This is a genomic window from Faecalibacterium sp. Marseille-Q4896 (assembly GCF_017377615.1).
GTDB lineage: Bacteria > Bacillota > Clostridia > Oscillospirales > Ruminococcaceae > Faecalibacterium > Faecalibacterium taiwanense.
Genome location: NZ_JAFREG010000002.1, coordinates 1 through 56494 on the forward strand (window position 1 = coordinate 1; position 56494 = coordinate 56494).

Annotated in this window: 56 protein-coding genes, 2 tRNA genes and 1 pseudogene (1 of these 59 cut by a window edge); 18 read left to right on the plus strand and 41 right to left on the minus strand. The window is 56.9% G+C overall.

Annotated features, from left to right (window positions below; genetic code table 11):
• Nucleotides 1-133 precede the first annotated feature (133 nt).
• From J3348_RS03915 to J3348_RS03995, 17 genes and pseudogenes are all read right to left on the minus strand, one after another.
• Nucleotides 134-1576: pseudogene (locus J3348_RS03915) on the minus strand (conjugal transfer protein TraE); the annotation flags it as partial.
• Entirely contained in the window at nucleotides 1548-1913 is a 366-nt protein-coding gene (locus J3348_RS03920; protein ID WP_112146658.1) for a PrgI family protein, read from the minus strand. The gene J3348_RS03920 and the pseudogene J3348_RS03915, both read right to left, overlap by 29 nt.
• A gap of 13 nt (nucleotides 1914-1926) precedes the next feature.
• Nucleotides 1927-2793: a VirB6/TrbL-like conjugal transfer protein, CD1112 family gene (locus J3348_RS03925; RefSeq protein WP_117506353.1), complete on the minus strand. Its 867-nt coding sequence runs from the start codon at nucleotides 2791-2793 to the stop codon at nucleotides 1927-1929.
• Nucleotides 2794-3120: 327 nt separating this feature from the next.
• Nucleotides 3121-3498, minus strand: coding sequence for a hypothetical protein (locus tag J3348_RS03930; RefSeq protein ID WP_133303651.1), 378 nt, complete (start codon nucleotides 3496-3498; stop codon nucleotides 3121-3123).
• Nucleotides 3499-3513: 15 nt separating this feature from the next.
• Nucleotides 3514-3957 (minus strand): hypothetical protein, encoded by a 444-nt coding sequence (locus J3348_RS03935; protein WP_015565208.1) that lies wholly within the window; start codon nucleotides 3955-3957, stop codon nucleotides 3514-3516.
• On the minus strand, nucleotides 3935-4417 hold the full coding sequence (locus J3348_RS03940; protein WP_117477590.1) for a DUF3990 domain-containing protein: 483 nt from the start codon (nucleotides 4415-4417) through the stop codon (nucleotides 3935-3937). The genes J3348_RS03935 and J3348_RS03940 overlap by 23 nt, the downstream gene beginning before the upstream one ends.
• Before the next feature lie 85 nt (nucleotides 4418-4502).
• Nucleotides 4503-4718: a Maff2 family mobile element protein gene (locus J3348_RS03945; RefSeq protein ID WP_055186938.1), complete on the minus strand. Its 216-nt coding sequence runs from the start codon at nucleotides 4716-4718 to the stop codon at nucleotides 4503-4505.
• 141 nt (nucleotides 4719-4859) lie between these two features.
• Nucleotides 4860-6626 carry a VirD4-like conjugal transfer protein, CD1115 family gene (locus tag J3348_RS03950; protein ID WP_117506354.1) on the minus strand — a complete coding sequence of 589 codons (1767 nt, stop codon included), beginning with the start codon at nucleotides 6624-6626 and terminating at the stop codon, nucleotides 4860-4862.
• Nucleotides 6623-7087 (minus strand): PcfB family protein, encoded by a 465-nt coding sequence (locus J3348_RS03955; RefSeq protein WP_117950360.1) that lies wholly within the window; start codon nucleotides 7085-7087, stop codon nucleotides 6623-6625. Before J3348_RS03955 ends, J3348_RS03950 begins: the two co-directional genes overlap by 4 nt.
• Nucleotides 7088-7111: 24 nt before the next feature.
• Nucleotides 7112-7549, minus strand: coding sequence for a DUF3846 domain-containing protein (locus J3348_RS03960; protein ID WP_207698359.1), 438 nt, complete (start codon nucleotides 7547-7549; stop codon nucleotides 7112-7114).
• A complete protein-coding gene (locus J3348_RS03965; protein ID WP_207698559.1) occupies nucleotides 7476-7676 on the minus strand; it encodes a hypothetical protein in 201 nt (66 codons plus the stop codon). Before J3348_RS03965 ends, J3348_RS03960 begins: the two co-directional genes overlap by 74 nt.
• Before the next feature lie 8 nt (nucleotides 7677-7684).
• Nucleotides 7685-8107: a hypothetical protein gene (locus tag J3348_RS03970; RefSeq protein WP_207698360.1), complete on the minus strand. Its 423-nt coding sequence runs from the start codon at nucleotides 8105-8107 to the stop codon at nucleotides 7685-7687.
• Nucleotides 8108-8169: 62 nt separating this feature from the next.
• Nucleotides 8170-9096 carry a ParB/RepB/Spo0J family partition protein gene (locus J3348_RS03975; protein ID WP_207698361.1) on the minus strand — a complete coding sequence of 309 codons (927 nt, stop codon included), beginning with the start codon at nucleotides 9094-9096 and terminating at the stop codon, nucleotides 8170-8172.
• Nucleotides 9053-9961, minus strand: a complete 909-nt coding sequence (locus J3348_RS03980) for a ParA family protein (protein ID WP_207698552.1) — start codon at nucleotides 9959-9961, stop codon at nucleotides 9053-9055. Before J3348_RS03980 ends, J3348_RS03975 begins: the two co-directional genes overlap by 44 nt.
• On the minus strand, nucleotides 9961-10830 hold the full coding sequence (locus J3348_RS03985; protein WP_207698362.1) for a DUF6017 domain-containing protein: 870 nt from the start codon (nucleotides 10828-10830) through the stop codon (nucleotides 9961-9963). The genes J3348_RS03980 and J3348_RS03985 overlap by 1 nt, the downstream gene beginning before the upstream one ends.
• A gap of 125 nt (nucleotides 10831-10955) precedes the next feature.
• A complete protein-coding gene (locus J3348_RS03990; RefSeq protein WP_097776410.1) occupies nucleotides 10956-11471 on the minus strand; it encodes a helix-turn-helix domain-containing protein in 516 nt (171 codons plus the stop codon).
• A 331-nt stretch (nucleotides 11472-11802) separates the two neighbouring features.
• Nucleotides 11803-12648, minus strand: a complete 846-nt coding sequence (locus J3348_RS03995; protein ID WP_097775097.1) for a MurR/RpiR family transcriptional regulator — start codon at nucleotides 12646-12648, stop codon at nucleotides 11803-11805.
• A 473-nt stretch (nucleotides 12649-13121) separates the two neighbouring features.
• Between J3348_RS03995 and J3348_RS04000 the strand changes: the two genes are divergently transcribed.
• The 10 genes from J3348_RS04000 (at nucleotide 13122) to J3348_RS04045 (ending at nucleotide 21801) form a co-directional block, all read left to right on the plus strand.
• Nucleotides 13122-14471: an ABC transporter substrate-binding protein gene (locus tag J3348_RS04000; RefSeq protein WP_120080885.1), complete on the plus strand. Its 1350-nt coding sequence runs from the start codon at nucleotides 13122-13124 to the stop codon at nucleotides 14469-14471.
• Between the two features lie 112 nt (nucleotides 14472-14583).
• The gene (locus J3348_RS04005; protein WP_005944588.1) at nucleotides 14584-15507 is read left to right on the plus strand and encodes a sugar ABC transporter permease; all 924 of its coding nucleotides are present in this window, start codon (nucleotides 14584-14586) and stop codon (nucleotides 15505-15507) included.
• A 15-nt stretch (nucleotides 15508-15522) separates the two neighbouring features.
• A complete protein-coding gene (locus tag J3348_RS04010) occupies nucleotides 15523-16497 on the plus strand; it encodes a carbohydrate ABC transporter permease (protein ID WP_005944590.1) in 975 nt (324 codons plus the stop codon).
• Nucleotides 16498-16750: 253 nt separating this feature from the next.
• Complete coding sequence (locus J3348_RS04015; protein WP_207698363.1) at nucleotides 16751-17680, plus strand: dihydrodipicolinate synthase family protein; 930 nt, start codon at nucleotides 16751-16753, stop codon at nucleotides 17678-17680.
• 71 nt (nucleotides 17681-17751) lie between these two features.
• Nucleotides 17752-18201 carry a YhcH/YjgK/YiaL family protein gene (locus J3348_RS04020; RefSeq protein WP_005944594.1) on the plus strand — a complete coding sequence of 150 codons (450 nt, stop codon included), beginning with the start codon at nucleotides 17752-17754 and terminating at the stop codon, nucleotides 18199-18201.
• A gap of 3 nt (nucleotides 18202-18204) precedes the next feature.
• The gene (locus tag J3348_RS04025; RefSeq protein WP_207698364.1) at nucleotides 18205-18909 is read left to right on the plus strand and encodes an N-acetylmannosamine-6-phosphate 2-epimerase; all 705 of its coding nucleotides are present in this window, start codon (nucleotides 18205-18207) and stop codon (nucleotides 18907-18909) included.
• Nucleotides 18910-18924: 15 nt separating this feature from the next.
• Nucleotides 18925-19854 carry an ROK family protein gene (locus J3348_RS04030; RefSeq protein ID WP_207698365.1) on the plus strand — a complete coding sequence of 310 codons (930 nt, stop codon included), beginning with the start codon at nucleotides 18925-18927 and terminating at the stop codon, nucleotides 19852-19854.
• A 6-nt stretch (nucleotides 19855-19860) separates the two neighbouring features.
• Nucleotides 19861-20499 carry a GDSL-type esterase/lipase family protein gene (locus tag J3348_RS04035; RefSeq protein ID WP_097775091.1) on the plus strand — a complete coding sequence of 213 codons (639 nt, stop codon included), beginning with the start codon at nucleotides 19861-19863 and terminating at the stop codon, nucleotides 20497-20499.
• Between the two features lie 215 nt (nucleotides 20500-20714).
• A complete protein-coding gene (locus tag J3348_RS04040; RefSeq protein ID WP_097775090.1) occupies nucleotides 20715-21194 on the plus strand; it encodes a hypothetical protein in 480 nt (159 codons plus the stop codon).
• Nucleotides 21195-21492: 298 nt separating this feature from the next.
• Nucleotides 21493-21801, plus strand: a complete 309-nt coding sequence (locus J3348_RS04045) for a DUF6465 family protein (protein ID WP_005944609.1) — start codon at nucleotides 21493-21495, stop codon at nucleotides 21799-21801.
• 132 nt (nucleotides 21802-21933) lie between these two features.
• On the opposite strand, the gene J3348_RS04050 is transcribed toward J3348_RS04045, so the two are convergent.
• Both J3348_RS04050 and J3348_RS04055 read right to left on the minus strand, forming a co-directional pair.
• Nucleotides 21934-22590 (minus strand): metallophosphoesterase family protein, encoded by a 657-nt coding sequence (locus J3348_RS04050; RefSeq protein WP_097775089.1) that lies wholly within the window; start codon nucleotides 22588-22590, stop codon nucleotides 21934-21936.
• A 37-nt stretch (nucleotides 22591-22627) separates the two neighbouring features.
• A complete protein-coding gene (locus tag J3348_RS04055; RefSeq protein WP_207698366.1) occupies nucleotides 22628-24553 on the minus strand; it encodes a BMP family ABC transporter substrate-binding protein in 1926 nt (641 codons plus the stop codon).
• Nucleotides 24554-24725: 172 nt separating this feature from the next.
• Between J3348_RS04055 and J3348_RS04060 the strand changes: the two genes are divergently transcribed.
• The 4 genes from J3348_RS04060 to J3348_RS04075 all read left to right on the plus strand — a co-directional run bounded on the left by J3348_RS04060 (nucleotide 24726) and on the right by J3348_RS04075 (nucleotide 26161).
• On the plus strand, nucleotides 24726-25289 hold the full coding sequence (locus J3348_RS04060) for a DUF1643 domain-containing protein (protein ID WP_207698367.1): 564 nt from the start codon (nucleotides 24726-24728) through the stop codon (nucleotides 25287-25289).
• Between the two features lie 32 nt (nucleotides 25290-25321).
• Complete coding sequence (locus J3348_RS04065; protein WP_242702875.1) at nucleotides 25322-25858, plus strand: phosphatase PAP2 family protein; 537 nt, start codon at nucleotides 25322-25324, stop codon at nucleotides 25856-25858.
• Nucleotides 25859-26002: 144 nt separating this feature from the next.
• Nucleotides 26003-26076: transfer RNA gene (locus J3348_RS04070), tRNA-Arg, on the plus strand.
• Nucleotides 26077-26084: 8 nt separating this feature from the next.
• Nucleotides 26085-26161, plus strand: a tRNA-His gene (locus J3348_RS04075).
• Nucleotides 26162-26500: 339 nt separating this feature from the next.
• Here J3348_RS04075 and J3348_RS04080 read toward each other — a convergent pair.
• The 10 genes from J3348_RS04080 to J3348_RS04125 form a co-directional block, all read right to left on the minus strand.
• Nucleotides 26501-27865 carry a cell envelope biogenesis protein TolA gene (locus J3348_RS04080; RefSeq protein WP_207698368.1) on the minus strand — a complete coding sequence of 455 codons (1365 nt, stop codon included), beginning with the start codon at nucleotides 27863-27865 and terminating at the stop codon, nucleotides 26501-26503.
• Nucleotides 27866-27879: 14 nt separating this feature from the next.
• The gene (locus J3348_RS04085; RefSeq protein ID WP_005944623.1) at nucleotides 27880-28065 is read right to left on the minus strand and encodes a hypothetical protein; all 186 of its coding nucleotides are present in this window, start codon (nucleotides 28063-28065) and stop codon (nucleotides 27880-27882) included.
• A 3-nt stretch (nucleotides 28066-28068) separates the two neighbouring features.
• Complete coding sequence (locus J3348_RS04090) at nucleotides 28069-29952, minus strand: hypothetical protein (RefSeq protein WP_097776398.1); 1884 nt, start codon at nucleotides 29950-29952, stop codon at nucleotides 28069-28071.
• Between the two features lie 12 nt (nucleotides 29953-29964).
• Nucleotides 29965-30348 (minus strand): hypothetical protein, encoded by a 384-nt coding sequence (locus J3348_RS04095; protein ID WP_005944627.1) that lies wholly within the window; start codon nucleotides 30346-30348, stop codon nucleotides 29965-29967.
• Between the two features lie 71 nt (nucleotides 30349-30419).
• Nucleotides 30420-30635: a hypothetical protein gene (locus J3348_RS04100; protein ID WP_097775085.1), complete on the minus strand. Its 216-nt coding sequence runs from the start codon at nucleotides 30633-30635 to the stop codon at nucleotides 30420-30422.
• Between the two features lie 13 nt (nucleotides 30636-30648).
• Nucleotides 30649-31653, minus strand: coding sequence for a N4-gp56 family major capsid protein (locus tag J3348_RS04105; RefSeq protein WP_154256053.1), 1005 nt, complete (start codon nucleotides 31651-31653; stop codon nucleotides 30649-30651).
• Between the two features lie 22 nt (nucleotides 31654-31675).
• Complete coding sequence (locus J3348_RS04110; RefSeq protein WP_154259007.1) at nucleotides 31676-32767, minus strand: ribosomal-processing cysteine protease Prp; 1092 nt, start codon at nucleotides 32765-32767, stop codon at nucleotides 31676-31678.
• 16 nt (nucleotides 32768-32783) lie between these two features.
• A complete protein-coding gene (locus tag J3348_RS04115; RefSeq protein WP_207698369.1) occupies nucleotides 32784-34598 on the minus strand; it encodes a hypothetical protein in 1815 nt (604 codons plus the stop codon).
• Nucleotides 34599-34610: 12 nt separating this feature from the next.
• Nucleotides 34611-36059, minus strand: a complete 1449-nt coding sequence (locus J3348_RS04120; RefSeq protein WP_207698370.1) for a phage terminase large subunit — start codon at nucleotides 36057-36059, stop codon at nucleotides 34611-34613.
• Nucleotides 36056-36337 carry a chemotaxis protein gene (locus tag J3348_RS04125; RefSeq protein ID WP_097775081.1) on the minus strand — a complete coding sequence of 94 codons (282 nt, stop codon included), beginning with the start codon at nucleotides 36335-36337 and terminating at the stop codon, nucleotides 36056-36058. Before J3348_RS04125 ends, J3348_RS04120 begins: the two co-directional genes overlap by 4 nt.
• A 381-nt stretch (nucleotides 36338-36718) precedes the next feature.
• On the opposite strand from J3348_RS04125, the gene J3348_RS04130 reads away from it, so the two are divergent.
• Nucleotides 36719-38089, plus strand: a complete 1371-nt coding sequence (locus J3348_RS04130) for an NCS2 family permease (protein WP_120120600.1) — start codon at nucleotides 36719-36721, stop codon at nucleotides 38087-38089.
• Between the two features lie 139 nt (nucleotides 38090-38228).
• Here the strand turns inward: J3348_RS04130 and J3348_RS04135 are convergent, their stop codons facing one another.
• The 12 genes from J3348_RS04135 to J3348_RS04190 all read right to left on the minus strand — a co-directional run bounded on the left by J3348_RS04135 (nucleotide 38229) and on the right by J3348_RS04190 (nucleotide 53651).
• Nucleotides 38229-38432, minus strand: coding sequence for a hypothetical protein (locus tag J3348_RS04135; RefSeq protein WP_097775079.1), 204 nt, complete (start codon nucleotides 38430-38432; stop codon nucleotides 38229-38231).
• A 52-nt stretch (nucleotides 38433-38484) separates the two neighbouring features.
• Complete coding sequence (gltS, locus tag J3348_RS04140; RefSeq protein ID WP_097775078.1) at nucleotides 38485-39672, minus strand: sodium/glutamate symporter; 1188 nt, start codon at nucleotides 39670-39672, stop codon at nucleotides 38485-38487.
• A 14-nt stretch (nucleotides 39673-39686) separates the two neighbouring features.
• Nucleotides 39687-40673: a TAXI family TRAP transporter solute-binding subunit gene (locus J3348_RS04145; RefSeq protein WP_347563448.1), complete on the minus strand. Its 987-nt coding sequence runs from the start codon at nucleotides 40671-40673 to the stop codon at nucleotides 39687-39689.
• A gap of 100 nt (nucleotides 40674-40773) precedes the next feature.
• The gene (locus J3348_RS04150; RefSeq protein ID WP_097781527.1) at nucleotides 40774-41094 is read right to left on the minus strand and encodes a hypothetical protein; all 321 of its coding nucleotides are present in this window, start codon (nucleotides 41092-41094) and stop codon (nucleotides 40774-40776) included.
• 101 nt (nucleotides 41095-41195) lie between these two features.
• Complete coding sequence (locus tag J3348_RS04155) at nucleotides 41196-42194, minus strand: beta-methylgalactoside transporter (RefSeq protein ID WP_097776390.1); 999 nt, start codon at nucleotides 42192-42194, stop codon at nucleotides 41196-41198.
• Between the two features lie 18 nt (nucleotides 42195-42212).
• On the minus strand, nucleotides 42213-43754 hold the full coding sequence (locus tag J3348_RS04160; RefSeq protein WP_005944656.1) for a sugar ABC transporter ATP-binding protein: 1542 nt from the start codon (nucleotides 43752-43754) through the stop codon (nucleotides 42213-42215).
• Between the two features lie 163 nt (nucleotides 43755-43917).
• The gene (locus J3348_RS04165) at nucleotides 43918-44970 is read right to left on the minus strand and encodes a substrate-binding domain-containing protein (protein WP_207698372.1); all 1053 of its coding nucleotides are present in this window, start codon (nucleotides 44968-44970) and stop codon (nucleotides 43918-43920) included.
• Nucleotides 44971-45456: 486 nt separating this feature from the next.
• Entirely contained in the window at nucleotides 45457-46818 is a 1362-nt protein-coding gene (gene mgtE, locus J3348_RS04170) for a magnesium transporter (protein ID WP_154256045.1), read from the minus strand.
• Nucleotides 46819-47195: 377 nt separating this feature from the next.
• A complete protein-coding gene (locus J3348_RS04175; protein ID WP_207698373.1) occupies nucleotides 47196-49946 on the minus strand; it encodes an insulinase family protein in 2751 nt (916 codons plus the stop codon).
• Between the two features lie 392 nt (nucleotides 49947-50338).
• Nucleotides 50339-51595 (minus strand): MFS transporter, encoded by a 1257-nt coding sequence (locus J3348_RS04180; protein ID WP_207698374.1) that lies wholly within the window; start codon nucleotides 51593-51595, stop codon nucleotides 50339-50341.
• Between the two features lie 53 nt (nucleotides 51596-51648).
• Entirely contained in the window at nucleotides 51649-52446 is a 798-nt protein-coding gene (locus tag J3348_RS04185) for a zinc dependent phospholipase C family protein (RefSeq protein WP_207698375.1), read from the minus strand.
• 215 nt (nucleotides 52447-52661) lie between these two features.
• Nucleotides 52662-53651 (minus strand): NAD(P)H-dependent glycerol-3-phosphate dehydrogenase, encoded by a 990-nt coding sequence (locus J3348_RS04190; RefSeq protein WP_347565367.1) that lies wholly within the window; start codon nucleotides 53649-53651, stop codon nucleotides 52662-52664.
• A 403-nt stretch (nucleotides 53652-54054) separates the two neighbouring features.
• Here J3348_RS04190 and J3348_RS04195 point away from each other — a divergent pair, with 403 nt between their 5' ends.
• The 3 genes from J3348_RS04195 to J3348_RS04205 form a co-directional block, all read left to right on the plus strand.
• On the plus strand, nucleotides 54055-54738 hold the full coding sequence (locus J3348_RS04195) for an amino acid ABC transporter permease (RefSeq protein WP_207698377.1): 684 nt from the start codon (nucleotides 54055-54057) through the stop codon (nucleotides 54736-54738).
• Between the two features lie 18 nt (nucleotides 54739-54756).
• Nucleotides 54757-55569, plus strand: a complete 813-nt coding sequence (locus J3348_RS04200; protein ID WP_278251693.1) for an amino acid ABC transporter ATP-binding protein — start codon at nucleotides 54757-54759, stop codon at nucleotides 55567-55569.
• Between the two features lie 137 nt (nucleotides 55570-55706).
• Nucleotides 55707-56494: the 5' portion of a transporter substrate-binding domain-containing protein gene (locus J3348_RS04205; RefSeq protein WP_207698378.1), read on the plus strand. It continues 61 nt past the right edge of the window; only the first 788 of its 849 coding nucleotides appear in the window; its start codon is at nucleotides 55707-55709; its stop codon lies off the right edge, out of view.

Below are 56494 nucleotides of genomic sequence, written 5' to 3' on the forward strand. Positions count from 1 at the left end.
CAGATTTCCCATATTGTCCTGTGAGCTTCCCAACGCCGGCTTTTGACCAGTGCAGGTCACAGTAGGGTTACTCCAAATGGATAGAGTAGCGTTTACACGCAATACATTACGCGACTTCGTGTCGCACTTCGCCTTCGGGATCATTGATAATAATATCATCGTCCGTCACCAGAAACGCATTGGCAATTTCACGCTTTGCCGAGAAACTTTTACCGGAGCCGGGAGTACCCAGAATCAAGCCATTCGGGTTTTTCAGCTTCTTGCGATCCACCATAATCAGGTTGTTGGACAGAGCATTCAGACCGTAGTACAGCGATTCTTTTCCGCTCTGGTACAATTCCTGCGTGGTAAAGGGGATGAAGATAGCCGTGCTGCTGGAGGTCAGTCCCCGCTGAATTTCGATCTGGCAGTCTGCCAGCGGCAGGCTGCTCATCAGACCCTGCTCCTGCTGGAAGTCCAGTCGGCACAGGTTGCAGTTGTGCTTCTGGGCAATACTGGATGCCTGAAAAACATTGTTTTCCAGTTCCTGTTCAGTCCTGCCGGTGTTCAGCACCAAAAAAGTGACGAGGAACATCCGCTCGTTCTGGCTCTGCAATTCTTTCAGCAGAGCCTTGGCATCCCTGCCGTAGGTCGCCAAATCCGACGGAATGATGTCAATATCATACCCGGCACGGATAGCTTTTTTCTGCTCCTCGATCTTGCTGCGGTCCAGTTCCGTGATGGTGCGCTTCACCGTCTTGATGGCACGGTTCTGGTCAACGGACTGGATGTGCATGGTAACGATCTGGCTGGAATCCATGTCCAGAAAATCCTTCAAAAGCTGGTCGCTGATGTCGGATGCCGTGATGCTCAGAAAGCTGACGGCGCAGAAGATACCGCCCATTTGGAAGGTGCGGCTGTTCTTGAAGGCAAAGGCGGTGGGCGCAATGGCATCCTTCGCGGAAAGCCCGCTTTTCACAAGGTCTTTCCAGTCAAAGTGAAACTTGGATGCGCCATCCATGTTGAACATATCATGCATGAGCTTCAGCCGCTGGACACCGTTCAGGGATTTTGCCTGCACCCCCAGCCGGTGGAAGTTATTCAGCAGGTCATTCTGGATGTGGTCGAGCCGGGGCTTGACCTGTGCCATGCTCTCGCCCTCCACACCAAAGGTGATGAATTTGGTCTTGGTCAGACCATTATTGCCCTTGGCAAGCTGCTGGCGCAGCATCTGGCTGTACTCCGCACGAACATCATCGAAACCGTCCTTCTGGAACGGAATGCGGATGCTCTTTTCAAACTCGGTGCTGTCGGTTGCCATGTTCACAAAGGACAATTCAAACTTAATGCTGGAATCGAAGAAGTTCAGAAAACTGCACCATTCCTCGAAAATGGCGGTCTTGTCCTCCTGCTGCGCCAACTGATAATTGATGTCCTGATACTGGATGGTGCGGGTGTAGTAGTTTGCTTTCACCCGGCAGGTGCCATCCTCAAACATCCGCTGCATGGGGATGGACTGCTGGGCGGTCCGGGGCACGGCGGGTTTCTGCGGTTTTTTCTTGCCGTCCTTACCGGTCTTTTTCCAAAACGGAATCATAGGTTGCGCCTCCCTTCATCAAAATCGCATAGTAGTTGTTGGTCTTGTAGGGGCGGATCTTCGGGCGGACAAACCGGGACTGCACATAGTACGACAGCAGCTTTTCCATGGGCTGACCGTTTTTCTCGTACATCCCAAGGAAGAACGCCGGCAGCATCACCGCCATCATACCGAGGGTGGCAGCAGTGTTGCCGCCGGAATCCCGGAGAACAAAAAACAGCGGCACTCCAATGAGAGCCGCTGTGCCAAAGCAGACAAGCTGCCGTTTGGTCAGGTTGAACGCGACCTTCGATTTCACTTTCGTCAGGTCACGGGGAACTGAAATATACGCAGCCAATAAAGCACCTCCTTTAGTGCGCTCCGAGGACGGATTTCGTCACCGAGCTGGTCTTGAACAGGCTGAAACAGAGCAGAACGGTGTAGCCCACAATGCTCCAAATGGAGTTGATGGCATCCCCGGAAATCGCTACGCTTTGGATCAGCACCGCATAAATGGCAACACAAATCAAGATCAGGAAGCCCTGAAAACCCAGTGCAAACAGGCATTTCAGGTAGTTCTGCCCCATGTGGCTCTGCTCGTGGTTGCCGAAGGTCGCCATGGGGATGGGCGCAAGGCTCACCATGCAGTAAATTTCAATCATTCTTCCGTAGACGATGACGAAAATAACGATGGACAGGATGCGCATGGTGATGCCAATGAAGAAGGACTGCAAAAACAGCCCGAACAGGGGACCAACGTCCATCTGCATCAGGCTGGATTGCAGCATGGACAAGCCAATGTCGTTGACACGGGTATTTCCGGCAATGATGCTGCTGGAATCGGATACCACCTTTTGGGTGACATCGAACACCGCCATCACGATGTCAAAAGTATTGCTGATGAGCCACACCGAAATAGCAGTCTTAAAAATCCAGCGCATGATGAGGGCAGGCTCAAACTGTGCCATATTGTTGTGCTGGGTAATCATCTCGATCAGTTCGTAACAGGCGATAAAGGTCAGGATGATGCCTGCAATGGGCAGCACCACGTTCCGGGACAGCGATTCGATCATGGCGAACACCCGTGGCTCAAAGCTGGAGGGCTTGGTGCCCACCTGCTGTGCGATGTTGCCCACTTGGGTGTTCACATCATCAAACAAGCCGGAGAGATTGGACATAATGCCTGCCGTCAGGATGCCTTTGATCCAGTCGGCAATGGCTTTGAGAACGGTTTCCATTCAGTCACCGTCCTTAGCTGAAATGGTTGATAAGGGTCTTGAGGAGATTCAGGAGAAAAATAATGTGGGTCAAAAACTGCATAATAGCACCGCCTTTCATGGATGGGTGGATAAAAACGCGGCTTGGAGCACGGACATTTAATAAAACTGCAAGCTGCAGAGGGCTTTCCGCTGCTGCTCAAGCCGCTGTATGGAACAATGCCCTCATTTCATCTATCATTTTTGATTGATGAATGATAGATGAAATGATATGAGCAAACACAAAAAGTGTTCGACGGAAACAAAAAAGCCGACTGCTTTTCGGCAATCGGCAAATCATAATCAAAGCTATATAGCTGTTTTTATAAGTCGGCGAACAGGAACCTTATGATAAACATCAAGGATGCGTTTTTCTCCATTTCGCCAAAAGGGGTTCATATAATAACAATCGCATTCTTTACAATACCAAATGTATTCAGCTTCTCCGTTGATCTCTAATGTGAATGCCTTCATTTTTAGAAGCGGATGCCACGGGCAATGTTTCTGAAGCTTTTCTTTTTGACGATCAGCTTTGCAAAGTCCAAAAAGCTTACCACATTTTAGAGGGGGCGGATTAAACTTAAAACGACTATCAATGGGATTTTCTATATAATCATTGAAGTTTGATAATCCAAGTTGATTGAGAGGTCTATAATGAAGCCCTGCATTATGTTGATTTTTTGCCATTATAACAATCCTTTCTCAAGCAAGCATTTTGCCCTCCAGATAGGAGCAGCGGAGATAATCAGGATTGGTGTAGTATACGTTGGAATTGAAATCGGAGATCTCATCCGTGATAAACGACGAAAAAACATCCAGAATTGCCTGTGCAGCATCTTCATCTTTCATGGTGGACAGCACCAGCCCCTGATACAGCATTCCGATGGAGGTTGCAGAAGGGACCGTATAGCGGCACTCCGCAGCAGTATCAAAATCCCCATCCGGGATGTTGAGATCTTCAATCAGCTCATCTGAAACCTGCTCAAAGGACAGACAGTGGTTTACTTCTGCCAGCCGGAGCTGCCGTTCGATGCCGGCTTTTGTGAAGTGACGAATCACATCCTGCCGATGATTTTTGGTCTTACGGGCGATGGTCTCGATCAGGCTGCAAACGTAGAGAACATCATTTTTCTGCTTTTCGGTCATGGATGGATTCACTCCTCTCAAAGGTCAGGCAGTGCAAAGCGTTTACGGTATGAAAGCTGATCTGGTGTGTTGGATGCTTGAACTTCGCCAATGCCCAAAATGCTTCACGGCTGATCTGCCCGGACGTAAATCCATTGACATAGTCCCAGATGGTGTCATCTGCCATGGGACCCTCCACAATATCATAGGGATGGGTTTCGCCTGCACGACATTTTGCAATGAAATCCAGCCATTCGTCCGACATTTCAGGGAAACGCAGGATTTTCAGGTCAGGATTCTCTACATAGCGATAGACGTTCACAATACCATCGGCAGAACGGCGGTCTGCCCAGCGGTAGGCTTGTTGATAGCTGTTCGTGCAGTAGAATCCCCAAGAAAAGTCCTTTGTATACCGTGTGATGCGGATTTCGGGATAGACAACTTCTTCTTTACTGCCATGATACAATAAAATCTCGCTCATCTGATTCACCTTCTGTATGTGAGATCGTTACTATGGCTTTCCTTATTATAAATATGTACCGGGCGGCAATCGCCGCCCGCTGTTCTTAACCGAACAGACCGCTCAGCAGGGGAATCAGGGTAATGCCCACCAGAGCAACGCCGCCGCCAGCCATGAGCTGCTTCATGCCCTGACTCTTGCTGCCGGGGTTGTCGTTACCATAACCTTCCAGCAGGTTGATGGCACCCCAAACGCCGAGACCGGCACCCAGAGCGACAACCAGAGTCTGAAGAACTTCGATAGCAGAGTTGAAGAATTCCATAGTCTTTTCTCCTTTATTATAAAGCGTTTCCGGTCGTTTGTACACACCCGAAATCTTGTAGTTTTACGTTGCATAACCGCAGCAAGGCTGATTTTCTGGTGCACCTTTCTGACCGGGATAAAAATAAAACCGCCTACCGGGTCAGGCAGACGGGAGCGAATCAGCATCCACCACGATGAACTCATCTCCGGGTTGGATTTTTTCTTTGCGGTTCAGATATTTTTCAATATCGAAGGTGTTTTTGGGGTCGTAGTCCGAGGTCAGCTTGTAGTTAGGGTGCTGGGTCAGGTCGTACTTGTCGCTCAAAAACGGTCTGACGCCACGCAACTGCAAAATACACTTGCCGCCGTCCAGCACCGCCAGCTCGTCCCGGCTCAACAATTCGTGGCCCATCTTTTGGAACGTAGTGCCGTAACTGGGGCTATTGCCACGGGTGTCTGAGGTGTTGAAGGCGTCGATGGTCTCCTTGCCCAGCATCTCGGACAAGTCTTTCAGGGTGGTCGGCTCACTGCCGCCGAGGAAAATCTGGCTGTCCATGTTGCCCACAATGGTATCCGCGTTATCCTTGTAAATGGCTTTCAACTGGCTTCTCGCCTGCAAAACAAGGCAGGCGGAGATCTCACGGCTGCGGATGGTGGCCACCAGCTTTTCCAGATTGGGAATCTGCCCGATGTTGGCGCACTCGTCGATGAGACACCGTACATGAACGGGCAGCTTGCCGCCGTATACATCATCTGCCTTGTCGCACAGCAGATTGAAAAGCTGGGTGTAGACCATGCTGATGAGGAAGTTGAAGGTGCTGTCCGTATCGCTCATGATGAGGAACAATGCCGTTTTCTTATCGCCCAGCGTGTCCAGTTGCAGCTCATCGTACATAGTGAGGTCACGCAGCTCTTGGATGTCGAAGGGGGCTAATCTGGCACCACAGGAAATGAGGATGGATTTTGCGGTCTTGCCGGCAGCCAGCTTGTAAAGTTTGTACTGCCGCCCGGCAAAGGAATTGGGCTTCTTTTTCGCCAGTTCTTCAAACAGCAGATCCACCGGGTTCTGATATTCCTCGTCATCCTCCAGCACCTGCATGGTGTTGAGCATTTCCAGCAGGGTGGCGAAATTTTGCTCCTCCACCGGGGCTTCATAATGCAGATAGGCGATCAGGGCAGTGAGCAAAAGACGTTCGCTTTTCTCCCAAAATGGGTCCCCACCGGACCCTTCGCCTTTGGTGTTGGTCATCAGGGTTGTGACCAGTTTGAGAATGTCCTTTTCGCTGTGGACATAGGCGAAGGGGTTATAGTGCATGGACTTTTTGAAGTTGATGGTGTTCAGGATTTTCAGCTTGTAACCGTTTTTCAGAAGTGCGTTCCCGCACTCGACCACGATACTACCTTTCGGGTCAGTGACCACATAGGAACTATGACATTGTAAAAGGTTGGGTTTAAGCCAAAATCTCGTCTTGCCGCTGCCGGAGCCTCCCACCACCAGCACATTTTTGTTCCGGGCGTTTTTGGGGTCCGGTGGGCGGTTGGACATCATCAGCCGTTCCGTTTTGGTCAGGATGATGTTGTCTGCAAACTTGGGTGCCATGAACGGCTCAATATCCTTGGCGGTGCCCCACCGGGCAGAGCCGTACTCCATGCCGTGGCGGTACTTCTTGGCGTTTTTTCCACGCAAATAGACCGCCAGCCGTAACCCTGCACCGCAGCACAAGCCCACCAGCAAATCGAGCGGATGCAAGCTGGGCAGCGGGTTCGCAAACGCCACCGGAACGGTGCCCATCATCGCCATGATCTTATCCCCCAGCTCTTTGCCCTCGGCAAGCCGCCACGCTTCGCCAATGTTGGTTGCCACCAGCCCCAGCAAAATATAGGGCAGATACAGTGCCAGCAGCTTTGTCAGCTTTTTCGTGGTCACAGTCCACGCTCCTGTTCCTTATGCCGGACTTTGCCGGGGAGTTCTGCCGCCGCCTGCACCAGTTCATGCAGTTTTGCCAGCACCGAGGGGCGTTTGTCTTTGTTCAGCAGAGATGCCGAATACTCTTTGAACGCCGAGTTGAAGGCTTCTGCATCCGGGGCTTTGAAAAAGACCAGATACCGGGGCGGCACTTCGGAGGTGTCCTTGCGGATGGCATAGTCGATGCCGTACTTTTTGGCGTAGCGTTCCAGCCCACGGATGCCGGTCTTGCTGATCTCCACGCTGGACACACCCCGGTTCTGCCGCAGAAGAGTGCGGACACTTTGCTTACCTTGGGATGTCTTGGACTGGTACAGCCGAAACGCCGCCTTTACCGCCCGGAGGACAGTCCGGGCAGACAGCTTTGTGGTGGAGATCATAATGTTGAATGACTTCTGTTCGATTTCTTCCTGCAATGCCATCACCTCCCGTGCAGCAGGGTGATTTTAGCGGTCATGCTCTGCCGGGGGCTTGGTGCGGGGCTTTTCTGCGGGAGGTTCATCAGGCACCGGCAGCACCAACAGACGGTTGCCTAGCTTCAGAAAGGTTTCAGGCTGATGGAAAAGCTGCTCGTACTTCTGCGCCAGTTCTGGGGTCAGGGATGCAAAATCCTCCTCGCCCAATCCCACCACTAGAAAGTCTCCGGCAATGGCATCGTACATCTGCCCGTTCTCATCCCGCAGGGCACGATTCAGGGGCAGCCCCATGAGCTTACCATCGTCATTGCAGATGATAGCCACCGGGTCTGCAAAGGGGTAAACAGCAGCAATCGTGCCGCCCACCGCCTCCTGCAAGGCTTTCAGGTTGTTGTCAATCTCGACCTGCTGCGGATACTGTCCCGGTGGAATTTTCAGCACCGACAAGGTGTTCTCGTTCTGTTCCATTATCGTCCTCCTCGAATTTGATAGAGATCTCCTGCCCGGCATGGGCGGCGTTCAACAGAGCTGCCACGAAGAAGCCGAAAAAAGCGCCGGCTTCAAAAAATGCGAAACCGATAAAAAAGTTCAGCATGGCACACCTCACTCCATGCAGATGCAGGGCAGCTTCTGGTCGTCTGCCATCAGGGTGATGCTGTGGCTTGCCAGATACTTCTGGAACAGGTAGACCTCATCAATGGTCAGCGAGATGACCTCGCCATCCATGTTGGTGCGAGCCAGAATCACCGGGCCAGTCAGGTAGTGCTTGCCGCCCATCTTCAGCACCTGCGCAGGGTTGTAGCAGAGCAGCAGCGAGGTGTTGGGGAGGTTCAGGTAGGCATCGTCCTCCTCAAAACAGGGCAGGATGCCCGGAGCTTCGTCCAGCGTGATGACGGTCAGCTCCATATCCGGGGCAATGGCTGCAAGGTAGATCTCGCCGCCCCGGTTTACCGCCAGTGCAGCGCAGATGCGCACGTCAATGGTGATCTCCTCGGAGCGGATGGTACGGGTAGCGTTGTTTTTCATAGGCGTTTTCTCCTTTTGTTTGCAAAAGAAAAAGACCCCATCGGGTCTTTCGTTACGGTAAGTCAGCGTTCATTCTGCCGCTGTTGTTTGCGCTGCCACTGTTCCAGCAGCTTGATGATGGTGTCCTCCATCTGTTTCGGGGTGTAGCTGCGCGGGAAATACTTCCGCAGGGTGTCGTTTTTGATGACCACCTTGTCCAGCTCGTCCTTTTTCTCTTCTCCCATGACCGCAAAGGCAACGTCATACGAGAAGTGCCCTTCCTGCGCCAGCTTTTTAAGCCGCTGCGCTTGGGAAAGGGACGGTGCATTCTGGGTGTCGTTCATCGCTTCTAAAAAATCCCGCTGTTGGTTCGTGTCGAGATGCGACAACTCCACAGCGGGATTAAAGGCAATTTTCTTTTCGTCTACCATGTCCAGCAGTTCGGGGATGAGGTTGGTCAGGCGGATGAATCGGTGCACCTGACGTTCACTTTCGTTTGCGTCTGCGCTCACTTGCGATACGCTCCACAACTTCTCGCCAACTTGGCGAGAAGTCAAATCCGACCTAGCACCTTGATTTTTTAGAGCCTCCAGCTTCATTTTGTAAGCGAAAGCCCTTTCACTGGGCAAGATGTTTTCACGTTGGAGATTCGAGTCCACCATGAGCAAAACTGCGGCATCATCATCCATGTTGCGGACAATGACCGGCAGGGTGTCCAGTCCAGCAAGCTGTGCAGCGTGCTGACGGCGGTGCCCGGAGATGATCTCATAGCCACCTTCCGGGCGTGGGCGGGCAATCAGCGGAGACAGCACACCGTACTGTTCTACGCTCTCTACGGTGCGCTGCATGGACTCGTCGTCCAAAACCTTAAAGGGGTGGTTCTTGAAAGGGAACAGCTCTCCAATGGGGATCTGTTGCACCTGCTCTCGTTGCTGCTCCTGTCGGGATTCTTCCGTGGAGAAAATGTCATCTGCCCCTTTCAGCGACACGTTTAAGCTGCCTTTCGGCATTCGCCATCACCTCCTTTGTCAGAGAGCGGTAGGCTTCTGCCACCTTGCCTTTGGGGTCGTGCTGGAAAATGCTCTTACCCACGGCACTGATCTCTGCAGCACGGACAGACCGGGGAATGGTCTGGTCAAACACCTTGATCTTACTGCCGTAGGCACCTCGAATCAAATTGTCGATTTGCTGCCCGTAGTTGGTGCGGCTGTCGGTCATAGTCAGCAGGATGCCCTCAATTTTCAGTTTGGGGTTGATCTGCCGTCGGACCTTCTGCACGGTCTGCAAAAGCTGTTCCAGACCTTTTGCGGAAAGGTACTGCGCCTGCACAGGAATCAGGGTGGTGTCTGCCGCTGCCAAGGCATTGACGGTCAGCATCCCAAGGGAAGGAGTGCAGTCCAGCAGAATGAAATCGTATTCATGCTTTGCCCCTTCCAGCACCTGTTTGAGCATCTTTTCCCGGTTCATGCAGTTGACGAGAGACACTTCCAGCCCTGCCAGTTCAATGTTTGCCGGAATCAGGTCAACGCCCTCTGCATGATGCAGGATGCCCTCACCGGGTTGGATGGGCTGGTCGTTCATGGCTTTTGCCATCAGGGTGGAAAGGGTAGTGGGCAGTTCATCGGGCTGCTGCCAGCCCATGCTGATGGCAATGTCCGCATGGCGGGCAAATATAAATCTGCACGCAGTGCACACAACTAGCCATAGGAGCGAAGCGACTATGGTCAAGCTGCCCTGCGGGTCAGCGTCCACCAGCAGAACTTTTTTGCCCTCCATTGCCAGCCCAATGCCAAGATTTTCACAGGTGGTGGTCTTGCCGGTGCCGCCTTTCTGGTTGACGATGGCAATCGTAGTAGCTTTCTTTGAAATTTCTATCACCCCCTGATACTCAAGTCGTGATTGGCTTGGTTCTGGTAGTAGAGCTGCATAGTGGTCGGTGCGTTGTACAGAGAAGCAAGCAGATACTGTTTCATGTTCCGAATCGGGCTGCTGTTCTCTGCAAGGCACTTCAATACAAATTTGATGTGGTCGGCATTCAGCTTCATAAATCGGCTGCGCACCACCTCAGCAGGGCGGTCATCCCCGGCAACTCGCAACATCTTACGCTTGGTTGCACAGGTATCCACCAGCAAATCAACGATCTGGTAGATGATGTCCTCGTCATCCGGGCAGAGCCGGAGCAGGAGTTCCACTTCCAAAGACTGCGAAAAATATTCTTCCAGTTGTTCACGTTCGCTCATCCAGTCGTTTTCTTTCGAATCGAAGGGATAAGTCTCACTCATTTCAGTATCATTCTCTTTAGTCTTATTACATCGTGATTTTGCAGGGTCTTGACACGCGATTTTGAAGTCACAAGAATCGTCATTATCACGATTCTTGACGCTCTCTTTTGAAGATTCTGCTGAAAAGTTTTTCACATACACCAAACTTGGCTTTCCTTGTCCTCGGCGTTTTCGTTCAATCAGACCAAATTCTTCAAGTTCCCGCAGCAACTTGGTCGCTTTGTTGTCTGCGCAACACAACGCCCTCTTGACATCCTCTATCGTGAAGATAATGAACACCCGGTTCTGCTCGTCCAGCCAGCCGTTTTTCACAGACAGGCTCATGCGGTCCAGCAGGATGCCGTACAGGGTTTTTGCATCGGTGGACAGACTCTGGAACCGTGGCTCCTGAAAAAGAGCCTTGGGAATGCGGTAGAATGAAAACAGTTCTCCGGCTTGTCCGTAAAAGTAGTCAAGGGTCATGTGGCTTTTTCAACGTTTTGCTCCAGCTTGTGTTCAAAAAATCAACCGCCTTTCGTTTGAAAATAAAAAGCGCACTCTTTTCTTATTGAAAAGTGGTGCGCTATGTAATATAATGGCTATATAATTTAGCTATCCAAAAGATAGTCGATGAGATATTCTTTCGGAATCATGAAAGATCGTCCGACTTTCAGGCAGCGAATTCTATGTTGATGGATTCTTCTGATGATGGCAGTCTGGCTTTTGAAACCGAGTAAAGTTGTTGCTTCTTCGACAGACAGCACATCAGGATAGTTCACAAATAATTTTTTATAATACTCTTTTGCTTGATTTTGATTCATTATCCTTGACTTTCCTTTCGTTTTGTGCCTAAGCAGAGGAGCGTTTTGCCCTGCATCCCTCCTGAACATCCCTCCAATTTCCATTTGGGCGGTCCAAACCGAAAAAACAGAGTAGAGGAAAAACGCATCGAAAAATCGTGGATATTTCAAATTATTGTTCGTTGAGGCGTGAATTTTGCCTTTGCACAGTGGGAACCAGATATCACTAGATATCACTGGATGACACCAGATGGAAGATGAGGATAAAAACTCAAAATCCCTTGTGCTAATAACACGTGTGGGTTCGACCCCCACCACCGGCATAAAAAGGAAGCCCTCCAGCTTGTCTGGGGGGCCTTCTTTTTATCTGCGGCGTGTGAGCGGGTCGAACAGCACGACCCTGCACAGCAGGGGAGCAATCAGCCCTGCGGGCTGTTGCTCAGTGCGCGGGAGACCCCCACCACCGGCATAGAAGCCAATCAGGCATTCGCCCAAGTGCCGTTAAGTTAAGAGGCTAAAGAAAAATAGACTTCATCGAAAAGATGAGGTCTATTTTTTTTTGAAAAAGATCAGAAACAGATTTTACGCACCCTTTGCCGGATATGCCAAGGCCCCCACAGAACACGGGCTCTGCAGGGGCCTTGCGGGCAATATTTTACAGCATTTTGACCGCCAGTGCTTCACTGGTGCGATCCTGTGCGGCGTTGGCATTTTCGGGGTCGTCCATGGTGTAGCGCAGCACCAGCACTTCAGCCACATACAGCAGCGCCACCTTGACCGGGATGTTGCCGGAGTCCAGCGGGCTTTCCTGCGCACCACACAGCAGCACGATATCCGCCAGCTTTGCACCGGGCGAATCCTCATAATGGGTGAGCAGAATGATCTTTGCGCCCGCCGCCTTGGCCGCGCGCAGCGTTTCCAGCATATCGCGGGTAGCGCCGGAATAGGAAACGAACAGCACCACATCCTCCGGGGTCATCAGGCTGGCCGTGATCAGCTGCATATGGCTGTCGCCTGCCGTGCGGAACTTGGTGGAGATGCAGGCAAAGCGGGCGCAGATATCATTTGCAATATACATGCTGCCGCCCTGACCAAGGCAGTACACCTGCCGGGCCTTGTGCATCAGCTCCGAAGCCTTGTCCACCGCCTCCGGCGAAAGATTGTTCTGGGTGCCGTTGATCGTAGTCATCAGCAGGGCGCTGGCGTGCTCGCACAAAGTTGCCGTGTCGGCATCCGGCTCCGGCACATGCTGGTTGACCAGTGCACCGGTGGCGTTGGCCTGCGCCAGCGCAATGCGCATTTCATGATAGCCCTCAAACCCCAGCGCCCGGCAGAAGCGGAACACCGTTGCCTCTGCCACACAGCACTCCTTTGCCAGCGAGGAGATGGACAGATACTGTGCCTCTGCCGCGTGCTGCACAAGATAGTCCGCCACGGTGCGGCCCGATTTTGTCAGGTCGCCCTGATGCTGCTGCAGCAGCTCCCAAAAATTCGTTGCCATTTTTCTTTTTCCTCTTTTCCGGCGCAGCAGTCCACCGACCCGGATCAGCTGCCGACCGTTTCATTCACCTTTATAAAAAGTATAAAAGAATCGTCCCCGCTTCGCAAGAGACGCATTGCCCACATTTTGGCCCGCAGTTCTGTGCAGAGCACACAGTTTTGGCGGAAAAACCGGCCATTCTGTGAAAATATCTTTCAATTTTACATTTTTGTTTAGAAAAACATTTTCACTATTGTTTTGGTGGGTTTGTACCATTTTGTAATAATTTCAGAAGAGTAAAGCAAGTTTTTCTTTGCATTTCAACATATATCCCACACTTTTGTGCACAATGCACACTGTCATTCTGAAAATTTATGAAAACCATGAATGGACAAAATGAAAATATTTTTCTATAATGGAGCCATCAAGAGCGGCCGCTGGCACGGCAGGCCGCCAACAACGTGAATCATCTTGAATGCGAAGGAGAAACTACTATGAAAAACTGCATTTCCCGCCGTTCGTTCCTGAAGGCCGCTGGCATTCTGGGCGCAGCCGGCGCTCTGGCCGCATGCGGCGGCTCTTCTGCAAGCACCAGCACTGCTGCTTCCACCGCAGGTTCTACCGCTGCAAGCGCAGCTGCTTCTTCCACCAGCATCAAGCTGTGGACATACCCCATCGGCGGCTGGGGCAATGACGAGACCGTTCAGGGTCTGGTTTCCAGCTTCAACGCAAAGTATCCTGACATCAAGGTCACTGTGGAGTATCTGGACTACACCAACGGCGACGATCAGGTGAACACCGCCATCGAGGGCGGCAGCGCACCTGATCTGATCATGGAAGGTCCCGAGCGTCTGGTTGCAAACTGGGGCGCAAAGGGCGTTATGGCTCCGCTGAACGACCTGTGGACCGATGATGCCAAGAAGGACATTTACGAGTCCGTTGAGTCCGCCTGCAAGGACACTGCCGGCAATTACTACGAGTATCCCCTGTGCATGACCGCACACTGCATGGCCGTGAACATGACCAAGGTCAAGGAAGTGGGCGCTGACCAGTACATTGATACCGACAAGCATACCTGGAGCACCGACGGCTTCCTGAAGACCGTTGATGCCCTGTACAACGGCGGTTACGAGAACGTTGCAGCCATCTACTGCGCAGGTCAGGGCGGCGATCAGGGCACCCGCGCCATCATCAACAACATGTACGGCGGCACCTTTACCGATGCAGCCCACACCAAGTACACTGCCGACTCCGCCGAGAACATCAAGGCGATCCAGACCCTGCACGACACCAAGGGCATCAACTTTGACGCTTCCATCGCAGGCGGCGACGAGATCACCCTGTTCCGCAACGGCACCCTGCAGATGGCATTCTGCTGGAACATTGCACAGCAGGCCAACAGCGACAACAATGCCGCCGGTCTGACCAACGATGGCGACGAGATCTTCCCCATGGCCTTCCCCACCGACAGCGGCGACCCGAAGCTGTGCGGCGGCATCTGGGGCTTCGGCATCTTTGATAACGGCGACGAGGCCAAGATCGAAGCAGCCAGGACCTTCATCGACTTCATCGCTGCCGACCCCGATCAGGTCAAGGACAGTGTGCTGGCTTCCACCTACTTCCCGGTCCGCACCAGCGTGGGCGATATCTACGCCGACAACGAGATCATGAGCGAGTACAGCAAGTTCATGGCTTATCTGGGCGACTACTACCAGATCACTCCGGGCTGGGCAACCGCACGTACCGAGTGGTGGAACATGCTGCAGCGCGTCGGCTCCGGTGAGGATGTCGAGACTGCCGTCAAGACCTTTGTGGACAACGCAAACGCTGCCGCACAGGCATAAGCCCATCCACTCTGCCGGGGGCAGATAATTATTGACGCTTCGCCCCTTCCTCGAAGATCCCGACGAGGGAGGGGCTTTATTTGTAAAAAAAAAATCATAACCGAAAGGAACGGTGATTCTCTTGGCTGCAAAAACGGCGATCAAAGAGCCTAAGCGCAGCAGTGCGCTGGTACGGCGCGAGACCTTCGCTTCCTATTGCTTCCTGCTGCCCAGCCTGATCTTCTTCCTGGGCTTCGTCATTTACCCCATGGTGCTGTGCGTGGTGACCAGCTTCTTCGATTCCACCATGAACCGTGCCGACATCTTTGTGGGGCTTGCAAACTATAAGGAACTGTTCACAGACCCCATCTTTCTGGGTGCCTTAAAGAACACCTTCATCATCGTGGTGGTGTCTGTGCCCGTCACCTGCGCCTTCTCGCTGTGGGTCTCCTCTGCCATCGTAGACCTGCCCGAGTGGGCTACCAGCCTTTTCCGTTGCGTGTTCTACCTGCCCGTGGTCACCGGCTCCGTGGCTGTTACCGTGGTGTGGAAGTGGATGTACAACAACTACTACGGCATCTTCAACTATCTGGGCAAGACTCTGGGCCTCATTGACAAGAACATCAACTGGCTGGGCGATGAGCGCTTTGCTCTGGGCTGCATCATCCTGATCCTGCTCACCACCTCTGTGGGCCAGCCCATCGTGCTGTACGTTTCCGCTCTGGGCAATGTGGACCAGTCCATCGTGGAAGCCGCAGAAGTGGATGGTGCCACCGATTTCCAGTGTTTCTGGAAGATCAAGTGGCCCGCCATCATGCCCACCACCCTGTACATTCTGGTCATTACCACCATCAACTCCTTCCAGTGCTTTGCGCTGATCCAGCTGCTGACTTCCGGCGGCCCCAACCACAGCACCGATACCATCATGTACTACATCTACTACACCGCCTTCAAGCTGTACCGCTACGGCTACGGCAACGCAATGGGTGTTGTGCTGGCAGTCATCATCGCCATTCTGTCGGCTGTTCAGTTCAAGCTGGGCAACCAGGATAATTAAAGGAGGTGCCGGACAATGAGTGCAAATGCCGCTGCAAAAAAGCAAAAACCGTTGAAGCGTCACCCCAGCAAGCTCAAGAGAATGAGCGCCTACATGATCCTGACGCTGATCCTCATCAGCATCGTTGCGGTGCTGTTCGCCTTCCCTCTGTACTGGATCATCACCGGTTCCTTCAAGACCGGTGCCGCCATCAACGCCACCACCCCCGAATGGTGGCCCAGCCAGTGGGTGCTGACAAACTATCAGAAGCTGTTTTCCGGCAAGAGCGCCCCGCTGTGGCAGCTGGCTGTGCCCTTTGGCTCCAAGTTCAGCGCTAACGGCGAGCCCATCTACTTCTCGGTAGGCCCCACCGCTCCCGCTGCCATCCGCTGGATGATCAACACCGTGTTCATGGCCGTCATGTCCATGATCCTCACCTGCATCACAGCCGCCATGGCCGGCTATGCACTGGCAAAAAAGCGCTTTGTAGGCCGCAAGCTGCTGTTCACCCTCATCGTGTGTGCAATGGCTCTGCCCAAGCAGGTCATTCTGATTCCCCTGCTGCGCGAAATGAGCAGCCTGAACCTGTACAACACCATCTGGGCCGTCATCTTCCCCATCGTGGGCTGGCCCTTTGGTGTGTTCCTGATGAAGCAGTTCAGTGAGGGCATCCCCACTGAGATGCTGGAAGCGGCCCGCATCGACGGTGCAAGCGAGGCCAAGACCTTTATTGACATCGTGCTGCCCATGGTCAAGCCGGGCATCGGTGCACTGGCCATTTTTACCTTCATCAACAGCTGGAACGACTACTTCATGCAGTTGATCATGCTGTCCAGCACCAGCAACCTGACCATCTCGCTGGGCATTGCAAAGCTGCAGGCTGAGAACAGCACCGACTTTGGCCTGATCATGGCAGGTGCCGCACTGGCTGCTGTGCCTATCATCATCATCTTCCTCATTTTCCAGAAGTACTTTACCAAGGGCATCGCAATGGGTGCTGTTAAGGGCTAAAATCCCGACCGCCGCCTGCGGGCAAAGACTTCCCCCGGCCGGGGGAAGATGTCGCGCAGCGACAAAAAGGGGCATGCAGGGAGGGATTTTTGGCGCAGCGGTCTGCAAGACGCAAGGCCCGCCCAAGGGCCGAAGCGGATGCAGGGCACCGCAAGAGGGCGCTGATGCCGCTGCCCGGAACAGAAAGCGTACGAGCTTGATGCAAAACCATTTCATCTGTATTTATTACTATTTTTAAAGAAGGGTTTGGAACATGAAAGATATCAAAAAATATCAGGGTGTCATCCCCGCCTTTTACGCCTGCTACGACGCAGAGGGCAATATTTCCACCGAGGGTGTCAAGGCCCTTACCCGCCATCTGATCGCCAAAGGCGTCAAGGGCGTGTATGTAGGCGGCTCCTCCGGCGAGTGCATCTACCAGCACGTGGATGAGCGCAAGGCCGTTCTGGAAGCCGTGATGAGCGAAGCCAAGGGCAAGCTGACCGTCATTGCGCATGTCGGCTGCAACAATACCGCCGACAGCGTGGAGCTGGCCCGCCATGCCGAGAGCGTGGGCGTGGATGCCATTGCATCCATTCCTCCCATCTACTTCCACCTGCCGGAGTACGCCATTGCAAAGTACTGGAACGATATGTCCGCTGCTGCTCCCAACACCGAGTTCGTCATCTACAACATCCCGCAGCTGGCAGGCACCGGCCTGACCATGAGCCTGCTGAAGGAAATGCTCAAGAACCCCAATGTAGTGGCTGTGAAGAACAGCTCCATGCCCACGCAGGACATCCAGATGTTCAAGGATGCCGGTATCGCCGCCCGCGGCGAGGGGAATTTTGTGGTGTTCAACGGCCCCGATGAGCAGTTCGTTTCCGGCCGCGTCATCGGCGCAGACGGCGGCATCGGCGGCACCTACGCCGTCATGCCCGAGCTGTATCTGGCCATGAACGACCACATCAACAAGGGCGAGATCGAAGCCGCCCGCGCCATCCAGTACGATGCCGACCGCATCATCTACAAGATGTGCGAAGCCCACGGCAACCTGTACGCCGTGCAGAAGGAGATCCTGCGCCGGATGTACGGTCTGGAGCTGGGCGGCGTGCGTGAGCCGATGCCCGGCCTGATTCCGGAAGATGAAGCCATCGTGGCCGAAGCACAGGCCATGATCGAAGCTGCCATCGCAAAGCTGTAAAATTGAAGCAGCGTCCCTCTCCGTCTCTTTTCAGAGGGGAGAGCGGGCGCTTGTTTTTGGAGGGACGTTTTATGATCTGTGATACCCTGCAGCACCTGACGCGCTACAAGGGCCTTTGCAAAAATCTCGACACGGCCATTGATTACCTGCTGACCCACGACCCTGCCAGCCTGCCTCTGGGCCGCACCGAGGTGGATGGCGAGGAAGTATTCATCAACACGATGGATGCCACGCTCCATTCGGACGATGGCTACCACCCGGAATATCACAAAAAGTACGCCGACCTGCAGCTCGACATCACCGGCAGCGAGGGCTGGGGCTTTACCACAAATCCCGGCAGGGAGATCGGCGATTTTACCGGCGACTGCGGTTTTCAGGACAGCGCCAGTGTCGTGACCGGCACACTGGGCGAAGGACGCTTTGTGCTGTTCTTCCCCACGGAGCTGCACAAACCCGGCCTTGTACAGCACGGCTGCGTGGGCGTGCGCAAGGCTGTTGTAAAGATTCGGATGGAGGATTGAACGATGGATAAGGAAAAGCTGTTTGCTCAGATCAAGGGTGGTCTGATCGTCTCCTGTCAGGCACTGGAGACGGAGCCCCTGTACACGAAAGAAGGCGGCGTGATGCCGCTGATGGCAAAAGCCGCCGCCATGAGCGGTGCTGTGGGCATCCGTGCCAACACCGTGCGCGACATTACCCAGATCAAGCAGGTGGTGGATCTGCCGGTCATCGGCATCATCAAAAAGGACTACCCCGGCACGCCCATGTACATCACCGTTACCATGAAGGAAGTGGACGAGCTGGTGGAGTGCGGCGTGGACATTCTTGCCGTGCAGGGCACCGGTGCCCTTCGCCCGGACGGCTCCACCTCCGCCCAGTTCATCCGCACCATCAAGGCAAAGTATCCCGACCAGCTGGTGATGGCCGACTGCGACAACTTTGAGAACGCCATGGCCTGCGCCGAAGCCGGTGCCGACTTTGTGGGCACCACCATGCGCGGCTACACCCCGGAGACCAAGGGCATTGACGATATCGACTTTGATTTTGTCCATAAGCTGGCCGCAGAGTGCCCGGCAAAGGTCATTGCCGAGGGCCACATCCACTACCCGGAGCAGGCGGTCAAGGCGCTGGAAGCTGGTGCATTCGCACTGGTGGTGGGCGGTGCCATCACCCGCCCGGCAGAGATCACGGCCCGCTTTACCGGTGCCATCAACGCCGCAAAAAAGTAAAATGGAGTGTGCCGGATGAAACAGTATTTTGGCATTGATATCGGCGGCACAGCCGTCAAGCTGGGCATCGTGGATGAGACCGGCAGGGTGCTGCTCAAGGGCGAAGAGAGCGTCAGCTTTGACGGCTACCAGACGCCTGTTCTCACCACCGTGCGCAGGGCCGCAAAGGAGTTTTTGACCGCAAATTCCATCCCGGTGGAAAGTCTTGCGGGCATCGGCGTTTCGGCCACCGGTCAGATCGACAGCCGCAAGGGCATCGTAGCCGGTACCTGCGGCAACTTCCCCAATTACATCGGCAGCCCTATCAAGTCTGCGCTGGAAGAGGACTTCGGCCTGCCAGTCACAGTGGCCAACGACGCCAACTGCATGACACTGGGTGAAGTGTGGGTCGGCGCTGCACAGGGCTATACGGACGTGATCGGTGTGACCCTTGGCACCGGCGTGGGCGGCGGCATCCTGACCGGAGGCCATTTGTTAGAGGGCGCGCGGGGCCTTGGCGGTGAGCTGGGCCACTACCGCACCCATGCACTGGACGGTGTGGACTGTACCTGCGGCGCAAAGGGCTGCTGGGAACGCTACGCTGCCACCACCGCGCTGGTGCGCGCCGCACAGGAAAAGAGCCCCGATTGGAAGGATGGCCGCGCCATCTTTGCCGCAGCCGAAGCAGGCAACGAGACAGTTCTTGCCCTGCTGGACCACTGGACGGACGAGATCGCACAGGGCCTTGCAGGCATGGTGCACATCTTCAACCCGCAGCTCATTCTGATCGGCGGCGGCGTGAGCGCGCAGCAGAAACTGCTGATCGAACCCATTGCCGCAAAGGTGAAAGCATCGGTCATGCCCGCCTTTGCAGAGGGACTGGAAGTGCGCGCCGCTCAGCTGCACAACGATGCCGGTATGGTGGGCGCAGTGTACTACTTCCGGCAGACCATGGAAAAGGAGTAATCATATATGAAAACACATATCCTCTGTCTGGGCGATTCCAACACCCACGGCTACTGTGCCGACCCGAACGACTGCGCCGACCACGGCATCCGCTTCAATGAAGAGGAGCGCTGGACCTGCCGCCTGCAGAAGGCGCTGGGCGACGAATACCTTGTGACCGAAGAGGGACTTTCCGGCCGCACCACCGTATTTGTGGACCCCATCCACGAATCCATGGATGCCCTCAGCGTTATCTATGCCCTGCTCAAGAGCCATGAGGTCATCGACCTGCTCATCATCATGCTGGGCACGAACGATGTGAAGGAGCGCTTTGGTGCCAATGCCGCCTGCATTGCTGCGGGCATGGAGCGGCTGATCCTCAAAGCCAAGAGCGTGGACTGCTGGGGCACCAAGCAGCCCAACATTCTGGTGGTGGCACCTCCTCCCATCGGCGCAGGCTTCCACGACGCTGTGATGGGCGATGGCTGTGTGGAAAAATCTGCCGGTGTAGCCGGGCAGCTCCGCATCATCTGCGAGCGGCAGGGCGTGCACTTCCTCGATGCAAAGGACTGCGAGTTCAACAAGGTGGATTTCATGCACCTGACCCGCAAGGGCCACGCACAGCTGGCGGAGCTGCTGGCAAAAGAAGTGCCGGGCCTGATCTGAGCACGATTTTAAATGCTCTCCGCTTCGCTCTGAGCATCTTTAGCGGAAATACTATTTTTTATTAGAGCAATACCGGACAGACTGCGGTCTGTCCGGTATTGCATTTTTCACGGAAGGGATCATGACCGCAAACAGCATCGGCTCAATTCATCTTGTAAATACCGTTAAAATCGGCTATACTTTCCGCAGAAAGAACCATTGAAAGGAACTGTGCCATGCCTGAACTTTTAAAAGCGCCTGTCACCCCTGCTCAACAGGCAAGAGATGCCCTTTTAGGTGCCCTTGTGGGCCTTGCAAGGGCCACCACCAACGAGCCCAAAACGGACGACACCGACGAGGTGCTGAACGCCGGTCTGCGCCTTGCCGCGCAGCCGGATGCACCGGAGGAAAGGCTGCAGCGGATGCTTGCCATCGTCCAGACTGAAAAGCACCGCGTTGCCCCGGGCTGCGCCACCTGTGCCATGCCCTGCGGCAACACGAACGATTACGATTTTGTCCGCCTGTGGGCTGCGCCCGAGAGTATCCGCACCCTCAAGCTGCAAATGCTTTCTGCCGCGTTTGCGCTGGCCCAAAAGCGCCCGCAGGGTCAGGCGCAGGCCGCCGTTTATCAGCTGCTGTTCACCCTTGCCGAGGACTGGGACGAGGAGCTTCTCACCCCTGTTGTGCAACACGCCGAGGAGCTTTGCCGGGAGTAAATCCGGGCCGGAAAGCCGCCGCTTTTACCCGCCGGGTTTGTAGCGGGAGCGTTCCCGGCGCAAACCAGAAAGGTCCGCCCTTTTTGCGTGTTTTTGTGGCAGTTCCGTAATACTGTTGCATCAAAATGCATTCCAGTGAGTTTCACACCCGATTTCCTGCCTTTTTCCGAAAGTTTTTTGCAAAAAAGACTTTACAAACCATTTCTAAAAACTTATTATATAAGTAATATATTTCATGGAGCCAATGCTGTGCAGCCCCCTGTGCAGCATTCAAATACGATCAAGGAGGGGTTTATCTATGCCCGAAAAGAAAAAGACCGCAGCGGCTGCTCCTGCTGTGGAAGCTCCTGCCGCTGAGGCCAAGGAGTCTAAGACCCGTAAATCTGCCAAGGCCCCTGCACGCCGCGGCCGTCCCCCGCTTGCACCGGAGCTGTACGTGGAGTTCAGCGGCAAGCAGTATAACGTGACCGATATCATCGACCGTGCCAAGGCCGATTACCGAGCTACCCACAAGGTTGGCGTGCAGTCCTGCAAGGTATACGTCAAGCCCGAGGAAGACGCTGCCTATTACGTGATCAACAAAGTCTCCGGCAAGCTGGAGCTGTAACTTTTCCTGTCTTCTTTTCTCCTGCTGCAAAGCACTCCGCACCTGTTTTGCGGCAGGTTGTCCGTTCCCACACAAGGCTCCATTTTAAACCGTAAAAAAGCTGCCCTGCATCCAAAAATGCAAGGCAGCTTTTCATTTTACATCAAACCATCTTTTCCAGAACGGATAATGCTGGATCACGGGGTCCGGGTCCGGGATCTCGAACACATAGCGCTCGGTAGCGTTGATCACGGTGGTCTTGCCGCGGGTGCATACGCGCGGCAGCTTTGCATCATAGTTCAGGTGCACATGGCCGTGCACGAACCACTGCGGCTCGTATTCATCCATCAGATCATTGAAGCACGCAAAGCCCTTGTGAGCACGATCCGTGCTGTCGTTCAGGCCAGCCGCCGGGGAGTGGGTGAGCAGCAGGTCGATGCCGCCCACATGATGGGCCTTGCGCCAGAGTTTGCGCACACGGCGGCGCATTTCCCTTTCCGTATACTGGAAGCTGTCCTCCCGGTTATTGTAGCGGATGCTGCCGCCCAGTCCCATAATGCGCAGGCCCTTCCACACATACACGCTGTCGTCCACACAAATGCATCCGCCAGGTTCATTTTCCCTGTAACTGCCGTCGTGGTTGCCGTGGACATACAAGATGGGCGCAGCCGTAAAGTTCGTAAGATATTCCAGATACTTCTGCGGCAGATCCCCGCAGGAAAGGATCAGGTCGATGCCTTCCAGATGTTCGCGGGTACCGTAGTCCCACAGTGCTTTAGAGGGCACATCCGAAATTGCAAGAATTTTCACATCGGTTTGCTCCGTTCTCTCTCGGCCTGAGGGCCGCTTATTTCACAAACCCTTTCAGGGTATTGAGGCCGTTGATTGCCATAAGCACATGCGTTTTTACATCCAGTTCATCGTAGTGCGGCAGCGCACCTTCCACGCATTCGTCCAGCCAGTCCATCTCCATCAATTCCTTGGGACTGTAGACCACGGCCTCCGGCGAGTGCAGCACATGCCCCTGCGCGTACAGGTCTTCCGGGAAGATGCGCAGGTTGTTCTCGCTCAGCATCTTTTCCATCAGGTCCAGCAGCTGTAAAGTGCCTGCGGGCAGGTCTTTGCTGTAATTGATCTCCTCTGCGCCGCTGCTCATCCCCCACCAGTAATTCACGGCTCTGGCTCCCGCTGCATCGCTGTCCCATGCACCGTCAAAAATGGAACGGATGATCTCGATATAAAACGTATCCCACCGCCACACGGGCAGGCCCAGCGGCTGCAAACTGCCGTCCGGCATGCGGCGCACAAGGCCGTAATCCCGGTGGGTGCCTTCCGGCTCGCGGTTATCGCGGGCATAGAAGATCTCCACATCCTGCCGGTCGGAGAAATCCAGCGGGTGCGCCGGGTCCGGCAGGCAGGCCCAGCGCAGCACCACCTTTGCGTCCGGGCGCACGGTCTTCAGGCCCTGCGCATAGGCGTTTACTGCCGCCGGGATGCCGTACACCGGGTTTGCCGCCACATAGCCTACGCGGTCGGTCTTGGTCAGTACACCGGCCAGAATGCCCAGCAGATAGGTCACTTCATACGTGCGGGGATAGTAGGTGCGCACCAGCGGATGCGGCGCGTTGAGCGAGCAGTTCAGGATGCGGGTCTTGGGGTGCTGGGCCGCCACCTTCAGGCAGGCGGTATGCATCCGGGCACTTGAGGTGAACACCACGTCGGCATTGTCGTGAGCCACATCCTCCAGCACCTGCTCCGCGTCCACCTCGGGCTCGATGTTCTCTTTGCGGGTGATGAATACCCGGTCCGGGAACGCCTGCTGCAGCGCTTCGATGCCCTTGTCGTGGGCGCGCACCCATGCGCTGTTTTCGGCGTTGTGCTCGTGCAGGAACACCACCTTCAGCTCGCTGGGCTTTGTAAAGATGTTCAGCTTTGCCAGCAGCGGTTCGCCGGGGCCCTGCTTCGGCTCCAGCGAAAGGGCCACGGCCTGCGGCTCGGTGAGCACCTTCACCTCATCCCACAGCTTTTCCAGATTCTGCTTCATCTGGCTGGGCGTGCTCTCGCAGGCATCCGCGTAACGGTAGACCGACAGATACACCAGCATAGCATCGCCGGCAGTCAAATTCAGTCCGCCGCCGCCCAGAGCCAGAAACTGCTGGCGGAACATGGTATAGAAGGAGGAAAAGCTCAGCCGGTCATCATCCGTCCAGCTTTCACCGCTGGCCTTGCACACCAGCGTCTGCAATTTTGCGTAACCTCCCAGACGGGAGAAATGCACATCGTTGACCTTGGAGAGCTTGTAAAAATCCAGAAATTCGTAGTAGATACGGTTTTCCAGACTGTCGTTCCGTTCCGGGACGAGCCGCGTGACCGTGCCCGCGATCCTGACCGCATCAAAATACTTGAGCACCGATACCCGCTTGTTGCCTTCCTGCACATAGAATTTGTTCAGGAACTCGTAGGCGATAATGGGGGTGTGGATGCCCTCTTCCAGATGTGCATCGCAGAGGTTCGACCACTTGCCTGCAAACTCGGTGTCCGGCTCCAGCAGGGGCATAAAGTTCGGTGCAAAGGCGGTGTGACGGCCGCTGGTCTTTGTGCCGACGATGCTTTCCGCCGGGATCTCCACAAGGCCCAGCGGCTCCTGCGCCACGATGTTCACATTGACCAGAATATCGTCCAGCACCGCCAGATACGGCGACTGGCCGCGCGCCACGCAGGCGCGGTAAGCACGCTGGCCGCTCTTCAGTGCGTTCTTGTAATCTTCCAGCATAGTTGCTCCTTTTTCTCATCTGCAATGCGCTGCAGCCAGCTGCCGCAGCGTCCTTCTTTAGTATACCATGAAATTTGATTTTATGGGAGGATTTTCCGCACAAAAGAGTTGATTTATCCTGCAGTTTCAGGTACGATAATAGAAAGCAAACAATGATAGGAGCATTCTTTCCATGCAGACCGAACAGATCCCCGTACTCAAGGCCGACGAATATCCCGGCGGCATCTGGTATTACGAGCCGCATACATATCAGCCTTACCGTTACGTACTGGGCCGCGTTGGCACCCACCCGCTGGTATGCATCGGCATCAACCCCAGCACCGCCCAGCCCGGTGCGCTGGACCCCACCTTGAAAAGTGTGGAGCGTCTTGCCGCCGCCAACGGCTTTGACAGCTGGATCATGTTCAACGTGTATCCCCAGCGCGCCACCGACCCTAACGATATGGACCGTGTGCCGGACCGCGCCCTGTGTGACGAAAACCTGCGCTGGCTCAAAGCCGTTCTGGCCCAGACCGAACCCACCATGTGGGCAGCGTGGGGCACGCTGATCGAAAAGCGGGACTATCTGCCCGGCCTGATGCGGGAGATGGTGGCCCTGACGCGGGAGCGGGAGATTCCGTGGGTCACCTTTGGCAAGCGCAGCAAAAAGGGCCACCCCCACCACCCGCTGTACCTGCGCAAGGATTCCACCCCGGAACCCTTTGATGTGGAAAATTATCTGGACACCTGCTTTTAATTTTTCAGGTGCCCGATGCGGAGGGATCTTTTTTGACCGCAGAACATTATCACGCCCTGCACAGCTGGATGGATGCCCACCCCACAGCCAAACGCTGTGTGGTGGCACTGGACCGCTGGCTGCCGCTCATCCCTTTTGTATGTTATCCGGTGCTGCTCTGCCTGCTGAACGTCCGGCTGTTTCGGCTGCTGGGCAGTCAGCGTCAGGCCGCGCTGGACCTCACCGCCGTCATTGCGCGGACGGTGTTCGTGCCGGGGCTCACCTTCTGGGGCGGCACCATCCTGCGGGACAGGCTGAACCTGCCGCGTCCCTATGAACAGCCCGGCTTTGAACCGCTGCGGCACAAGGAGACCCGGGGGCACTCCTTCCCATCCCGCCACGCGCTGAGCGCTTCCGTGCTGGCCATGGTATGGATGTATTTCTACCCGAAGGCGGGCTGGGTGATGGTGGGCATCACGGTGCTCATCTGTGTTGGCCGTGTGCTGACCGGCGTGCACCATATCCGCGATGTCGTGGGCGGAGCCACGCTTGGCTTTGCTTTGGGCTTTGCGGGCATGTGGCTGCTGTAAAGCAGTGCTTTGCGGGCTTTCAAAAAAGAAAAAAGATTTTTGCATTTTTTGCTTGACAGAATGGGGCCTGTATGGTATTATACTTCTCGCAGCGTGTGCCGACACACAGCTGCCGCCATAATGGAACCCATGGGATTACAACGTGCGCCCGTAGCTCAGGTGGATAGAGCAACTGCCTTCTAAGCAGTGGGCCGGGGGTTCGAGTCCCTTCGGGCGCATCTATGTGGTGCCCATAGCGTAGTCGGTTAACGCGCCAGATTGTGGATCTGGAGACCGTGGGTTCGAGTCCCACTGGGCACCCCACCAAAAATCCGCTGATGCTTTGCATCGGCGGATTTTTTATTTGGTGGGCGTGCTCAGTGGGACTCGAACAAGGCGGCTCTGACGCATCAGCGGCAGAGCAACCAACAGCCCAGTGGGCTGTTGGTTAGCCTGCGGGTTCCATTCCTTAGGAATGTCTACCGGGGAACCTTCTGCCGCTGTTCAAAACAGCGGATTTTTTTATTTGGTGGGCGTGCTCAGTGGGACTCGAACAGCACACCATTATTTTCTGCTAAAAAAGCATGTGCAGAACACCTCTGGCCGGAACGGCTCCTGTGTGCTCTGCACATGCTTTTTATTGTTTGGTATCCACCCGAACGGTCAGCGCCTCATCTGCTGCAGGATCTGTGCGATCTCTGCGCTGGAATAGCCATCCTGCCGCAGTGCGGTGCTGATGCTGGTATCGCTCTTGCCCTGGCTGCGCATCAGCATGGCCATGTAGGGCACCGTCACATTCCGGGAGGTGTCACTGCCCAGACGGGTGGCAGTGCCCGTGCTGCGGTTGGCTGTACCGGAGGACGTACTGCCCGTGCCAGTGCCGCCAGTCTTACTGCCTGCCGCCGTGCTGCCAGCGCGGCTTGCTTTCTGCGCTGCATTGGACTTTTTCAGGTTCCACTCGCCCAGTGCGATGTTCAGCTTCTGGCTTGTGACATCGTTGTTGAATTTCTGCTGGTTGAGTTTGTCCTGATACTCCCGCTCGCTCGTCTCGTTCTCGTAGCGCTGCTGGTTCAGGCTGTCCTGATACTGACGCTCCTGCAGCTTCTGGTTCCACTGAGTGTCCGCACGGTTTGCCTCGTACTGACGGTTGCCGGAGTAGATGTTGTAGCCGGTATTCAGCAGGCCGCTCAGCATGGAGCCAACGCCCGTGGTGCCGCTGAGAACGATCTGCACCGCATCGCCCAGCACACCCAGCACGGTCATCACATTGCTGAACACCTGCTGGCGGCGTGCTGCCTGCTGCTGTTCCTGCGCGGAGTAATAATCGTGCAGGGTGCCCAGCTGGCTCAGATAATCCTGATACGCGCTGTAGTCCTGCGCATAGGCGTTGTTGTATGCTTCGCCCTTCTGCTGCAGCTGAGTGTAGTAGTCCGAGAGCTTGTTGTTGTACTGCTGCTGGGCATCCTGTTCGCTGTTGTTCAGCTGATCCAGCTGGCTCACCAGCTCGTTGCCGCCGCTGGTATACGTATCCAGTGCCAGACTGTACAGCGTGGGGATGGCGCTGCTCAGCGCACCGATCTGCTGCTGATACGCCTGCTGGGCGGCGCTCGTGGCATAGCTGGAGCCATAACCGCCGGTCAGGGCTGCAGCCTGCGCCGCAGCATCTGCGCTGGCGTTGTGGGCGTTCTGCAAATAGTTCTGCTCGTACTGGCGGTAGAGCGGATCCTTGGTGTAGCTGTACTGGAAGCTCTCACGCTGCAGCAGCTGGTTCAAAAGCTGATCGATCCGCTCCTGATAGCTGCTCTGATAATCGCCCGGGCGGTTTGCCTGCCACTCCTTCAGCGCATCTGCAGCATCCGTCACGGTCTGGCTGGGCTTGTAGCTGGAATTTGCCAGCGCGTTTTCCACCTCCGAGCGGCTGTCCAGTCCCGCTGCCGAATAGCCGCTCTGCACGGCAGGCTGGCCGCTGCCCTCCGTCTGCGCCTGCACAGCGGCAAGCGCTTCGTCCTTTTTCTTTCTGTTTGCCATATATGATCCTTTCCTTATAAATTCTGCAGTTTCGTGCGCATCTCGTCGGACATGTTCTCAACGTCCAGATTGCTCAGCACATACTGCAGCTGTTCCTGCATCTGGTACAGGTAGCTGCGCAGGGCGCGGGCATCCTCCGGGTCCATGTTCTCGCTGAGCTTGGGCAGGCCGATCTTGTTAATGCCCATCACGCTTGCCATTCGTCACACCTCCCCGCCTGCAATGCCGCCCTTGGCAGCGGCCATTGTTTTTGCAATGCTGCGCAGGGTGATCTGTCCCCTGCCCTTCAGGCGCAGCCGCAGGGTGCCGTGCCTCCGGGGCACGAACGGCAGATCAAAGCTGCGCCGCTTGTCCTGTGCTGTCAGGCTTGCCACCGTCTCCCATGGGCCGCCGTCATAGCTGGCGGCCACCTCCACCGTACTGCTGCACTCGGCATCCAGCCGCAGCGTCAGTCGGGAAAGATACCGGTCCTCGGCCCCGTCCAGCCCAATGTCACCAGTGGTCAGCTCAAAGTTCAGCTTTTCCTCCACACCGTCGGTGGCCTGCCAGTCCGCTTCGCGGCTGGGATCTGCGGCCCACAGTGCCTGCCCGTCCCACAGATAAAGCTGTCCGCCGGTGCTGGTCATCTCGTAGGAGCACACGTTTTCTTCGCTCCAGAGCGCGCGCTCGGTATCGTACACCAGCAGCCTTGCCGTATTTTCGCCTGCCGCCGTGCGGGCCACATGCAGGTAATAGCGGCCATCCAGCGCACTGCCCACCGCGCTCTGCACATTGGCCAGCCGGCCCGAATCCAACGCGCCGGACACTTTTGTTGGAATGCTGCCGTCCCATGCCATCACACCGTCCGGCGAAAGATAATAGAGCGTCTCGTTCAGCACACACAGGCTGCGCGCCGCGTTTTTGGCAACGCCCCGGCAGCGCAGCGAGGTGAGCTGAAAATCCGAAGGCTTGGAGCCATAGAGCTTGTGCAGTGTGTTCTCCTTAAAGAACAGCGCATAGCCCATGCATGTGGCCGCGCCGGTAAACGCACCATCGCTGCCCACCGTCACTGCGTAGCTGTCTGCCGCAATGCCCCGGTAGGAAAACCAGTTGGTGGGGTCGCCTAAGCGGCAGGCATAGATCACGTTTTCCTTGCTGCTGCAGCCCCATACCCGGTTGTCGCACTCGGTAACGTAGTCCAGATCCGGCACGCGGCGTTCCATCCGCACCGGCGTGCTCACCGCAAAGCTGCGTGTCTCCTTGCCGTCCAGGCTGGTCCACTGGGCGCTCTCTGCGCTCTGCACCAGCGTGCCGTAAACATGATCTCCCTCCGGGCTTACCCGCACGCGCAGCCCGTTTTCCAGCACATCGTAAACTACCAGATCCCCGTCCAGCTTTGTCCACATGCCAGCCTGCTGTGCTGCCGTGCCCTGCACGGTCACGGTGTCCCACTGGGCAAATAGCCTCTGCGCGCCCGCCGCTGTGATGCGGCAGTATTCCAGCGGCACTGCCGTCCAGCTGCCGGAGGATGCGCTGTACTCTTCCAGTGTGCTGGTGCTGGCCCATGGGTGCTCCTCGTCCTCCACCTTCAAAAAGAGCTGTCCGTCTGCAGGCTTCTCCGGTTCCTCCTTGCCGTAACCGCTCACCTCGTAGGCCTTGCCCGCGGCATCGCAGGGTGCAAACTGCACGCTCTGTCCCTCTGCCTGCCATACAGCTCCCAGTGCCGAAACACTTCCGTCCGCTGTATCAAAGGCTACCTTGTCCGGGAAGATCAGGATTTTTGTACCAATGCCCACCAGTGCCTTTTTGCCGTCGGTCACTGCCTCGGTGCAGGTCACTGGGTTCGCGCCGTCGGCATCCGGCGTGTAGATCAGATCCTTCCCGCAGACGGTCAGCAGCCCGTTCAGGTGATACATGCCGTTCAGCCCGGTCAACTCCCTCAGCTTGCGGCGCGGCTTGCGGGTGCTCAGCGCCGGGAAATCCCGGGCAGAAAAATTCACGCCCGCGCTGTACTCTGCTTCCGAGCAGGCATAGGTCTCGTTCAGCCCGCCGAATACCCGCACAAGACTGCGGCTGTTCTGCAGCTTCGCTCTGTTTGCCAGAACCATGCTCTCACCTCCTTACCAGCGCCACTGGGCACCCGTCAGGGTCGGGTAGCTGCGCCGCAGCCACGCCGCCAGATCTGCCAGCAGACTGTTGTACTGGGCCTGCTCCCCGACGTAGCGGTCGGTCTCACCAAGGGCCGCATCGGTCATGGCACACAGATAATGCGGATACAGCGCATCAAAAGGTGCCGGTGCCAGCAGCACATCGTCGTCCTGCAGGCTGTCGTCCCATGCAAGGTCTGCGCCCACATCGTCGTATGCATCTGTGATGCTGTTTTTAAAAAAGCGTTCCCGCAGCATCGCGTCTGCTTCCTTCAGCCACGCCTGCCGGGTGGCCAGCGCAATGCGGCTGCCCGGGCGCAGCTCTTCGGCGCGTTCCAGCGCCTGTCCTACGGTCATATGCTCACTCTCCTTTTTATAAAGGCCCGGCCGGGCAGGCTCCCCAGCCGGGCTTTTTGTCTGTTTCGGGTTTACTGGGCGGCGTTTTCTGCCGCCGCAATGCGGGCGGCGGTCAGCTCATCCTGCATCTGGCTGTGCTCCAGCACCTCGGCCACTTCGGGCGGCACTTCCACCTCCACGCCGCGGCGGATCTTATAGTTCACACCGTTCACGCTCACGAACAGATCGCCCTTGTAGCGGCTGTTATCCTTGAACAGCCGGATGCGCACATTTTTCTTTTCAGCCATGGCTCACGCCTCCTCAGTTTGCAGCAGCGGTGGCGGAATAGCTGGACGCACTTTCAATGCGCACCATGTACTGCTCCACCAGACGCTCTGCCGCACGCATGCCCTTCCAGCCCACGGAAGCGCGCTGGTTCAGCGGGTCGTCGCCGTAGCCCAGCTGCTTGACGATGTGCTCCAGACCGCCGCCTTCCAGCTCGGTCACGCCGTAGGCGTGGGCACCCAGCACCAGCGTGCCGAACACAGCCAGACCGTCCGGGCAGGTGGAATCCTTCCAGATCTTGGCCTCGCTGGTCTCGATGAAGCGGATGTTGCCCAGCTTGCCGATCTCGCCGCGGAACATGGTGTCCGGGTCTGCGTACTTGTGCACCTCAATGAACTCCTTGCTGGTCTTCAGGTCGTAGGCAGCGTAGGGGTGGATGATGGCAATGTAGCTGTCGCCGATGGGGTCGGCGTTCATCGCGCCCAGCTGCGCCGCTGCCTGAAAGAACAGCTTCGGGGTCAGGGTGCAGGTCTTGTCCAGTGCCTTGCGGCTGGCAACGGCAGTCTCGGTGCCGCCTGCGGCCAGCTTGGGCGCATAGATCACATTGGTGCCGCCCGCCAGCACATCGCGGGTAATGCTGTCCATGGTGCGGCCTGCCTGACTTGCCAGCACACGGGTGGCCTGCACCACATTGTTGTCAATGGCGGTCATCTGCAGCACGTCGGTCAGCGGAGTCCAGCCGCCGTACTGGTGCAGATCGCTGGTGATGGTGGTCACATTCAGTGCCTGACCGTTCGGGGTCACGCCCTCGGTCAGCGGAGTGGATGCCTTGGGCAGGCTGTCGTACTTGCGGAACTCAATGGTCTTGCCGCCGTTCTGGGGCACAGGGTAGTAGTCCGCAAACTGGTCGTGCACCAGACGCGGCTCTGCCTGATCGATCAGGCGCTTCTCGTAGAAGGTCTTCATCTCTTTCGACATGGTAGCGGTGGTGTTCAGGTTTTCCGCAAACAGCTGGATGTTGAAATTCTTGTTCATGCTCATATTCCTTTCTCTTGTAAAATATTCACAATTCGATCTGTGCTCCGTGGAGCACACGGCGTTCCAGTGCTTCTCGCTGGGCGCGGGTCATGCTGGCTACATCCGGGCGGACGGTAGCCGCGCCGCCGGGCCGGATGCCGTTTTCGGTGGGCCGTGCGGCCCGCTGCTGAATGCGTTCCACCACGCCCTGCTCCACAGCCTGCGCTGCAGTGCGCAGGTTTTCGTCGTAGTGGGCCAGACGGTACGCATCCCGCACCCTCATGCCGGGCAGCTGCATCAGGCGGCGCATCTCCGGGCTGCGCAGCTCGTTCTGCAGATCAAAATCCGGCTGGCTGCGGCGCATGGCCGCTTCCTCTGCCGCCCAGCGGGCATGCAGGCTGTGCACAGCAGCCTGTGTGCTGCGGGCAAAGCTGGACAGCGGCGGCAGTTCCGGGCGCTGCACAGGCAGTTCCTGCCGGGGCTTTTCCGGCTGCAGCTCTACGGTTTTCTCTGCCGAGGCCTGCGGCACAGCGGGCGCTTCTTTTGCTTTGTCCGGCTTCATGGTGCCGGAGGCCACCGCCTGCCGGGTCTGCGCTTCGCTCAGGGCAGGGGGAGCGGCTTCTCCCTCTGCAAAGAGCTGTAGCATAAAGGTTCCCCACGGGTTGCGGCTCCCAGCGTCCACTTCGTGCCTTGAGCGGCACTCGTGTTCTGCTGGCCGCTGCCCCAGCCTCGGCTCCCTGTTTCCGCCGCAGGCGGCGGTCGCCTCCGCTGCAAACAGCTGCAGATCCATCATGCTCTCCTTTCCTCTGCGGCTCACATCTGCAAAGCGGACATTCTCCGGGTAGCGTTCGGCCAGCAGCACAAAGCAGGCTTTGGCCAGCTCAAAGGCACCGCGCACCCATTCTTCGCAGGGCGCATCCACGCTCACTGCCAGACGCGGGCCGTCCGGCTCATCAAAGGCTTCGCTGTGGGCGTTCTCTTCCCCGGCCAGCAGGTACACAAGGCCCTGCATCACGGTGCTGGCTCCTGCACAAACGATGTCCTGCCCGGCAGGCGCATAGCCTGCATGACCGGCAGCTTCCAGCCGGCAGCTCAGCCCGGCGGGGGTATCCATCTCGCTGTAACAAACTTTCATCATAAAATTCACCTCCTTTTTAATGGATGTTCATGGCACGTGCAGCGGCGGCCACCGGCAGGGCATTGCCAAGGCCCGCCAGCTTTACCGCCTGCCCGTCCTTCTGCGCAGACGCACCGCCTGCACTGCGGGCCGGTTCGTCAGGCCCGGTGCCCTGCTGGGCGATCACCGCCGCCATCTGTGCCATCTGCTGCTGCATCCTAGCCAGCTGCTGGGCAAGGGTGCCGTTCTGCCGCACCCTCTGGCGCACCTTCTCAATGCCTTCAAAATCCATCATTTCCAGTGCCGCAAGGGCGGCATCGGCATTTTCCGGCTTGAAAAATCCCAGCTGATAGCACTCCTTGGCCGTCTCGTTCTGGGAAAGACGGCTGAAGGTGCTCTTCTTGGCGGCGCTCACCACGATGTCAAAGATCGGCTCCCGGCTGCCCAGTTCCACGCCGCCCACGCTGCCGCCGGGCACCGCCCGCAGCGCCTGCGCCGAGAAGGGCACGAACCGGCTCTCGCCGCTTTCGCCCACGATACGGAATACCCGCTGCTCGTCGTAGAACTGGCGCATCAGCTCGATGATGAGATAGCACTGCTTTGCAAAAGCACGGTAGGCGCTCTTGAGCATATCGCGGCTGAGTTTGCTGCCTGCCTCCTGCAAGGCCGCAATGGCGCTGGCTGCGGTCACACCTCCGGCAGTGCCGCCCTGCGTCATGTCCCGGTTGCCGCTGATCTCCTTCAGCTCTTCAATGCGGCTCTGGCGGTAACTCAGGCTGTTGCCCTGCAGGCCCGCCGTCTGCAGCGGACGAAAACTGTCGTCGTTGAGCCGTCCCACCACATGCACGATGTCCCGGCTGAAATCGGCCAGCTCTTCCTCGTTGACCCCTGCCGTGTCGCTGAGCACATACCGCTGCTTTGCACTCAGCAGCACGTTCTCATCCATGGCATGGTTCATCTTGTCAATGGCCGTCTGGCAGTCCTTCATCACATCGATGTAGCCAAAGCCCGCCGGGCTGTCCTCCTCCACGAACAGCGGGTCAAATACAAAGGGGTACTGCCCGTGGTCATACAGGCCGCTTTCTGCCAGCGCCGGGTCGTTCTGGCTGGCGTACAGCACCACGCCGTTGCAGAACTTGCAGTAGTGCAGCACCATGCGCCCCGTTTCATCCGGGCGCTTGTAGTACCAGTCCACCACCACGCTCTTGGAGCTGGTGTCCTGCCCTTCATCGTGGATGTATCGGGGCACGTCCAGCACGCTGGCGGTGTGTCCTGCCAGCTGCGGGTACTGCGCGCACAGCCGGGCCGTGTCCTCAAGGCTCAGGCTAAAAAAGTCCGGCGATGCCTGAATATCCGCCACGCCCGGCTCCCAGTAGAGCATCAGCAGGTTCACGCTGCGCACCGCAATGTCGCCAATGCCGCCGCGCATTGCAGGGTCCCAGAAGATGCCGGTCACGCCGGTGCCCTGTTTGAGCTTGCGCCACCAGCAGTCGCTGTACACCTGCTCGTAGTCGGCCTGTTCCAGCACCACCGGCAAAACGCTGGAAAGTGCCCGTGCGGTGTCCTCGTCATCTGCCTCTCGGGGCAGCACGTTCGGTTCCGGGTAGTTGTCCATGGCATCGGCGTGCTTGTTGGCAATGCTGTTGAACAGCCACCCGCTGGAAGGCTGGGCCTTGCCGGGCATCATGGGGTTCTGGTAGTTCTTCCAGTGGCCCATGCGGAACCACAGCTCGTTATCCACAATACGCTTGTCCAGCGCGGCCTTGCCCGCCTTGTACCGCTGCAAGGTCTGTATGGCCTCGGCCACCTGTGCTTCACCCACGGGCAAAGCTTCGTTCTCGTAATCGTCCATTGCGTTTCTCCTTTAAATTCTGTAAAATCTTGCCCGCTTGTGCAGGTTCAGCGGGTCGTCGGGCATGGGCGGCGCAGCACAGCGCACCGGCGGGCTGATAGGGTTCTCCATCAGCACATAGCGGCACTCGTCGTAAATGTGATCCTCCTGCCGGGTGTCGATGTCCTCCACGTTGCTTTCGTCGTACACAAGGTTCGGGATCGTGCGGATAAAGTGCTTGCAGGTATTGAACACCTGAAACATCGGCCTGCCGTCCGCATCAAAATTCAGCCGGTAGTGGAACTGCATCTTGCCCGCAAGCCGGGTGTTGTCGCCGGGGGACCAGCGCAGGAAGTTCGGGCTGCGCTCCATCATAGCGGCAATGCTCTCGCCGCGGCTCTCATCAAAGATGGCCGGATCGGCAATGCCGTGGATCACCCTGCCGCGCAAAAGCGGGTCGTTCTGCTCTGCCTCCCGGATGCGCCGGGCCTGTTCCACCGGGTCGATGCGCAGGCCCTCGTTCGGCCTGCCGGTGCAGCCGTACAGCTCCTTGATGCGGTACAGCCGCCCCTCCTCGTCCGCTGCGTACCACCCCACCGAGAACGGCTTGGAAAAGCCAAAGTCGAACCCGCGGTAGATCTGCCAGTGCTTCGGGATGGTGAACGGTGCGATCACATGGGTCCAGCGCTGGTCTTCGTAGCGGGCCGGGTCGTTGCGCCATTCGGTAAACACCTGTCCGGAAAAGCTGTCCCAGCTGCCGTAGAGCAGCGCCTGCTTTTCTGCTTCCGGCATACTGGCAAGGCTTGCAAGGTAGCCGGGGTCGTTTGCCAGCAGGGCGGGGTTATCAAAAATGCTGGAAGGGATGAACACCCGCGCCCGCTGCAGCTTCTGTTCGGTGCCGTCCGGCAGCTTTACCGTGTATTCCTCGGTGATAGGCGTGCCGGGCGGTGCGGGCGTGATGAACCGTGCCTTCACCCACCCGTGGCCGATGCCGCCGGGATTGGTGGTGGCCCGCATGTACACCCGGGTGCCCGGGCCGGTGGGACGGTTGCGGCTCATCATGTAGCTGTACTCTTCCCATTCAAAGTGGGTCAGCTCGTCAAAGCCGATAAAATCGAAGGCCTTGCCCTGATAATTGGTACGGTCCTTGGTGTACTGCATGGAGCCAAAGTAAATTTTTGCCCCGCTGGGGAAGTTCCACACATGGGCCGTGGCGTTGTACTGTGCCTGCGGGAACGCCCTGTGGTAGTACACCTGGCTCTTGTCCACCAGATCAGAAAGCTGCGGGTAGGTCTTGCGCAGGATCAGCGCCCGGTAGTGCGGAATATGCACCTGCCGCAGCGCTTCGATCACCAGCGCGTCGCTCTTGCCGCCGCCTGCTGCACCGCCGTACAGCGCTTCCGGTTCCGAGCGGCTCATAAATTCGGCCTGCCGCGGCTGGGGCCGCCAGACCACCGGCACTCTTGCTTGTACAATGCTCATGGTTCTTCCTCCACCGTCGGCAGCAGCACCACGCCGCACTCCGCTCCTTCTGCCTGTGCCCCCTGATCGTTCAGGGTCTTGGCTACACCGGCCAGATCCTTGAGCACCGCCGTGGCCTCCTTGAGGTCTTTCATGGTGCCTGCTCCCGATGCGCCTTCCTTTTTTGCCGCCTTCTGCCGGGCATTCAGTTCCCGCACCTGCTGTGCCAGCAGGGTGCTCAGGGTGTCCGTGGCTCGGCTCAGGCTGGCCAGCCCTCTGGCCTGTTTTGTCTGCCCCATGGTGTTGGGTATCAGCTCCTTTCCGCCCTGGTGTGCTGGGCTATGGCAAAAGGATACCACTGGTGCTGCTTTCCCAACAGTGTGCACTTTTACAGGGCCATAACGTATATTTTAAATTCAAAAATCCGATTCGTATACTTTTGTCCCTTGTAATTCATCGCTGTTTCGTATCTTTTCAAAAGCAGTGTTTTTTCTCCATCAAAATTTGTGGCAGACCCGCAGAAAACCTTCAAAGTCATACTCATTTGCGATTTTTGGACAGAAAATGAAAAAAGTGTGTTTATTCTGTGGACAAATGCTTTTGTAAAATGTTACAATAGGTTCTGTTCTTTCTCGTCCCACGCACGGACGGGATGTTTTATCTGAATCAGGAGGTTCCTCATGTTAGAAAACATCTTTCATCTGAAGGAGAACCACACCGATGTCAAGACCGAGATCATGGCAGGTATCACCACCTTCATGACCATGGCTTACATCCTTGCGGTCAATCCCAACATCCTTTCTGCTTCCGGCATGGATTCGGAAGCCGTTCTGATTGCCACCGCGCTGGCATCCTTTGTTGGCACTGCGCTTATGGCTCTGCTTGCCAACTATCCGTTTGCACTGGCACCCGGCATGGGCCTGAACGCCTACTTCTCCTACACGGTCGTTCTCACCATGGGCTACAGCTGGCAGTTGGCCCTGATGGCCGTCTTTGTAGAGGGCATCATCTTCATCGTGCTGTCCCTCACCAATGTCCGTGAGGGCATCTTCAATGCCATCCCCATGACCCTGAAGAGCGCCGTCAGCGTGGGCATCGGCCTGTTCGTTGCTTTCGTTGGCCTGCAGAATGCAAAGCTGATCGTCAACAGCGATTCCACCCTCGTCACCTACCAGCACTTCAAGGGCGACACCTTCTCCAGCGTGGGCATGGGCGCGATCCTTGCCCTGTTGGGTATCGTGATCACCGCCATCCTGCTGGTAAAGAAGGTCAAGGGCGGCATCCTGTACGGCATTCTTATCACCTGGGTGCTGGGCATCCTCTGCGAGATTGCCGGCATCTATGTTCCCAACCCCGACGCAGGCATGTACTCCGTCATTCCCACCGCTTTTGTCAGCTTCGACTTCTCCGCGCTGGGCAAGACCTTTGGTCAGGTGTTCAAGACCGATTTCTCCGGCGTTGGCATCCTGAACTTCTTCGCCGTCATGTTCTCCTTCCTGTTCGTTGACCTGTTCGATACTCTGGGCACCCTGATCGGTGTTGCCTCCAAGGCCGACATGCTGGACGAGGACGGCAAGCTGCCCCACATCAAGGGCGCACTGATGGCCGACTCCATCGCCACCTGCGCAGGCGCTGTGCTGGGCACTTCCACCACCACCACCTTCGTCGAGAGTGCTTCTGGCGTTACCGAGGGCGGCCGCACCGGTCTGACCGCTATGACCACCGGCATCCTGTTCCTGCTGGCCACCATCTTCAGCCCTCTGTTCCTCACCATCCCGTCCTTTGCAACGGCTCCGGCCCTGATCATCGTGGGCTTCTACATGATGGGCTCTGCCGTCAAGATCGACTTCAACGACCCCAGCGAGGGCATTCCCGCCTTCCTGACCATTCTGGCCATGCCCACCGCTTACAGCATTTCCGAGGGCATCGCCATCGGCGTGATTTCCTGGACCCTGATCAATCTGGTCACCGGCAAGGCCAAGGAAAAGAAGATCAGCCCCCTGATGTATGTGCTGACCGTGCTGTTCATCCTCAAGTACGTGTTCCTCTAAGCCGCTGATCTTACCGCAAGCAAAAAAGCTCCCGTCCTGATGATGGACGGGAGCTTTTCTGCTTCCTATGATCCGGAACAGCCTGCGCATTCGCTCCGGGCTGTCCGGCGTGGAACTATTCTTTTTTTAGCAATCGGGGTTATTTGCGCCGCGGGTGGATATGCACTTCCGGGATAGCTACGTTATCGTAGTGGATCGGCTTATCTGCCGCCGGAGTGCCGTCCGCATCCGTATGATGTGCCACCTTGCCGGTATGGATTTCCGGCAAGGCCACGGTTTCTTCCTCATGGGGATGCTCCCGCTTTTTTCCGAGCCACGTTTTCAGATGGTGATAAAGCGACATTGCACGTCTCCTTTCCCGGTGCGGAAACCCGCCCGAACTGTAAAGATCAGCTTCAGATAAAATTGATGAACACCGTAATGACCAGACTGTTCAGAAAGTCCGCAAACAGACTGCCCACCAGCGGGATCAGCAGATACGCCTTGACCGAGGGCGAATATTTATCGCAGATGGCCTGCATGTTGGCCATAGCGTTGGGCGTTGCGCCCATGCCAAAGCCGCAGGTGCCGGATACGATCACCGCCGCGTCGTAATCGCGGCCCATGATGTTGAACACCACCAGCACCACATACAGGATCATGAACAGGGTCTGCCCAGCCAGCAGCACGATCAGCGGCAGGGCCAGCTCTGCCAGCTGCCACAGCTTCAGGGTGATCATGGCCATACCCAGGAACAACGAAAGGCAGATGCCGCCAATGTCATTGATCTCGCCCATATACACGGTGTAGCCGCCGCCATACTCACCCACATTGCGGATGATGGCCGCCGCGATCATGGCACCGATATAGATGGGGAAGGTCATGCCCGTCAGGCTCAGAAGTCTGGACAGCACCGTGCCGATGCCCATGGCGACGATCAGCTGGAAGCTTGCCGCCGGGTACATGGTGGTGTGGCGCTCGTGCTTCATTTCTTCTTCCACCAGCAGGCTGTCATCCTCCGGTACCACCGTGGCCAGCAGGTTGTGCCGCTCAATGAGCATCTTACCGATGGGGCCGCCCATCATGCTGCCCGCGATCAGGCCATAGGTGGCCGCTGCCGTACACAGGGTGGTGGCCCCCTGAATGCCAAAGTCCTCCAGCACCGGGCCAAAGGCACCGGCGGTGCCGTGACCGCCCACCATGGGGATGGAGCCGGTGCAAAGGCCCACCAGCGCATCCACGCCCAGCAGCTTTGCCAGCCCCACGGCTACAAAGTTCTGGCTGACGATCAGCACGATGACCACGCCCAGAAACACGATCATCGCTCTTCCGCCGCTTTTCAGCACCTTGAGGTTTGCCTGGAAGCCCACCGAAGTGAAAAACATCACCATGCAGACTTCCTTTAGAATATCATCAAATGCAAACTCGGCAACGCCGGTCACATAGCACACACAGGTAAAAATGGCGAACAGCACGCCGCCAATGACCGGAGCCGGAATGCAGAAACGTTCCAGCACCTGCACCCTTGCCCGCAAAAATTTGCCCAGCATCAGCACCAGCACCGCAACGGCCAGTGTCTGATACATATCCAATTCGATCTTCATTGCTCTACTTTCCCTCAGTTCCCAGCCGCTTCATCGACCGTAATTCCTGCCGCCTTATAATATGCGGCCGCACCCGCATGGAACGGGATGCCAACGCCCTCTACTGCGTTTTCCTCCGGGTCCAGCGGGATGCCCAGCTGCTCTTCCAGCCCTTCCCGGCTGGAGAACAGAAGCTGTGTCAGCTGCTGCACCTGCTTTGCAGGCAGCGCGTTGCTGGCCAGCAGAACGGCTTTCACGCCCACCGTCTGCACTTCCTCCGTCTGGCCGGGATAGGTGCCTGCCGGCAGCGTAACGCCGCTGTAGGCGCTGTAAGCGCTCTGCAGGCGCTGTGCTGCCGCACCGTCCACCTTCAGCAGCCGGATGCCGCACTCGCCTGCCAGAGCGGTCAGCACCGGGCTGGGCGCGCCCACTGTCATAAAGATGGCATCCACCCTGCCCGCCTTCAGCTGGGCAGCGGCATCCTCATAGTTCAGGTTTACCATGCTCACCATCTTGTCGTTCAGACCATAGGCAGATAAGATCTGCCGCGCGTTCTGCTCCGAACCGGATTCCTCCGCGCCAATGCTCACCGTCCTGCCATGCAGGTCCTCAATGGACTGGATGTCGGAATCCGCCCGCACCACCACCTGACAGGTCTCGGTGTACAGCGCCGCCACGGCACCAAAGCCCCGGCTTTCCTCCTCGTCGGCAAAGATGCCGGTCTGGTCATAGGCATCCTGCACAAGGTCTGCCTGTGCAATGGCCAGCTGCAGGTATTCGCCGGCCAGCAGACGCAGGTTCGCTGCGGAACCGGCGGTAGCCTTCAGCTCCACCTGCCCGTTGTCCGTCTCATTTTCCAATGCTGCGAACCGCTCACCGAACTCCCGGTAGATGCCGCCCTCGCCAGCCACGCCGAAGCGCAGCCGTTTAACGGTCTCCACCGGCGAGCATCCGCTCAGCAGTGCTGCTGCCAGCAAAGCTCCGGCCAGCACCGCCGCGAGCCATTTCTTTTTCAAGATCACCACTCCTCTTCCTGCCGCCGCAGTGCGGCAGAGCTTTTATCCTAAATTATACGCACATTGCGGATGAAATGCAATCACCTGCTGCAGAAAAGGAATGCACTTACCCTCCGAACAGCCCGAAGAAGCTGGTATGGGTCACCCCCAGCACAAGGAACAGTGCGATCAGTGCAAACAGTACCCCGATGATAATATCCATCTGGTGCACTGTCAGCGGAAAATGGTCGTACATTTTTTCTTTCGCATTCACAAAGTTTTTGTCGCCGTTGTTCAGCAGGCTCTTTTTGCCCTCCTCAAAATCCGCCTTCTGCGCGGCCAACTCTGCCTGCTCCTGTGCAAGCTGTTCTTCCCGGGCCGCAAGGGCAGCTTCCCGCCGGGCAAGCTCCTCTGTGAACTGCTCCCTTGTTCGGTTTTCCTGTGCCATAAGCACACCTCCTGATGTTGTTTTTCTTTATGATACCACACAAATGCAAATAAAAAAAGCGGGCCGCCTGCCCAAAAGCAGACGACCCACAGAAAAAGCTCTTACTTCTTTGCCAGATACTTGCGGATATCGATAGCCACAGCCACGATAATGACAAGGCCCTGAACGATGTAGGTGTAGGAGGAGTTCACGTTCATGAACTGCAGAGCCACCTTCATCAGCTCAAAGACCAGAACGCCGACCAGAACGCCGGGAACAGTACCAACGCCGCCGGTGGTGGAAACACCGCCGATGGTGCAGGCTGCGATGGCGTCCAGCTCATAGCCCATTGCAGTGTTGACGGATGCGCCGCCGGACTTTGCAGCCAGCAGGCAGCCTGCCAGACCGAACATGCAGGAGGCCAGAATGTAGATGCGGATCTTGGTAGCGTGCACGTTGACACCGGCCACCTCAGCAGCAGCTTCGTTGCCGCCGATGGCGTACATGTACTTGCCGTGGCGGGTCTTGTTGTACAGGAACCAGAAGCATGCAGCCACCACCAAAGCGATCCAGATCAGCACGGGCACACCGATGATGGTGTTGGAGGCCAGAGAGGTGAAGTTTTTGTTCAAAGAGCCGATGGGGGTACCGCCGGTGTACACAAGGCAGATACCGTAGACCACCTGCTGCATACCCAAGGTAGCAATGAAGGGCTGCACCTTCAGGTAGCTGACCACCAGTCCGTTGCACAGACCCACGATGGCGCAGATGGCAATGACCAGAATGAACACCACGGGGGTGGACAGGGTGGGCATATTGGGGTAGAACTTGCCGGAAGCGCCTTCGGTCTGTGCAAAGATGCAGGCCAGACATGCTGCAAAACCAGCCAGACGGCCTGCGGACAGGTCGTTGCCGGTGGTGATCAGGCAGCCGGAAATGCCCAGCGCGATGATGTAGCGGATGGACACGTTCTTGAACAGGTTGATCATGTTGGTGCCGGAGAAGAAGTTGGGGTGAATGATGCCAACGATCAGAGTGATGGCCAGCATCATCATGATAATGGCGTTGTTGCTGAGCCACTTGCCCACAGCCTTGCCATTCAATTTTTTGGTAGCTTCCACGATAGACAGCCTCCTTAATTACTGATTTGCCGCAGCTGCGTCAGGTGCGGTCTCGAACTGGGTAGCCAGCGCCATGATGTTTTCCTGCGTAGCGTCCTTGCCGTCGATAAAGCCGGTGATGCGGCCATCGCACATGACCATGACACGGTTGGACATACCGATGATCTCGCTCATTTCAGAGGAGATCATGATAATGCTCTTGCCCTGCTTGGCCAGATCGGCGATGATGCAGTAAATTTCATACTTTGCACCGACGTCGATGCCGCGGGTAGGCTCGTCCAGAATGAGAACATCGGGGTTGTTGGCCAGCCACCGGGCGATCAGCACCTTCTGCTGGTTGCCGCCGGAAAGGCTCTTGATCTGGGTCTTGGGGCTGGGCACCTTGATGGCCATCTTTTCCTTGTTGGTAGCCACCAGATCCAGGATCTTCTTGTCGTCCAGCATGATGGGGCCCTTGCGCAGGGCATCCAGCGATGCAATGGAGATGTTATCCGCAACACTCAGCACACCCATGATGCCGGTGGCACGGCGGTCCTCGGTCAGCAGAGCCACGCTCTTCTGGATGGCGTCGCGGGGCTGCTTGATGTTCACCTCTTCGCCCTTGATCCACACCTTACCGGAGGTATGGGCACGCAGGCCGAAGATGCCTTCCATCAGCTCGGTGCGCTGTGCGCCCACCAGACCGGCCACGCCCAGGATCTCGCCTTTTTTGACCTCGAAGCTGCAGTGGCGGAAGGAGCGCGGATGAATGGATGTAAAGTCCTCCACCTTCATCATCACCTCGTCCGAGGGATGGTTCTCCAGCGGGGGATACAGGTTCGACAGCTCACGGCCGACCATCTTTGCAATGATCTCTTCCTTGGTCATGTTGGCAACGTCCCACTTACCGATATACTGGCCATCGCGCATGATGGTGACTTCGTCCGCGATCACCTTGATCTCGTCCATCTTGTGGCTGATATAGACCAGTGCCACGCCCAGAGCCTTCAGCTCGCGCATGATGCGGAACAGCGACTCAACTTCGTTTGCGGTCAGTGAGGAAGTGGGTTCGTCCAGGATCAGCACCTTGCAGTTTGCGGAAACAGCCTTTGCAATTTCCACCATCTGCATCTGTGCGATGCTCAGAGAGCCAAGCTTTGCACGGGGATTGATCTCCAGCTTCAGCTTTTTCAGCAGCTCCTCCGTATCCTTGTACATTTTGGCGTGATCCACCACCGTAACAGGGCCGTACTTTTTGGTGGGGTAGCGGCCCAGCCAGATGTTCTCGGCCACGGTGCGTGCCGGAATCGGCTGCAGTTCCTGATGCACCATGGCAATGCCGCGGTTCAGTGCATCCAGAGGGGTGGTGATGGTAACTTTTTCGCCCTCGTATTCAATTTCGCCCTCGTCCATCTTGTAAATGCCGAACATGCATTTCATCAGTGTGGACTTACCGGCGCCGTTTTCACCCATCAGCGCCATGACCTTACCGGGGCGAAGCTCCAACTGGGCGTGATCCAGCGCTTTGACGCCGGGGAAGGTCTTGACCACGCCTTTCATTACCAGACGGTATTCTGACATTCCGCAGAGCCTCCTTGTCGTTTATCATCGGGCCGCAGAAAAACCTTTTTTCAAAACAAGGCGCGTGCGCGGAGAATATTTCTCGCACGCACGCGCTTTATAGCTTTGCTCAAGCCGTCAAGGTCCACTGCGCACCTTGCATTGTTTCAGGAAAACTTTGGTCTTACTTCGCGTACTCGGAAGCGTTGTCCTTGGTCACCTTCACATAGTCGACCCAGTAGTACTGCTCGACCTTGGAGCCTTCAACGTACAGCTTGGTAGCCTCAGCAGCTGCAGTAGCCTGACCCACGTCGTCGTTCAGCACGGTACCGGTCATGTTGCCATCCAGAACGTCCTGAACAGCCTCTGCCAGAGCATCGACGCCGACCAGATAGATGTCCTTGCCGACGGTGCGGCTTGCCTGCTGGATGGACTGCAGAGCGCCCAGTGCCATTGCGTCGTTGTTGCAGAAGACAACTTCGATCTTGTCGCCGTACTGAGACAGAGCGTTTGCAACGTCCTGCTGAGCGGTGGTCTGATCCCAGTTGTCCAGGTACTCGTACAGGCACTCAACTTCCTTGCCTGCATCGGTCAGGGCCTTGATGGAGTACTCGGTGCGGTACTGAGCATCGATGTTCTCGGGGTCGCCCTTGCACATAATGTAGGTGATCTTGCCGTCGCCGTTGATATCGCCCTGAGTCTCGGTCTCCAGGATCAGCTCGCCCTGATAAGTACCGGACTGACGTGCGTCAGCACCAACGTAGCAGCACTTGTCTGCGTAGGAGTCCAGAACGCTCTTGTCGGGCTCACGGTTGATGAAGACGATAGGAGTCTCAGAGGGCTTGACGGTATCAACGATGGTCTGTGCGGAAGTGGTCTGCACGGGGTTGATGACCAGCACGTCCACGCCCTGCTGCAGGAAGGTGTTAATCTGCTCGGTCTGGGTGTTCTGGTCGTTCTTGCCGTCCATGATGGTGACGGAGTAGCCCATGTCCTTCAGGTACTCTTCCAGATCGGAGCGGTACAGGGTCATGAAGTTATCAGCAAACTGATAGATGCACACGCCGATGTTTGCGGAACCGTTGGTTGCAGCAGCGCTGGAAGCAGCAGCAGAAGATGCAGCAACAGAAGAAGCAGCAGTAGAGGTGCTGGAAGAGCCGCCGCAGGCGGTCATAGCAGCAGTTGCACCAACAACAGCAGATGCCTTCAGGAAGTCACGACGCGAAATCATTTTCATAATAATGTTCTCCTTCAATTCGTATCTCAGCATTTTCACAGGAGCAATCTTGCATGCACCTGTAATTCCTGTTCGTATTATACCCTTGCAGCACCCCACTGTTCAAGAGAACAAGTTCACAAGATTGAAGGAGTTCTTTTGTGCTATTTCAACAAATGCTTTTTGGGCTCGCCAATTTCTTTTCTCGAAACATCACAATTTTTCATACATTTGCAACCTCCCTACAAAAGCAAAAAAATTATGTCATTTTTCTCTCAAAAAGATTACAAAATGTTGCATCGTCCGGTTTTTGCAGCTTTTTTATTTCTTGTATATCTTGAAAAATATTTTCAGGAATAGTTCATCCCTGTTCTTCCGCATTTTTTCGCTTCATTTCTGCAATTTTCTGAAAATCGCCTGCTATTCCCGGTTCCTGCCGCCTGCCTTTTGCAAAGAAAATGCCCGGAAGCTTTCCTAAGCCTCCGGGCATTCCGATCCGAGTATCTTTTACAGATGCAGCAGCATCTTTGCAATGTTGAAGTAGATCAGCAGCGTGGTGGTATCCACAATGGTGGTGATCAGGGGTGAAGCCATCACGGCCGGATCCACATGCAGCTTTTCTGCCGCCACCGGCAGAATGCCGCCGATGATCTGCGAGAGCAGGATGGTGCAGATCAAAGTCAGGCACACCACCAGCGCCACCGGAGCCGCGATGCGGTCAAACACCAGCAGCTTTACAAAGTTGCATACGGCCAGCGTGCCGCCGCACAGCAAGGCCACGCGGCTCTCGCGCCACAGGATGCGGGGCAGATCGCGGGGCTGGATATCGCCCACCGCCATGCCGCGGATGATGGTGGAGGTGCTCTGGCTGCCCGCGTTGCCGCCTGCGTCGGTCAGCATGGGGATGTATGCAGTCAGCACGGTCACAGCGGCCAGTGCATCCTCGTATCCGCGAATGACCAGACTGGAGAAGGTGGCACTGATCATCAGGAACAGCAGCCACGGCGCACGGCTCTTATACAGATCCCACATGCTCTGCTTGAAGTAGGGCTTGTCGGAGGGGCCGATTGCGTTCATCTTTGCAATATCTTCGCTGGCCTCGTCCTGCAGGATGCTGATAGCATCGTCAATGGTCACGATGCCCACCAGCCGGTTTTCCGCGTCCACCACCGGAATAGCCAGAAAGCCGTATTTCTCGAACAGGTTGGAAACATCCTCCTGATCGGTGGTGGTGCTCACGCTGACCACATTGGAATCCATCAGGTCCTTGATAGGCTCTTCTGTGTTCTTTGCCAGCACCAGCGCCCGCAGGGACACCACGCCGATCAGCCTGCGGCTGTCATCGGTCACATAGCAGTTGTTGATGGTCTCCTTGTCAAAGCCATTCCTGCGGATGGCCTCCATAGCCTGTGCCACGGTCATGTCCGGCCGCAGCTCCATCAGCTCGGTGGTCATCACGCCGCCGGCCGAGTCCTCCGGGTACTTGAGCAGCTCGTTGATCATGCGGCGGGTGGTGGGGTCGGCCTGACCCAGAATGCGCTTGACCACGTTGGCAGGCATTTCCTCCACAAGGTCGGTGGCATCGTCCACGAACAGTTCGTCCACAACAGCCTTCAGCTCGGTATCGGTCAGGCCGTCGATCAGCTTCTGCTGGGTCTCAGGGGTCAGTTCGGTGAACACATCTGCGGCCAGATCCTTCGGGCACAGACGGAACAGCACCGGGAGCTTTTCTGCAGGCAGATCCTCAAATACCGCCGCAAGGTCGGGCGCGGGCAGAGTTTCCATCACATCCCGCAGGCTCTGGTATTTCTTGGCATCGTCCAGATTTGCCAGCATGGTCTTGAGGGTATCGATCGAGATTTCAGACATAAAAAAGCTGCCTCCTTTTCAGTGGCAGCTCTCGTTTCTTCTTTTCAGGGAACGCAAACACGCACCGTGTGCATTCACACACAGCAGGGTCTGCGCAAAGCAGAAACGGCGGCTGCCATCATATAAAATAATCGGGGAGAAAGACTGCTGCTACTGCCAGCAGGTTCCATGACAACCACCTCGTTTTCCTGTTGTAAAAAGACACTTTTTGCCTTTTCCGCCCATTACTTTACCACTGCTTTTTTGCCGCGTCAACCCTGCTTTTTAAATTTTTCCGTTTCTTTACAAAAAGTAAAAGTGCCCGATGACATTTTTCGTATCATCAGGCACTTTTATCCTGTCAGAGCATGTCCCGAGCGGGATGGAAGGCTCTTTGCTTACAGGGTCTCTACCGTATGAAACAATTCTTTTGCGGCTTCCACAGCATCCTTGCTGCCAAACACCACCCGCACGCCGTTTGCCATGGCGGCACCCAGCTCTGCGGCCTGCTCCTTCAGCAGTGCGGCATCCACCGCACACAGGGCCTTGCGGTCTGCCGCCATCATTTCATCAGTGATGCCGCAGAAATACCGGCGGTCCGTCTCGCGGGCCTCAGCACGCGGCTTGCGGGGGGTGTCCAGCTTGGCCACAGTACCCACAATAAAATCGTTCAGGTCTTTTTCGGTGTACTCCCGTGCTGCCAGTTTTGCCGGACCTTTTGCAAAGGTGTCGTAGCTTTCCTTTACATGGGGGTCGCGGTAGGTGTACAGGTATTCCACGCCGTCCGAGGAGAGCATTCCGGTGCCGTAAGCACCGCCCACCTCGCGGATGTTGTGCCACAGGTATTCGTAGCTCATCACGCGGGCCAGCGCCTTGCGGTCGCTGCGGCGCTCCATGGGCCATACCTGTACATCGTAGTTCACACCGCCGTCAATGATAAACGCTTCGTTCACCGGCGGTGTCAGCGGCTCCACATAGGGCTTTGCCGCAGCGCGGCCCTCGGCAGCAAAGCGGCTGTCCGGCAGCAGAGTGCGCAGCTTTGCAAGGGCATCCTCGCTGCCGTACAGGCTGACCGTCAGCTCCGCGTGCTGCAGCACCTCTGTGCGCAGGGCATCCAGCTTTTCGCCCAGTGCTGCCCAATTGCCGCGCTCCTGCACGCCGCACAGGAACTTGTAATAGCTCACACCGCTGCAGCGTTCACTCACCGCACCGTCCACCGTGTAGTGGGCACTGGCGCGGGTGGCTGCGTATACATTGCCCTGCTGGATGAACTGCTGTTCCATGTTCAACTTCTGCTGGCTCAGCACCCGTGCAAAAGCAGCTTCTGCCGCCGGGCCGGTAAGGATGGTATCATACAGCCATTCGCCGCCAAGCTCCACAGCCTTTTCCAGACTGCGTTCCAGCAGGCTCAGACACAGGCTCAGCTTGGCATGGCAGGGTGCACCCTCCTGCCGCCCAGTCCAGATGTCCAGCTGGGTGCGGCTGTCGCCCAGCCATGTGCTGCGCAGAGTGTTCAGTTGCTGAGCGGTGTGTTCGGTGCTGTCCAGCTCGTCCAGCACATCGGTCAGCAGGTCCAGATACGGCATGTCCTCAGGCTTCACATTACCGAGGTCATAGTAGAAGTTCAGGTACAGGCTGCCTGCCGAAGGGTGATGCAGCAGCTGTGCCCCGGCCAGAAGTTCCCGCTCGCCTGGGGCCGTCCTTGCTCCGTCGCCAAGGTCGGCAACGGTCAGCGGGTGCTCCAGCACAAGCTTGCCGTCGGTGCGGATGGGTTCGCCCTCCTCTTTTTTAGGCAGGGTGGGCACCTGCACCACCTGCACCGGAGCCGGTGCAAACAGCTCACGCAGCAGTTCATTGAACCAGCCATCGGCCATCTTTTCCCGCAGGGAAGCAAACAGCCTGTCCGTGTGCAGCAGCAGAGTGGGGTCGCCGGTGTGCAGCCAAGCGGTGGAAGCATTGATGGCATCCAGCACGCCGTCTGGCAGGGTGCCCGGGCGCTCCAGCGATGCAAACTCTGCTGCGTTCAGCGAAGCCAACAGCAGTTCCTGCGGGATGCCCTCGGCCAGAATGCCGTCCACCGCCTTGCGCACAGCGGCAGCAAACTTGCGAGCGCTCTCCTCGGTGGCACCGCGCAGCACCAGTTCCAGCACCGGCTGCAGGGTGCTGTCGTCAAAGCCAATGTCAATATCTGCGCCCAGCTTTTCGGCCAGCAGCGCCGCCTTCAGCGGGGAGTTATTGGTGCCAAGCAGGGCATCCAGCAGGATCTCCACGCCCAGCTGCCGCTCCCGGTCTGCAAAGGCACCGGTGTACCATGCCAGAGCACACTGCACCTCGTCCGGCTCCGGGTTTTCGGTATAGTAGGGCAGTTCCACGCAGGCACCCGCCTGCTCGTGCTGCACGGTCAGCTGCGGACGGCTGGTGCCCTTGGGCATTTTGGAGAGATAATCCCTGTCCAGCAGTTCCAGCTTTTCAGCCATATCCATTTTGCCATAGAGGGTAATGCAGCAGTTGTCGGCGCTGTAGTGGCGGTGATATACCCGCTTATACTTTTCATAGGTCAGCGCCGGGATGCTGGCCGGGTCGCCGCCGGAAACAAAGCCGTAGGCCGTATCCGGGAACATGGCCCGTTCCAGTGCATTTTCCAACTGAGCATCCGGTGCAGCCAGAGCGCCCTGCATCTCGTTGTACACCACTCCGCTCACGGTGCCGTCGGCACTGCGGTGCCAGCCCTCCTGCTCAAACACGCTCTTGTCCACCATAGCCAGCGGGCAGAACACCGCGTTCAGGTAGACATCCATCAGGTTTTTGAAGTCGGTCTCATTGGGCGTAGCGAACGGGTAGACCGTCTTATCCGGGAAGGTCATCGCATTCAGGAAAGATGCCATGCTGCTTTTGAGCAGCTGCAAGAACGGCGAGGTCACCGGGTATTTTTCGCTGCCTGCCAGCACCGAGTGCTCCAGAATGTGGAACACGCCGGTGTCATCGGACGGGAAGGTGCCAAAGCCGATGCCAAACGCCTTGTTGGTATCCTCATTTTCCACCAGCAGCACCGTGGCACCGCTCACATCGTGGGTAAGCACGGTCAGGGTTCCGTGCTGTTCAGGGCAGTCCTCGGTACGCACGAGGGTATAACCGGGAAATCGTTCCATTTCGTTTTCTCCTTTGCGGTTTTGAAATCATTGCCTCTATTGTATCATTCGCCGCTCAAAAAGACAATTACCGGTTTGTTAATTATAACCAGAAGGACGATTTAAAATGGCCTCCGTTACACTCTGGCCATATTCAGCGGAAATTTTATTTTTATTTCGCATTTGTCGCGGCCTGCGGGCCGCTCCAAACGCACTTTCACGAATAGAGTCGCTGCCGAAAACTGCATCTTTACTGCGTAATGGCAACAATATGCCGTTTGCCGTCACGCCCCCCTTCCCGTGAAAAAGGAAACAAGCCGGCCCCGCAGGGCTGGCTTGTTTGCAAAATTATAAAATAATATTTCCTCTGATATTGCCAAAGCGAAAGCATCGACAATTTTAAATCGTATTTTTTACACCTGTTTTGCGCCCTCAGTCCGGCAGGACACCCGAAACAGCACAAAGCCCACTGCAAACAGCAGCGCCAGCATCCCAATGCCCACATTGGCGCTGCCGGTCAGCTGGCTGCCCACGCTCACGATCATGGTGCCAAGGAAGGACGCGCCCTTGCCGCAGATGTCGAACAGGCCAAAGTATTCGCCGGATTTTTCAGCCGGGATGATCTTGGCAAAGTGGCTGCGGCTCAGTGCCTGCACGCCGCCCTGGAACATGCCCACCAGCACGGCCAGTATCCAGAACTGCCACTGGCTGGTCAGGAAGAAGGCAAACACCGCAATGCCGGTGTAGGCCGCGATGCAGACCGGGATAAGCTGGCTGGACGGATATTTTGCGCTTAGACGACCAAAGATCAGCGCCGAAGGGAAGGCCACGATCTGCGTTACCAGCAAGGCAAGCAAAAGGCCGGTGGTCTCCAGCCCCAGTGCCGTGCCGTAGGCGGTGGCCATATCGATGATGGTATACACGCCGTCGATGTAGCAGAAGAAGGCCAGCAGGAACCAGAACACCTGCTTATCCTCGCGCAGATGCTTGAGGGTGTGGCCGATGCGCACAAAGCTCTGCTGGATGGCGTGCTGCTCTACCTCCACATAGTTGATCTGCTTATAGTTCCGCAGCAGCGGCAGGGTGGTGCCCAGCCACCACACAGCGGTGATGAGCAGCGCCACGGAAAGGGCGGTCATCTGGCTCAGGCCGATGGCCCCGCTGCCCAGCACCAGCGCCAGACACACCACAAAGGGCACGCAGCTGCCAATGTAGCCCCATGCATAGCCCTGCGAAGACACAACATCCATGCGTTCCGGGGTGGTCACATCGCCCAGCATGGAATCGTAGAACACCAGACTGCCCGAAAAGCCGATCTTTGCAAGGATGAAGATGATCAGGAACGGCAGCCATGTAGTGGCAAGGCCCATAGCACAGCAGCCTGCCACGCCCACGAACAGGCAGAGCATGAAGATGGGCTTTTTAAAGCCTCTGGTATCGGCCAGCGTGCCCAAAATCGGCCCCAGCACTGCCGTGATCACCGTGACCACCGAGCTTGCATAGCCCCAGTAGGCCAGATAGTTCACCGGACTCAATCCCCCGGCCTCGGCCAGCGCATTAAAGAAAATGGGCACCAGTGTGGCGATCATCAGCACAAAGGCCGAGTTGCCCACATCGTACAGGATCCATGACCGCTCCAGCGGGGTCACCTTGAATTTTTCGCTTTGCATTTTTACTCTCTCCCTGCACCGCCGGGCGGTGCACCCTCATTTTTTGTGCCCGCTCAAAACTCCCCGAAGGTGTGGTCAAAGGCCTTGCTCAGGGGCTGGTCCGTGTCCAGCTTTGCCACAAATTCCAGGATCAGCGTTTCTGCCAGCGGAAGCGCCTGCGCATACAGTTCTTCCAGCCGCTTGCCGCTCTCCACGCACTTCGGGTTCGGCTGCGGATCTGCCACAAGGCCGTGCAGCATGTCGTATTTGCCCACCACCTTCATGCCTGTCAGCACCACCCAGCGCTTGACCGGATTGGACGCCTGCAGCAGCCTGTGCACTGAGATCATGCCCTTGAGCGAGTCCAGCGCCACCTGCTCCGAGATGCCCTCGTAAAAGGGCGCGATCGCCTTTGCATTCTGTTCCGACGGGTGGATATGGCTGGCTGTGAAAAACTTCAGCGGGTCGTATCCGTCCCGGCGCAGCAGCATGTTGTCAAACTCGGTCTCGATCTCGCAGTGGGTCACGCCGCTTTCCCGGGTGAACTGCTCCACATACGGGTGGCAGGTGCTGTCCAGCGCAAAGTGGCACACAAAGCCCAGCGCATAGGCCAGCGCAGCATCCCGGTCTGCCTCGCAGTGCACCACCCTGCGCGCCCGGTCAAAAAAGGCCCGCCCCGGCTCCTCGTGCATGGCGTTGCCCAATGCACCCACCGGGTTGGACTTGGCAGCATGGTAATAAAACAGCAGGTCCGGCCCGTGCAGGCCGATATCATAAAGCTCACGGTTCTGTTCCAGCTGAGCACGCAGTTCATCCGGCAGATGTTCCAGCACATTGGTGCCAAAGCGGCGGTGCGCATAAGTTGACGGCATGGCAGATTCCTCTCTTTCTCTCCGACAGGGTGCACAAAACGTCCCCCGGTTTTTGCGTTCTGTTTCAGTATAGCAGAAAGTTTCCCAACCTTCTACCCTTTTACGTCTGATTTTGGTAAAAAATTTGAATTATTTTGTGTTTTCGGCCAGTGGGCAGGCCGCGCAGCAAAAAAGGCACAGCCATCTGCAGACAGCTGTGCCTTCTCCCTTAAAATTCAGACTTTTTCGTAGCCCTGCGGCATCTCGTTCTTCCGGTTGCGGTCCATCAGGGTGCGCAGCGCGTCGCTGGCGCTCATGCCCTCCTTCACGATGGCGTTCACCGTCTGCACAATGGGCATTTCCACATTGTACTTTGCTGCCAGCTCCATAGCGGCAGGCAGTGCATTGATGCCCTCCACCACCATGCCGACCTCCTTCACGGCCTGCTCCGGGCTTTTGCCCTTGCCGATCAGAATACCCGCACGATTGTTGCGGCTGTGCATACTGGTGGCCGTCACGATCAGGTCGCCGATACCGGCCAGACCCGCAAAGGTGTGGATGTTGCAGCCCATGGCCACGCCCAGCCGGGCGATCTCGGCAATGCCGCGGGTGATGAGGGCTGCGCGGGCGTTGTCGCCGTAGCCAAGGCCGGTGGAGATGCCAACACCCAGCGCAATCACATTCTTCAGCGCGCCGCTCAGCTCCACGCCCTTGATGTCGGCGTTGGTGTACACACGCATACAGGTGTTGCTGAACACATCCTGCACATACTCGGCAGCGGCTTCATCCGGGCAGGCCGAAACGATGGTGGTGGGCATGTCCAGCGCCACCTCTTCCGCATGGGTCGGGCCGGAGAGTGCTACCAGCTTTACCCCCTTGGGGCCGCCCTCACGGTTCAGCTCGTCGGCAATGACCTCAGTCATGGTATACAAGGTGTCCGGCTCCATGCCCTTTGCAACGTCCACAAGGATCTGGCCGTCCGGGATGTAAGGCCGGGCCTTGGCCGTGGTGGAGCGCACAAATACCGACGGCACTGCAAACAGCAGCACATCCTTGCCGGTGCACACTTCCTCAATGCTCTTGGTAAACTGCAGCTCTTCCGGGATCTTCATGCCCGGCAGATTGGGGTGCACCCGCGTAGCGGAAAGGTTCTCCACCTCAGCCGGAAGCGCCGACCACACCTGCACATCATTGCCGCTGACACACAGCATCCGTGCCAGAGCCATGCCCCAGGTACCTGCACCCAGAACGCCAATTTTTTTCTTCGTCACGTTCGTGTCCTCCGTGTCTGCACCGCGCAAAGGGCACTGCACCCTCTGCGGTGAATTTGCGCCTGTGCCGGGCCAAGCCCGGTGCGCGTTGTTATGTTCATTGTACACGAAAGCCGGTGCGCCGTCAACCGCTTGCCGCATTGCACAAAGTTTTCCAGATGGGTCGTCCGTTTTTGTACACATCACGCGTTTTGAGCAAACCGTTTGCACTCCATCCGGATTCATGCTATAGTATTCTGGTAGGTTTTGTAGGAATTTTAGAAAAAGCCCTTGACTTCAAGCGCACTCCAAGCCTTATAATACCTTTGTTCTTACGATTTACAAAGTATTTGAATACCGTTCTGAGGGAACATTTTTCATGTTTGAAGCATTTCTTTCCAACCGTACGGTCAGCGTGCTGGCGGAGGCCCTGCCCCGTATCCTTACGGCAGGCCTTACCATGACCATCCCGCTCACGCTGGTCTCATTCTTTTTTGCCATGATCATTGCCGTGGCCGTTGCGCTGGTGCAGTACGCCAATGTGCCGGTGCTGCGGCAGATCGCGCGGTTCTACATCTGGGTCATCCGCGGCACGCCGCTGCTGGTGCAGCTGTTCATCATCTTTTATGGTTTGCCCAGCGTGGGCATCATGCTGGACGCTTTCCCTGCTGCGGTCATCGCCTTTGCCTTCAACGAGGGTGCCTACTGTGCCGAGACCATGCGTGGCGCACTGGAAAGCGTGCCGCAGGGCCAGCTGGAAGCCGGTTACTGCGTGGGCATGAGCTGGTGGCAGATCATGCGCCGCATCGTGCTGCCGCAGGCCCTGCGCACCGCAGTGCCCGCCCTCTCCAACTCGCTCATCGGCATGATCAAGGACACCTCGCTGGCGTCCAATATCACAGTAGCCGAGCTGTTCATGGCCGGTCAGCGGGTGGCCGCCCGCACCTACATCTTCCTGCCCATCTACTGTGAGGTGGCCGTGGTGTATCTGCTGTTCTGCACGATCATTACCAAGCTGCAGGCACTGCTGGAGCGTCGGCTCAACGCCCACGGCTTCCAGTAAGAAAGGAGTGTGGCAACCATGTCCATGTTAGAGATCAAAAACGTCCACAAGTCCTTTTTCACCTACACAAAGCCCCGCCTGCAGGCAGGCATCTTCCACCGGCCCGGTGCACGCAAAGTGACCAGCGAGCTGCAGGTGCTGCGCGGCGTGGACCTGACCGTGGAAAAGGGCGATGTGGTGGCCATCCTCGGCCCCTCCGGCTCCGGCAAGACCACCCTGCTGCGCTGTCTGAACTTTCTGGAGACTGCCGACGCAGGCCAGCTCACCTTTGACGGTGAGACGTTCGACCTTGCCCAGGCCAGCCGTGCCGACATTGCCCGGCTGCGCAAAAAGACGGCCTTTGTGTTCCAGAGCTACAATCTGTTCCGCAACAAGACTGCCCTGCAGAACGTGACCGAGGGCCTCATCATTGCCCGCAAAATACCCAAAGAGCAGGCGGATGCCGTTGGCATGAAGATGCTGGAAAAGGTGGGCCTTGCCGACCGAGCCGACTACTATCCGCGCCAGCTTTCCGGCGGCCAGCAGCAGCGCGTGGCCATTGCCCGTGCGCTGGCCTCCGACCCGGAGATCATCTATTTTGACGAGCCGACTTCGGCCCTTGACCCGGAGCTGACTGGCGAAGTGCTGGCCGTGATGCGGCAGCTGGCCGAAGAGGGCATGACCATGCTGGTGGTCACCCACGAGATGGGCTTTGCCCGCAATGTTTCCTCCAAGACCGTTTTCATGGAGAACGGCGTGGTAGTGGAGCAGGCTCCCTCGCATGAGTTTTTCGCCAACCCCAAAGAGGAGCGCACCCGCGAATTTTTGCGGAAGATCGCTCACACCGAGTGAGGTTTAACCAACTCCCCCAGTCTGCTTCGCAGACAGCCCCCTCCGGGATGGGGCCTTTGGCAAAACCAGAAAGTCTCCTTCTTTGCCTGAAGGAGTTTATTTCACAAATATTTTTATAGAGGAAAGGGAATCCAACTATGAAACGCAGAACCTTTATTTCTCTTATGAGCGTCATGGCCGCTGCCGGCGTGCTGACTCTGTCCGGCTGCTCCAATTCTTCCGGCAGCACCGCTGCTTCCGGCACGGCCGCCTCTGTGGCTCCTGCTGCCGGCGACCAGCTGTCCAACATCCAGTCCAGCGGCAAGCTGATCGTCGCCCTGGAAGGCGCATGGCAGCCCTGGAGCTACCACGACGAATCCGATACTCTGGTGGGCTACGATGTGGAAGTCTCCCGCGCCATTGCCGAAAAGCTGGGCGTGGAGCCGGAGTACGTCGAAAGCGACTGGGACAGCCTGTTTGCCGGTCTGGACGCAGGCCGCTACGACATCGTGTGCAACGGCGTGGAAGTGACCGACGAGCGCGCCAAGACCTATGATTTCACCGAGCCCTACGGCTACATCCACACTGCCCTTGCCGTCCGCAAGGATAACGACGAGATCACCAGCTTTGAGGACCTGAAGGGCAAGACCACCGCCAACAGCCTTGCTTCCACCTACATGGAACTGGCCGAGAGCTATGGTGCCACCGTACAGGGCATCGACACGCTGGAAGAGACCATCCAGCTGCTCACCGCCGGCCGCATCGACGCCACCCTGAACGCCGATGTCTCCTTCTACGATTACCTGAACGTCCACCCGGATGCAGATTTCAAGCTGGTGGCCCAGACCGAGGATGCATCCCACGTTGCCATTCCTCTGCGCAAGGGCGATGCCAGCGCCACCCTGCTGGATGCCATCAACACCGCCATCGATGATCTGCGTGCCGA

What these genes read in the sequence shown, in the direction of transcription:
- J3348_RS03925 (WP_117506353.1), bottom strand. Translation starts at nt 2,793, where the DNA reads ATGGAAACCGTTCTCAAAGCCATTGCCGACTGGATCAAAGGCATCCTG.
- J3348_RS03930 (WP_133303651.1), bottom strand. Translation starts at nt 3,498, where the DNA reads ATGGCAAAAAATCAACATAATGCAGGGCTTCATTATAGACCTCTCAAT.
- J3348_RS03935 (WP_015565208.1), bottom strand. Translation starts at nt 3,957, where the DNA reads ATGACCGAAAAGCAGAAAAATGATGTTCTCTACGTTTGCAGCCTGATC.
- J3348_RS03940 (WP_117477590.1), bottom strand. Translation starts at nt 4,417, where the DNA reads ATGAGCGAGATTTTATTGTATCATGGCAGTAAAGAAGAAGTTGTCTAT.
- J3348_RS03945 (WP_055186938.1), bottom strand. Translation starts at nt 4,718, where the DNA reads ATGGAATTCTTCAACTCTGCTATCGAAGTTCTTCAGACTCTGGTTGTC.
- J3348_RS03955 (WP_117950360.1), bottom strand. Translation starts at nt 7,087, where the DNA reads ATGGCATTGCAGGAAGAAATCGAACAGAAGTCATTCAACATTATGATC.
- J3348_RS03960 (WP_207698359.1), bottom strand. Translation starts at nt 7,549, where the DNA reads ATGGAACAGAACGAGAACACCTTGTCGGTGCTGAAAATTCCACCGGGA.
- J3348_RS03965 (WP_207698559.1), bottom strand. Translation starts at nt 7,676, where the DNA reads ATGCTGAACTTTTTTATCGGTTTCGCATTTTTTGAAGCCGGCGCTTTT.
- J3348_RS03970 (WP_207698360.1), bottom strand. Translation starts at nt 8,107, where the DNA reads ATGAAAAACAACGCTACCCGTACCATCCGCTCCGAGGAGATCACCATT.
- J3348_RS03975 (WP_207698361.1), bottom strand. Translation starts at nt 9,096, where the DNA reads ATGCCGAAAGGCAGCTTAAACGTGTCGCTGAAAGGGGCAGATGACATT.
- J3348_RS03985 (WP_207698362.1), bottom strand. Translation starts at nt 10,830, where the DNA reads ATGACCCTTGACTACTTTTACGGACAAGCCGGAGAACTGTTTTCATTC.
- J3348_RS03990 (WP_097776410.1), bottom strand. Translation starts at nt 11,471, where the DNA reads ATGCCGGTGGTGGGGGTCGAACCCACACGTGTTATTAGCACAAGGGAT.
- J3348_RS03995 (WP_097775097.1), bottom strand. Translation starts at nt 12,648, where the DNA reads ATGGCAACGAATTTTTGGGAGCTGCTGCAGCAGCATCAGGGCGACCTG.
- J3348_RS04000 (WP_120080885.1), top strand. Translation starts at nt 13,122, where the DNA reads ATGAAAAACTGCATTTCCCGCCGTTCGTTCCTGAAGGCCGCTGGCATT.
- J3348_RS04010 (WP_005944590.1), top strand. Translation starts at nt 15,523, where the DNA reads ATGAGTGCAAATGCCGCTGCAAAAAAGCAAAAACCGTTGAAGCGTCAC.
- J3348_RS04015 (WP_207698363.1), top strand. Translation starts at nt 16,751, where the DNA reads ATGAAAGATATCAAAAAATATCAGGGTGTCATCCCCGCCTTTTACGCC.
- J3348_RS04020 (WP_005944594.1), top strand. Translation starts at nt 17,752, where the DNA reads ATGATCTGTGATACCCTGCAGCACCTGACGCGCTACAAGGGCCTTTGC.
- J3348_RS04025 (WP_207698364.1), top strand. Translation starts at nt 18,205, where the DNA reads ATGGATAAGGAAAAGCTGTTTGCTCAGATCAAGGGTGGTCTGATCGTC.
- J3348_RS04030 (WP_207698365.1), top strand. Translation starts at nt 18,925, where the DNA reads ATGAAACAGTATTTTGGCATTGATATCGGCGGCACAGCCGTCAAGCTG.
- J3348_RS04035 (WP_097775091.1), top strand. Translation starts at nt 19,861, where the DNA reads ATGAAAACACATATCCTCTGTCTGGGCGATTCCAACACCCACGGCTAC.
- J3348_RS04040 (WP_097775090.1), top strand. Translation starts at nt 20,715, where the DNA reads ATGCCTGAACTTTTAAAAGCGCCTGTCACCCCTGCTCAACAGGCAAGA.
- J3348_RS04045 (WP_005944609.1), top strand. Translation starts at nt 21,493, where the DNA reads ATGCCCGAAAAGAAAAAGACCGCAGCGGCTGCTCCTGCTGTGGAAGCT.
- J3348_RS04055 (WP_207698366.1), bottom strand. Translation starts at nt 24,553, where the DNA reads ATGCTGGAAGATTACAAGAACGCACTGAAGAGCGGCCAGCGTGCTTAC.
- J3348_RS04060 (WP_207698367.1), top strand. Translation starts at nt 24,726, where the DNA reads ATGCAGACCGAACAGATCCCCGTACTCAAGGCCGACGAATATCCCGGC.
- J3348_RS04080 (WP_207698368.1), bottom strand. Translation starts at nt 27,865, where the DNA reads ATGGCAAACAGAAAGAAAAAGGACGAAGCGCTTGCCGCTGTGCAGGCG.
- J3348_RS04085 (WP_005944623.1), bottom strand. Translation starts at nt 28,065, where the DNA reads ATGGCAAGCGTGATGGGCATTAACAAGATCGGCCTGCCCAAGCTCAGC.
- J3348_RS04090 (WP_097776398.1), bottom strand. Translation starts at nt 29,952, where the DNA reads ATGGTTCTGGCAAACAGAGCGAAGCTGCAGAACAGCCGCAGTCTTGTG.
- J3348_RS04095 (WP_005944627.1), bottom strand. Translation starts at nt 30,348, where the DNA reads ATGACCGTAGGACAGGCGCTGGAACGCGCCGAAGAGCTGCGCCCGGGC.
- J3348_RS04100 (WP_097775085.1), bottom strand. Translation starts at nt 30,635, where the DNA reads ATGGCTGAAAAGAAAAATGTGCGCATCCGGCTGTTCAAGGATAACAGC.
- J3348_RS04105 (WP_154256053.1), bottom strand. Translation starts at nt 31,653, where the DNA reads ATGAGCATGAACAAGAATTTCAACATCCAGCTGTTTGCGGAAAACCTG.
- J3348_RS04110 (WP_154259007.1), bottom strand. Translation starts at nt 32,767, where the DNA reads ATGATGAAAGTTTGTTACAGCGAGATGGATACCCCCGCCGGGCTGAGC.
- J3348_RS04115 (WP_207698369.1), bottom strand. Translation starts at nt 34,598, where the DNA reads ATGGACGATTACGAGAACGAAGCTTTGCCCGTGGGTGAAGCACAGGTG.
- J3348_RS04120 (WP_207698370.1), bottom strand. Translation starts at nt 36,059, where the DNA reads ATGAGCATTGTACAAGCAAGAGTGCCGGTGGTCTGGCGGCCCCAGCCG.
- J3348_RS04125 (WP_097775081.1), bottom strand. Translation starts at nt 36,337, where the DNA reads ATGGGGCAGACAAAACAGGCCAGAGGGCTGGCCAGCCTGAGCCGAGCC.
- J3348_RS04130 (WP_120120600.1), top strand. Translation starts at nt 36,719, where the DNA reads ATGTTAGAAAACATCTTTCATCTGAAGGAGAACCACACCGATGTCAAG.
- J3348_RS04135 (WP_097775079.1), bottom strand. Translation starts at nt 38,432, where the DNA reads ATGTCGCTTTATCACCATCTGAAAACGTGGCTCGGAAAAAAGCGGGAG.
- gltS (WP_097775078.1), bottom strand. Translation starts at nt 39,672, where the DNA reads ATGAAGATCGAATTGGATATGTATCAGACACTGGCCGTTGCGGTGCTG.
- J3348_RS04150 (WP_097781527.1), bottom strand. Translation starts at nt 41,094, where the DNA reads ATGGCACAGGAAAACCGAACAAGGGAGCAGTTCACAGAGGAGCTTGCC.
- J3348_RS04160 (WP_005944656.1), bottom strand. Translation starts at nt 43,754, where the DNA reads ATGTCAGAATACCGTCTGGTAATGAAAGGCGTGGTCAAGACCTTCCCC.
- J3348_RS04165 (WP_207698372.1), bottom strand. Translation starts at nt 44,970, where the DNA reads ATGAAAATGATTTCGCGTCGTGACTTCCTGAAGGCATCTGCTGTTGTT.
- mgtE (WP_154256045.1), bottom strand. Translation starts at nt 46,818, where the DNA reads ATGTCTGAAATCTCGATCGATACCCTCAAGACCATGCTGGCAAATCTG.
- J3348_RS04175 (WP_207698373.1), bottom strand. Translation starts at nt 49,946, where the DNA reads ATGGAACGATTTCCCGGTTATACCCTCGTGCGTACCGAGGACTGCCCT.
- J3348_RS04180 (WP_207698374.1), bottom strand. Translation starts at nt 51,595, where the DNA reads ATGCAAAGCGAAAAATTCAAGGTGACCCCGCTGGAGCGGTCATGGATC.
- J3348_RS04185 (WP_207698375.1), bottom strand. Translation starts at nt 52,446, where the DNA reads ATGCCGTCAACTTATGCGCACCGCCGCTTTGGCACCAATGTGCTGGAA.
- J3348_RS04190 (WP_347565367.1), bottom strand. Translation starts at nt 53,651, where the DNA reads ATGGCTCTGGCACGGATGCTGTGTGTCAGCGGCAATGATGTGCAGGTG.
- J3348_RS04195 (WP_207698377.1), top strand. Translation starts at nt 54,055, where the DNA reads ATGTTTGAAGCATTTCTTTCCAACCGTACGGTCAGCGTGCTGGCGGAG.
- J3348_RS04200 (WP_278251693.1), top strand. Translation starts at nt 54,757, where the DNA reads ATGTCCATGTTAGAGATCAAAAACGTCCACAAGTCCTTTTTCACCTAC.